Annotated in this window: 57 protein-coding genes and 1 pseudogene (1 of these 58 cut by a window edge); 24 read left to right on the top strand and 34 right to left on the bottom strand. The window is 55.8% G+C overall.

Annotated features, from left to right (window positions below; all coding sequences use genetic code 11):
• Positions 1-1,236, top strand: the 3' portion of a protein-coding gene (locus L579_RS18465; RefSeq protein WP_051337989.1) for a sensor histidine kinase. It extends 405 nt beyond the left edge of the window; 1,236 of the gene's 1,641 nt are visible here — the last part of the coding sequence; the start codon falls outside the window, past its left edge; its stop codon occupies positions 1,234-1,236.
• Positions 1,233-1,952, top strand: a complete 720-nt coding sequence (dcuR, locus tag L579_RS18460) for a two-component system response regulator DcuR (protein WP_021185700.1) — start codon at positions 1,233-1,235, stop codon at positions 1,950-1,952. Before L579_RS18465 ends, dcuR begins: the two co-directional genes overlap by 4 nt.
• Here the strand turns inward: dcuR and L579_RS18455 are convergent.
• Together L579_RS18455 and L579_RS18450 are read right to left on the bottom strand one after the other, a co-directional pair.
• Positions 1,946-2,911 (bottom strand): FAD:protein FMN transferase, encoded by a 966-nt coding sequence (locus L579_RS18455; protein WP_021185699.1) that lies wholly within the window; start codon positions 2,909-2,911, stop codon positions 1,946-1,948. The genes dcuR and L579_RS18455 overlap by 7 nt on opposite strands.
• A gap of 86 nt (positions 2,912-2,997) precedes the next feature.
• Entirely contained in the window at positions 2,998-5,775 is a 2,778-nt protein-coding gene (locus L579_RS18450; protein WP_021185698.1) for a flavocytochrome c, read from the bottom strand.
• A gap of 586 nt (positions 5,776-6,361) precedes the next feature.
• On the opposite strand from L579_RS18450, the gene L579_RS18445 reads away from it, so the two are divergent.
• From L579_RS18445 to L579_RS18430, 4 genes are all read left to right on the top strand, one after another.
• The gene (locus L579_RS18445; protein ID WP_021185697.1) at positions 6,362-7,873 is read left to right on the top strand and encodes an anion permease; all 1,512 of its coding nucleotides are present in this window, start codon (positions 6,362-6,364) and stop codon (positions 7,871-7,873) included.
• 172 nt (positions 7,874-8,045) lie between these two features.
• A complete protein-coding gene (gene fumA, locus L579_RS18440; protein ID WP_021185696.1) occupies positions 8,046-9,689 on the top strand; it encodes a class I fumarate hydratase FumA in 1,644 nt (547 codons plus the stop codon).
• Between the two features lie 353 nt (positions 9,690-10,042).
• Entirely contained in the window at positions 10,043-10,519 is a 477-nt protein-coding gene (locus L579_RS18435; protein WP_021185695.1) for a cucumopine synthase-related protein, read from the top strand.
• A 17-nt stretch (positions 10,520-10,536) separates the two neighbouring features.
• A complete protein-coding gene (locus L579_RS18430; RefSeq protein ID WP_013508755.1) occupies positions 10,537-10,962 on the top strand; it encodes a DUF3830 family protein in 426 nt (141 codons plus the stop codon).
• Here L579_RS18430 and L579_RS18425 read toward each other — a convergent pair.
• On the bottom strand, positions 10,959-11,960 hold the full coding sequence (locus L579_RS18425; protein ID WP_021185694.1) for an alpha/beta fold hydrolase: 1,002 nt from the start codon (positions 11,958-11,960) through the stop codon (positions 10,959-10,961). The two genes, L579_RS18430 and L579_RS18425, sit on opposite strands and share 4 nt — an antisense overlap.
• A gap of 62 nt (positions 11,961-12,022) precedes the next feature.
• Here L579_RS18425 and L579_RS18420 point away from each other — a divergent pair, with 62 nt between their 5' ends.
• Complete coding sequence (locus tag L579_RS18420; protein ID WP_021185693.1) at positions 12,023-12,643, top strand: TetR/AcrR family transcriptional regulator; 621 nt, start codon at positions 12,023-12,025, stop codon at positions 12,641-12,643.
• Positions 12,644-12,746: 103 nt separating this feature from the next.
• Here the strand turns inward: L579_RS18420 and glnT are convergent, their stop codons facing one another.
• The 10 genes from glnT to L579_RS18370 all read right to left on the bottom strand — a co-directional run bounded on the left by glnT (position 12,747) and on the right by L579_RS18370 (position 24,228).
• Positions 12,747-14,114: a type III glutamate--ammonia ligase gene (gene glnT, locus L579_RS18415; RefSeq protein ID WP_021185692.1), complete on the bottom strand. Its 1,368-nt coding sequence runs from the start codon at positions 14,112-14,114 to the stop codon at positions 12,747-12,749.
• 12 nt (positions 14,115-14,126) lie between these two features.
• Positions 14,127-15,113, bottom strand: coding sequence for an aldo/keto reductase (locus L579_RS18410; protein WP_021185691.1), 987 nt, complete (start codon positions 15,111-15,113; stop codon positions 14,127-14,129).
• A gap of 10 nt (positions 15,114-15,123) precedes the next feature.
• Positions 15,124-16,287, bottom strand: a complete 1,164-nt coding sequence (locus L579_RS18405) for an aromatic ring-hydroxylating oxygenase subunit alpha (RefSeq protein WP_021185690.1) — start codon at positions 16,285-16,287, stop codon at positions 15,124-15,126.
• Between the two features lies 1 nt (position 16,288).
• On the bottom strand, positions 16,289-17,359 hold the full coding sequence (locus tag L579_RS18400; RefSeq protein ID WP_021185689.1) for an LLM class flavin-dependent oxidoreductase: 1,071 nt from the start codon (positions 17,357-17,359) through the stop codon (positions 16,289-16,291).
• Entirely contained in the window at positions 17,359-18,249 is an 891-nt protein-coding gene (locus L579_RS18395) for an amino acid ABC transporter permease (RefSeq protein WP_021185688.1), read from the bottom strand. Before L579_RS18395 ends, L579_RS18400 begins: the two co-directional genes overlap by 1 nt.
• Before the next feature lie 67 nt (positions 18,250-18,316).
• Complete coding sequence (locus L579_RS18390) at positions 18,317-19,099, bottom strand: amino acid ABC transporter ATP-binding protein (RefSeq protein WP_021185687.1); 783 nt, start codon at positions 19,097-19,099, stop codon at positions 18,317-18,319.
• Positions 19,096-19,857, bottom strand: a complete 762-nt coding sequence (locus tag L579_RS18385; RefSeq protein ID WP_021185686.1) for an SDR family NAD(P)-dependent oxidoreductase — start codon at positions 19,855-19,857, stop codon at positions 19,096-19,098. Before L579_RS18385 ends, L579_RS18390 begins: the two co-directional genes overlap by 4 nt.
• On the bottom strand, positions 19,845-21,479 hold the full coding sequence (locus tag L579_RS18380) for an FAD-dependent oxidoreductase (protein ID WP_021185685.1): 1,635 nt from the start codon (positions 21,477-21,479) through the stop codon (positions 19,845-19,847). The genes L579_RS18385 and L579_RS18380 overlap by 13 nt, the downstream gene beginning before the upstream one ends.
• Positions 21,476-22,363, bottom strand: a complete 888-nt coding sequence (locus tag L579_RS18375; protein WP_021185684.1) for an ABC transporter substrate-binding protein — start codon at positions 22,361-22,363, stop codon at positions 21,476-21,478. The genes L579_RS18380 and L579_RS18375 overlap by 4 nt, the downstream gene beginning before the upstream one ends.
• A gap of 344 nt (positions 22,364-22,707) precedes the next feature.
• Positions 22,708-24,228: an acetaldehyde dehydrogenase ExaC gene (locus tag L579_RS18370; protein ID WP_021185683.1), complete on the bottom strand. Its 1,521-nt coding sequence runs from the start codon at positions 24,226-24,228 to the stop codon at positions 22,708-22,710.
• A gap of 235 nt (positions 24,229-24,463) precedes the next feature.
• Here L579_RS18370 and L579_RS18365 point away from each other — a divergent pair, with 235 nt between their 5' ends.
• A complete protein-coding gene (locus L579_RS18365; RefSeq protein WP_021185681.1) occupies positions 24,464-25,027 on the top strand; it encodes a class I SAM-dependent methyltransferase in 564 nt (187 codons plus the stop codon).
• Here L579_RS18365 and L579_RS18360 read toward each other — a convergent pair.
• The gene (locus L579_RS18360; protein WP_021185680.1) at positions 25,015-25,740 is read right to left on the bottom strand and encodes a glutamine amidotransferase; all 726 of its coding nucleotides are present in this window, start codon (positions 25,738-25,740) and stop codon (positions 25,015-25,017) included. The genes L579_RS18365 and L579_RS18360 overlap by 13 nt on opposite strands.
• Positions 25,741-25,922: 182 nt before the next feature.
• Here L579_RS18360 and L579_RS18355 point away from each other — a divergent pair, with 182 nt between their 5' ends.
• Positions 25,923-26,807 (top strand): DMT family transporter, encoded by an 885-nt coding sequence (locus L579_RS18355; protein ID WP_021185679.1) that lies wholly within the window; start codon positions 25,923-25,925, stop codon positions 26,805-26,807.
• 31 nt (positions 26,808-26,838) lie between these two features.
• Entirely contained in the window at positions 26,839-28,203 is a 1,365-nt protein-coding gene (locus tag L579_RS18350) for a CoA transferase (RefSeq protein WP_021185678.1), read from the top strand.
• Position 28,204: 1 nt separating this feature from the next.
• On the opposite strand, the gene L579_RS18345 is transcribed toward L579_RS18350, so the two are convergent.
• Together L579_RS18345 and L579_RS23850 are read right to left on the bottom strand one after the other, a co-directional pair.
• Positions 28,205-28,765, bottom strand: coding sequence for a TorD/DmsD family molecular chaperone (locus tag L579_RS18345; RefSeq protein WP_021185677.1), 561 nt, complete (start codon positions 28,763-28,765; stop codon positions 28,205-28,207).
• A gap of 27 nt (positions 28,766-28,792) precedes the next feature.
• A pseudogene (locus tag L579_RS23850) lies at positions 28,793-28,900 on the bottom strand (phosphatase); the annotation flags it as partial.
• Between the two features lie 165 nt (positions 28,901-29,065).
• Here L579_RS23850 and L579_RS18340 point away from each other — a divergent pair.
• Both L579_RS18340 and L579_RS18335 read left to right on the top strand, forming a co-directional pair.
• A complete protein-coding gene (locus L579_RS18340; RefSeq protein WP_021185675.1) occupies positions 29,066-29,326 on the top strand; it encodes a type II toxin-antitoxin system RelE family toxin in 261 nt (86 codons plus the stop codon).
• 69 nt (positions 29,327-29,395) lie between these two features.
• A complete protein-coding gene (locus L579_RS18335) occupies positions 29,396-29,761 on the top strand; it encodes a helix-turn-helix domain-containing protein (protein WP_021185674.1) in 366 nt (121 codons plus the stop codon).
• 67 nt (positions 29,762-29,828) lie between these two features.
• Here L579_RS18335 and L579_RS18330 read toward each other — a convergent pair whose 3' ends face one another.
• Positions 29,829-30,566, bottom strand: a complete 738-nt coding sequence (locus L579_RS18330) for a phosphatase (protein WP_021185673.1) — start codon at positions 30,564-30,566, stop codon at positions 29,829-29,831.
• A 47-nt stretch (positions 30,567-30,613) separates the two neighbouring features.
• Complete coding sequence (gene ghrA, locus L579_RS18325) at positions 30,614-31,552, bottom strand: glyoxylate/hydroxypyruvate reductase GhrA (protein ID WP_021185672.1); 939 nt, start codon at positions 31,550-31,552, stop codon at positions 30,614-30,616.
• Between the two features lie 207 nt (positions 31,553-31,759).
• Between ghrA and treA the strand changes: the two genes are divergently transcribed.
• Both treA and L579_RS18315 read left to right on the top strand, forming a co-directional pair.
• Complete coding sequence (gene treA / locus L579_RS18320) at positions 31,760-33,442, top strand: alpha,alpha-trehalase TreA (protein WP_021185671.1); 1,683 nt, start codon at positions 31,760-31,762, stop codon at positions 33,440-33,442.
• A gap of 232 nt (positions 33,443-33,674) precedes the next feature.
• Positions 33,675-35,774, top strand: a complete 2,100-nt coding sequence (locus L579_RS18315; RefSeq protein WP_021185670.1) for a TonB-dependent siderophore receptor — start codon at positions 33,675-33,677, stop codon at positions 35,772-35,774.
• Between the two features lie 58 nt (positions 35,775-35,832).
• Here the strand turns inward: L579_RS18315 and L579_RS18310 are convergent, their stop codons facing one another.
• Positions 35,833-36,081: a GlsB/YeaQ/YmgE family stress response membrane protein gene (locus L579_RS18310; protein WP_021185669.1), complete on the bottom strand. Its 249-nt coding sequence runs from the start codon at positions 36,079-36,081 to the stop codon at positions 35,833-35,835.
• A 183-nt stretch (positions 36,082-36,264) separates the two neighbouring features.
• Here L579_RS18310 and L579_RS18305 point away from each other — a divergent pair, with 183 nt between their 5' ends.
• Positions 36,265-36,999 carry a flagellar brake protein gene (locus L579_RS18305; protein WP_021185668.1) on the top strand — a complete coding sequence of 245 codons (735 nt, stop codon included), beginning with the start codon at positions 36,265-36,267 and terminating at the stop codon, positions 36,997-36,999.
• 210 nt (positions 37,000-37,209) lie between these two features.
• Here the strand turns inward: L579_RS18305 and L579_RS18300 are convergent, their stop codons facing one another.
• The 7 genes from L579_RS18300 to L579_RS18270 form a co-directional block, all read right to left on the bottom strand.
• Positions 37,210-38,694 (bottom strand): FGGY family carbohydrate kinase, encoded by a 1,485-nt coding sequence (locus L579_RS18300; protein WP_021185667.1) that lies wholly within the window; start codon positions 38,692-38,694, stop codon positions 37,210-37,212.
• A 2-nt stretch (positions 38,695-38,696) separates the two neighbouring features.
• Positions 38,697-39,641, bottom strand: a complete 945-nt coding sequence (locus tag L579_RS18295) for a transketolase family protein (RefSeq protein WP_021185666.1) — start codon at positions 39,639-39,641, stop codon at positions 38,697-38,699.
• Positions 39,634-40,464: a transketolase gene (locus tag L579_RS18290; protein WP_021185665.1), complete on the bottom strand. Its 831-nt coding sequence runs from the start codon at positions 40,462-40,464 to the stop codon at positions 39,634-39,636. Before L579_RS18290 ends, L579_RS18295 begins: the two co-directional genes overlap by 8 nt.
• A 91-nt stretch (positions 40,465-40,555) precedes the next feature.
• Positions 40,556-41,665: an ABC transporter permease gene (locus L579_RS18285; protein ID WP_021185664.1), complete on the bottom strand. Its 1,110-nt coding sequence runs from the start codon at positions 41,663-41,665 to the stop codon at positions 40,556-40,558.
• Complete coding sequence (locus L579_RS18280) at positions 41,665-43,182, bottom strand: sugar ABC transporter ATP-binding protein (protein ID WP_036627445.1); 1,518 nt, start codon at positions 43,180-43,182, stop codon at positions 41,665-41,667. The genes L579_RS18285 and L579_RS18280 overlap by 1 nt, the downstream gene beginning before the upstream one ends.
• Complete coding sequence (locus L579_RS18275) at positions 43,182-43,793, bottom strand: DUF2291 family protein (protein ID WP_036627401.1); 612 nt, start codon at positions 43,791-43,793, stop codon at positions 43,182-43,184. The genes L579_RS18280 and L579_RS18275 overlap by 1 nt, the downstream gene beginning before the upstream one ends.
• Positions 43,794-43,806: 13 nt before the next feature.
• Positions 43,807-44,748, bottom strand: a complete 942-nt coding sequence (locus L579_RS18270) for a D-ribose ABC transporter substrate-binding protein (RefSeq protein WP_021185661.1) — start codon at positions 44,746-44,748, stop codon at positions 43,807-43,809.
• 183 nt (positions 44,749-44,931) lie between these two features.
• On the opposite strand from L579_RS18270, the gene L579_RS18265 reads away from it, so the two are divergent.
• Positions 44,932-45,882, top strand: coding sequence for a sugar-binding transcriptional regulator (locus tag L579_RS18265; RefSeq protein ID WP_021185660.1), 951 nt, complete (start codon positions 44,932-44,934; stop codon positions 45,880-45,882).
• A 39-nt stretch (positions 45,883-45,921) separates the two neighbouring features.
• Here L579_RS18265 and emtA read toward each other — a convergent pair whose 3' ends face one another.
• On the bottom strand, positions 45,922-46,563 hold the full coding sequence (emtA, locus tag L579_RS18260) for a membrane-bound lytic murein transglycosylase EmtA (RefSeq protein ID WP_152521912.1): 642 nt from the start codon (positions 46,561-46,563) through the stop codon (positions 45,922-45,924).
• Positions 46,564-46,713: 150 nt separating this feature from the next.
• Here emtA and ldcA point away from each other — a divergent pair, with 150 nt between their 5' ends.
• A complete protein-coding gene (gene ldcA / locus L579_RS18255; RefSeq protein WP_021185658.1) occupies positions 46,714-47,637 on the top strand; it encodes a muramoyltetrapeptide carboxypeptidase in 924 nt (307 codons plus the stop codon).
• Positions 47,638-47,661: 24 nt separating this feature from the next.
• Positions 47,662-48,324, top strand: coding sequence for an MBL fold metallo-hydrolase (locus L579_RS18250; RefSeq protein ID WP_021185657.1), 663 nt, complete (start codon positions 47,662-47,664; stop codon positions 48,322-48,324).
• On the opposite strand, the gene L579_RS18245 is transcribed toward L579_RS18250, so the two are convergent.
• The 3 genes from L579_RS18245 to L579_RS18235 all read right to left on the bottom strand — a co-directional run bounded on the left by L579_RS18245 (position 48,325) and on the right by L579_RS18235 (position 49,494).
• Positions 48,325-48,738, bottom strand: coding sequence for a GNAT family N-acetyltransferase (locus L579_RS18245; RefSeq protein WP_021185656.1), 414 nt, complete (start codon positions 48,736-48,738; stop codon positions 48,325-48,327).
• Positions 48,739-48,762: 24 nt separating this feature from the next.
• Entirely contained in the window at positions 48,763-49,146 is a 384-nt protein-coding gene (locus L579_RS18240; RefSeq protein ID WP_021185655.1) for a hypothetical protein, read from the bottom strand.
• Positions 49,147-49,269: 123 nt separating this feature from the next.
• Complete coding sequence (locus L579_RS18235; protein WP_013508714.1) at positions 49,270-49,494, bottom strand: YgdI/YgdR family lipoprotein; 225 nt, start codon at positions 49,492-49,494, stop codon at positions 49,270-49,272.
• Between the two features lie 99 nt (positions 49,495-49,593).
• Here L579_RS18235 and L579_RS18230 point away from each other — a divergent pair, with 99 nt between their 5' ends.
• Positions 49,594-49,950, top strand: a complete 357-nt coding sequence (locus L579_RS18230; RefSeq protein ID WP_021185654.1) for a DUF4186 domain-containing protein — start codon at positions 49,594-49,596, stop codon at positions 49,948-49,950.
• 3 nt (positions 49,951-49,953) lie between these two features.
• Here the strand turns inward: L579_RS18230 and L579_RS18225 are convergent, their stop codons facing one another.
• A complete protein-coding gene (locus L579_RS18225) occupies positions 49,954-50,136 on the bottom strand; it encodes a hypothetical protein (RefSeq protein WP_036627398.1) in 183 nt (60 codons plus the stop codon).
• 213 nt (positions 50,137-50,349) lie between these two features.
• On the opposite strand from L579_RS18225, the gene L579_RS18220 reads away from it, so the two are divergent.
• The 3 genes from L579_RS18220 to L579_RS18210 are packed head-to-tail and all read left to right on the top strand — an operon-like array spanning position 50,350 to position 52,319.
• Entirely contained in the window at positions 50,350-50,679 is a 330-nt protein-coding gene (locus L579_RS18220) for a hypothetical protein (protein WP_021185652.1), read from the top strand.
• 43 nt (positions 50,680-50,722) lie between these two features.
• A complete protein-coding gene (locus L579_RS18215) occupies positions 50,723-51,274 on the top strand; it encodes a hypothetical protein (protein ID WP_021185651.1) in 552 nt (183 codons plus the stop codon).
• Between the two features lie 37 nt (positions 51,275-51,311).
• Positions 51,312-52,319: a Ppx/GppA phosphatase family protein gene (locus L579_RS18210; RefSeq protein WP_021185650.1), complete on the top strand. Its 1,008-nt coding sequence runs from the start codon at positions 51,312-51,314 to the stop codon at positions 52,317-52,319.
• 34 nt (positions 52,320-52,353) lie between these two features.
• Here L579_RS18210 and L579_RS18205 read toward each other — a convergent pair whose 3' ends face one another.
• Positions 52,354-52,563, bottom strand: a complete 210-nt coding sequence (locus L579_RS18205) for a DUF2767 family protein (RefSeq protein ID WP_021185649.1) — start codon at positions 52,561-52,563, stop codon at positions 52,354-52,356.
• A 129-nt stretch (positions 52,564-52,692) separates the two neighbouring features.
• On the opposite strand from L579_RS18205, the gene L579_RS18200 reads away from it, so the two are divergent.
• Together L579_RS18200 and L579_RS18195 are read left to right on the top strand one after the other, a co-directional pair.
• A complete protein-coding gene (locus tag L579_RS18200; protein WP_021185648.1) occupies positions 52,693-52,941 on the top strand; it encodes a DUF883 family protein in 249 nt (82 codons plus the stop codon).
• Positions 52,942-53,129: 188 nt separating this feature from the next.
• The gene (locus L579_RS18195) at positions 53,130-56,144 is read left to right on the top strand and encodes a glycoside hydrolase family 18 protein (RefSeq protein ID WP_021185647.1); all 3,015 of its coding nucleotides are present in this window, start codon (positions 53,130-53,132) and stop codon (positions 56,142-56,144) included.
• A 58-nt stretch (positions 56,145-56,202) separates the two neighbouring features.
• On the opposite strand, the gene L579_RS18190 is transcribed toward L579_RS18195, so the two are convergent.
• Together L579_RS18190 and L579_RS18185 are read right to left on the bottom strand one after the other, a co-directional pair.
• The gene (locus L579_RS18190) at positions 56,203-56,478 is read right to left on the bottom strand and encodes a hypothetical protein (RefSeq protein ID WP_235056625.1); all 276 of its coding nucleotides are present in this window, start codon (positions 56,476-56,478) and stop codon (positions 56,203-56,205) included.
• 38 nt (positions 56,479-56,516) lie between these two features.
• The gene (locus L579_RS18185) at positions 56,517-56,714 is read right to left on the bottom strand and encodes a DUF6404 family protein (protein WP_021185645.1); all 198 of its coding nucleotides are present in this window, start codon (positions 56,712-56,714) and stop codon (positions 56,517-56,519) included.
• Between the last annotated feature and the right edge of the window lie 268 nt (positions 56,715-56,982).

Raw genomic sequence — 56,982 nt, 5'->3', positions numbered from 1 at the left:
GAGAACGTCTCGGTCAATAAAGGCGCGTTAGTCAAAGCCCTGCGCGTATTTACCCCAATCTATAACGCTCAACATCAACAGATTGGCGTGGTGGTGATTGGTATCTCGCTCAGCGCGGTGACCGATCAAATCAACCAGAGCCGCTGGAGCGTGTTATGGACGATCTTGATTGGCGCGCTGGTCGGTGCGCTGGGCACCTTGATTCTGGTACGCGTGCTAAAACGTATTTTGTTCGGCCTCGAACCGCATGAAATCTCGACGCTGTTTGAACAACGTCAGGCGATCCTCAACTCGGTAAAAGAAGGCGTGGTGGCGGTGGACGATCAGGGCGCGGTGACGCTGGTCAATCAGGCGGCACAGAAGCTGTTGAATGCCGAGATCGCGACCAGCGCTATCAGTGCCGAACGTATTTACGATGCCTCGGTGATCAACGCCCATTTGCAGGATGTGTTGCAGAGCGGCCGACCACGGCGCGACGAAGAATTGAACGTTAACGGCCATGTGCTGCTCAGCAATACGGTGCCGGTACGCAGCCAGGGACGTATTATTGGCGCGGTGTGTACCTTCAGGGATAAGACCGAGATTAGCCAGCTAATGCAGCGCCTGAGCGGCATGGTAAACTATGTCGATGCGCTCCGTGAGCGTTCACACGAATTTATGAATAAGCTGCACGTTATCCTCGGCCTGCTGCATATGAAAAACTATGCGCAGGTCGAAGCCTATGTGCTGAAAACCGCCAATAACTATCAAACGGAAATTGGCTCGCTGGTGCAGAAAATTAAGTCACCGGTGATTGCCGGATTCCTGCTCAGTAAGATTAATCGGGCATCCGATCGTGGCCATCACCTGACCATCAGCGATGCCAGTTTCTTACCCGACAGCGGCAACGAGCAGCAGATGGCGGTACTGATTACCGTGATTGGCAACCTGGTGGAGAATGCGCTGGATGCACTTGGCTCCCAGACTGAAGGTGAGATCCATGTGATGCTGCACTACCAGAATGGCTGGCTGGCGTGTGAAGTGAGCGACGATGGCCCCGGTATTGATCCCGAGGTGTTGCCCACTATTTTTGACAAAGGCTTCTCCACCAAAGGTGACGATCGCGGCGTCGGTTTGTTCCTGCTGAAACAGCAAACCGAAAGCCTTGGCGGCGACGTCAGCGTGGAATCAGAACCCGGCGTTTATACCCAATTTTTAGTCCAGCTACCCTGGGATGGAGGAAATCAAACCGCATGATCAACGTGTTAGTAGTCGACGATGATGCAATGGTGGCAGAGCTTAATCGCTGCTATATCGGCCAGGTGCCCGGCTTTAGCTGCTGTGGCACCGCCTCAACCTTACAGCAGGCGAAAGAGAAGATCCTCAACAGCGAACCACCGGTTGATCTGGTGCTGCTGGATATCTATATGCAACAGGAAAACGGCCTCGACCTGCTGCCGGAGCTGCGCAAAGCCAACAGCCCGGTGGAGGTGATTATCATCTCCTCCGCCGCCGATGCCGCAACCATCAAAACCTCGTTGCACTACGGCGTAGTGGATTACCTGATCAAGCCCTTCCAGTTCCCGCGTTTTGAAGAAGCGCTGACCCAATGGCGGCAGAAAAAATCGCTGATGGATAACCAGCATTATTATCAGCAATCGGATGTCGACCTACTGATTCACGGCAGCCCGGCGACCCAGCACGACAGCAAACGCCTGCCAAAAGGGCTGACGCCGCAGACGCTACGCACCCTGTGTCAGTGGATCGATGCCCATCCGGGCACCGAGTTCTCCACCGATGAACTGGCGGCCGAGGTGAATATCTCCCGGGTTTCCTGCCGTAAGTATCTGATCTGGCTGGCGCAGATTAATATCCTGTTCACCAGCATCCATTACGGTGCCACAGGCCGTCCGGTGTACCGCTATCGCCTGCAACCGGAATACCATTCGCTGCTGCAACAATATTGTCAGTAACGCAGTTGCCACGCCGCATCCAGCGGCTCAAAGCTGAAATGGCGCGCGGAGGAGCAGATTATCTGCCGGTCGCGCGTCACAAAGACCGCGTCCAGTTCGGGCTGGTCAGCAAGATACGCCAGCCCCTGTTCCACCCCCATGCCATACAGCAGCGTGGTATAGATATCGCCATCAATGGAACGATCGGAAATCACCGTGATGCTGAGTAATTCGTTGTCGAGCGGATAGCCGGTGCGCGGATCGAAGATATGGTGCCAGCAGCGGCCATCCCGTTCGAAGTAGCGTTCGTAGATGCCGGAGGTCACCACCGACTTACCCTGCACGCGCAACACGCCGAGCAGTTCATCCTCGCGGCCAAAGGGTTTTTTCAGGCCAATCCCCCACCCCGCTGCATCATGGGGGGGACACCCCAACGTCTGCACGTTGCCACCGAGGTTAATCAACGCCTGCTGCACACCCTGTTGGCGTAAAAAGCCCTGCACGCGATCGGCAATATAGCCTTTAGCGATGGCACCGAGATCAATCTCCATCCCCGGCTGTTGCAGGAACACCGAGCGTTCAGCATCATTCAATATCACCTGATGCGGATCGGTCAGCCGCAGCCGCGCCGCGATATCCGCAGCCGGTGGCACCTCATGGCCCTGAAAGCCAATTTTCCAGCGTTTCACTACCGGCCCGATGGTGAAGTTAAAGGCGCTGTTCGGCAACAAACTCACCGCATGCGCCACGCTGATCAAGGCAAACACCGGTTCACTGACCACCACCGGATGGTGGCCCGCGGCTTGGTTGATCGCCATCACTTCAGAGTCAGCACGATTGACGGTAAACAGATTTTCCTGCTGTTTGATCAGCCGGAATACCTGCGCCGCGAGAGGTTGATTGTCTTCGAAGAGTTTAAGCAGAATGGGCGAACCCATCAGAACGGCGGAATAGGCATAGACGCCTGCGTCTGGAGTCATTATCGCCTCTTACAGTTGTAGCGGCACGATTTATCGCGCGGTTCTTAAAAGAGCGCGATAAATCGCGCCGCTACGGATGGTGTGATTTAGCCTAACGCCAGTGCCGCGGCGTTACGTCCGGCTTTGATACCAAAGATGATGATATCAGCAACCGCGTTGCCGCCGATACGGTTGGCACCGTGAATACCGCCAACCACTTCACCCGCCGCCCAGGCACCCGGGATCACCTGTTTCTGTGCATCCAGTACCGCTGTGTCAGTATTGATGGTCACGCCGCCCATAGTGTGATGCACCCCAGGGGCGATACGGATGGCGTAGTAAGGACCGTGGTTGAGCGGATGACGCAGCGCAGTTTTACGGCCAAAATCTTCGTCGTTCTGCTGCTCAACAAACTGGTTGTAACGGTTCAGGGTGGTCTGCAACGTCTCCTGATCCATATTCAGTTTCACCGCCAGTTCGTGTGGCGTTGGCGCGCTGATGACGAACCCTTTGGCGATGTACTCATCCGCCGCTTTGTTGTTCAGACGAACCTGCTCATCGAACATGATCCACGCGCTTTTCTCCGGCAGTGCGATAATTTCCGCCGAGACTTTGTCGCGCGTCTCCATCTCATTGAAGAAGCGTTTGCCCGCCTGGCTCACCAGGATGGCACCGCCGCCACGAATCGCTTCAGAAATCAGATAAGAGGTGGTTTGCTCCACTGTCGGGTGAATCTGGATCTCGCCCATATCCACGGTATCCGCACCAATTTTCTGCAACATGGCGATCCCGCTACCGGTCGCCCCTTTGTGGTTGGTGGTAACGAAGCCATCCAGCTCAGGACGATATTTCACCACCATCTCACGGTTAGCACTGAAACCGCCAGTGGCGACAATCACGCTTTTCGCGTTGAGAATGCGGCTGTCGTTGTACTCATCCACCACTTTCACGCCGCTGACCGCGCCGTTTTCGAACAGGATTTCCGCCACCGAGGTTTCCAGCAGCACTTCGATATTGCGCTGGTTAACGTTTTTCACCAGGCCGCTGATCAGGAAGCCCCCCACCGCCGAACGGTCTTCCGGGCGGTGCGTACGGTCAATGCTCATCCCACCGGTGATGGTGATGTCGCACAGCTCGATACCTTTATCTGTCAGCCAGTCAATCGCACCCGGTGCCTGTTCAACAAACTCACGCAACAGCACTGGATTGTTTTTGAATTTGCCGCCTTTCAGCGTCTCTTCATAGAACAACTCTTTGCTGTCCTCGATGCCTTTCAGACGCTGGTAGCGGGTTTCCGCTGCGTTCATCCCGACCGAGGCTTTGATGGTGTTACCACCGATGGTCGGCATCTTCTCGATGATCACCACGCGCGCGCCATCATCATGCGCCTGAATGGCCGCTGCCAGACCGGCACCGCCACTGCCAACCACCACCACATCGTAGCTGACCGGCGCATTCGGGTTGCCGCCCTCTTCAATGACATGCTCTTTGCTGGAGGTAGCCAGTGCACGGGATACGGCTTTTTTCAGCGCCTCACTCTGGGTGGTGGCACCGGTCACGGCATCAACGTGGGGGCTGTTTGCCACCAGAATGCGCGAACGCAGGCTCTCAAAAGTGCTGGTAAAGTCGACGTCCAGCGTGGCGTCCGGCACCAGCGAGATGTCGGTGATACGGTCGGTGTCCAGTGTGACGTTGATTTTCAGCTTCAGCGCTTCGGCTTCCACTTTCTCCTGGAACACGCCCGCTTTATATTTACGGCCAGTATCGCTCGTGTCGCGGATCATCGCGTCCACCAGCGAGAAGCGCCACAGCGGCTCAGGGATCACCAGCTCCTCGCGTTTGGTGCTGTCGATAAACAGCTCCATATGCTCGTTGCGGATAATCCGGTCGGCCCAGTCCGGGTAGGCGATACAGGCTTTACCAATCGCCACCAGATCGAAACCGTGCTCCAGCGCATTTTCCGCATCTTCTTTATTTACCACGCCGCCAACACCAATCACCGGGACTTTAGCCAGCGTCGGTGAGCGCAGCGCCAGGTATTTGGTGATCAACGGTGTCGGGTCTTGGGTATCAACAATCGACGGACGCAGCAGTTGGCCGACGGAGAAGTGCACATAATCCAGACCACGCGCCGCCAGTTTCTCCAGCAGATACAGGGTGTCGTCAAAACGGATACCCGGCACTTCCAGCTCTTCCGGCGAGAAGCGATAGCCGATGATAAAGTCGGCTGCCGCAAAGCGGTCCGCCATTTTATGGGTGATTTCCAGCACTTCCATCGGGAAGCGGGCACGGTTGTCGCGGCTGCCGCCCCACTTGTCATCGCGCTGGTTGGAGTTTGGTGAGTAGAACTGCTGAATCAGGTAAGTGTTAGCGCCGTGGATCTCAACGCCATCGAAACCCGCTTTGATGGCACGGTTCACCGCATCACCAAATTTGGTGATCATGACATCGACTTCTTCCGCCGTCAGCGCCTGGGGAGTCGGCGCACCTTCACGCGGTGCGGCAAGCGCGCTGGGCGCGACTGGCGTTTTACCGCCGATCAACGCGGGATCCACCATACGGCCACCGTGGTAGATCTGCAAAATGGCTTTGGAACCCTGAGATTTGATCGCATCAGCAATCCTGGCCAGGCCGGGGATTTTGATGTCGCTATCGATAGCGATGGCGCCGGGGAAGGCCGGGCCACGGTTATCGATAAAACAGCATTCGACAATCACCGTGCCAATGCTGCCCGCACGTACACGATAGTAGTCCACCAGGTCGCTGGTCACGCCGCCGTCAAAATAACCGGTACAGGTGGTCATTGGGGCCATGACCAGGCGATTTTTCAATACCGCGCCTTTCGGCAGTGTCAGTGGATTAAGAATCGGGGTGAGCGTATTCATGATAACAACTCCAAAATTTAAAAGTTTCGAATTCTGTCGCAGACGCAGTTATTTCAAATTTATTTAAGAGGTCCGATTTCATGTAAACAATATACCAATTTCTTTAGTTACATAATTAATAATTTTAGTTTTTTAACTTTTAAATTATTCTGGAAATAAACACTAAGAATGAATATTCGCCACTTAAAATGTTAGCGAAACGTTGTCAAAAATCAATTTTTTCATTTACATAGAAATTAATTTATGATAAATCATGACGTTATCAGACACATCCCAGACAACAACGCCTTCCGCCTTGAGCTTTATGGCGTCTTGTCACCAGCAGAAAAGAATTAAGTAAGGGTAAGAATATATGTCAAATACAAAAAGGATTTAATACTGAATCGATTTTTTGATCCAGATCAAAATGGAGTTTTTAATAAATCGCATCATATTTACATTACGCAATCTTCTCTCTTCAACATTGCAATTAAAGAAGCATTAAAGACGTAACGGCAGATTAAAAAAGTATCATCTGAGTAGAGCAAAGTAACACCTGTTTTCCCGGAACGTTAATCGCATTCTCCATAACTTGCAGACCAAAACTATGAAAACACAAACTATCCAGAATGAACCCCTAAAAGCGCCGCCTGCCGCGCCGGGGAATAAAAACCGGCTGCTGATGCTGTGCCTGCCGGTGGTTGTTGCTGTGCTGTTGTTACTGGTGCCCACACCGGAAGGACTCGAACCTTATGCGTGGCACTTCTTCGCAATCTTTGTTGGCGTGATTGTCGGCCTGATCTTCGAACCTCTGCCTGGCGCGGTGATCGGCCTGACCGGCGTGGTGGTGATCGCGCTGTTCAGTCAGTACCTGCTGTTTAGCCCGGCCGAGTTGGCGGATCCGAAGTTTAAAATGGCAGGCCAGTCCTTCAAATGGGCGGTCAGCGGCTTCGGTAACTCCACCGTGTGGCTGATCTTCGGTGCCTTTATGTTTGCCGCCGGTTACGATAAAACCCAGTTCGGTCGCCGCCTGGCGCTGATTCTGGTGAAATATCTCGGCCGTCGCAGCCTGACGCTGGGTTACGCCATCACCTTCGCAGACCTGTTGCTGGCACCGTTCACTCCGTCCAACACCGCACGCAGTGGCGGCACCATCTATCCGATTATCGCCAACCTGCCGCCGCTGTACGGTTCAAAACCTAACGACCCGAGTGCGCGCAAAATTGGTTCTTATCTGATGTGGGTTGCCATCACCGCCACCTGTATCACCAGTTCAATGTTCCTGTCTGCACTGGCTCCCAACTTGCTGGCGCTGGCGCTGATAAAAAGCGTGGTAGGTTTTGATATCTCCTGGGGCATGTGGTTCCTTGCCTTCCTGCCGCTGGGTGTGCTGTTGATTCTCACCATGCCGCTGCTGGCCTACTGGCTCTATCCGCCGGAAGTGAAACTGAACGATGAAGTGCCGCGCTGGGCAACAGCCGAGCTGGCAAAACTGGGCAAACTGTCGCGCAATGAAATCCTGCTGCTGGTGTTCGTGATTTCTGCGCTGCTGATGTGGATCTTTGCCACAGCCTGGATTGAACCGGCAATGGCCGCGCTGCTGGTGATTGTGCTGATGCTGTGGACCGGCGTACTGAACTGGAACGATATCACCAGCAACAAAGCTGCGTGGAACACTTTCGCCTGGTTCGCCACCCTGGTCGCCCTCGCCGATGGTCTGGCGAAAGTCGGCTTCATTGCCTGGTTAGGTAAAGAAGGCGGGCAACTGCTGCAAGGGTATGATCCACAAGTCTCTGCCGTGGTCTTACTGGTGGCTTTCTATGTACTGCACTACCTGTTTGCCAGCACCACCGCACACACCACTGCCCTGCTGCCAGCCATGCTGACCATTGCGGCAGCTATCCCAGGCATCAATATGCCGGTGTTCTGTCTGATGCTGGCGACCTCACTGGGTGTGATGGGTATCATCACCCCGTACGGTACTGGCCCCAGCCCGATTTATTACGGTAGCGGCTATCTGCCAACCAAAGACTACTGGCGTCTGGGCACCATCTTCGGTGCGCTGTTCCTGGTGCTGCTGATGCTGATTGCCTATCCGTGGATGGTGCTGATGTTCTGATGATGTTGCTTCGATGTTAAAAATCGCAGCCGCGAAAGAATGTTAAAATGCTATGATACTCGCCAGTCAGCCCTGAGCTGGGCTGGCGAGAGAAAAAACCTATAACGAATCGCTAATGATGTCGCCTGTCTTCTCTGTACCAGACGAGCGACACATAACTGAGTGAGCCAACATGTCGAACAAACCCTTCTACTATCAAGATCCCTTTCCTCTCGCCAAAGATGATACTGAGTACTACCTGCTCAGCAGCGATTATGTCTCCGTGGAGAAATTCGCAGGCGAAGAAGTGTTAAAAGTTGATCCGCAAGCGCTGACCCTGCTGGCGCAGCAGGCGTTCCACGATGCCTCATTTATGCTGCGCGCTGCCCATCAGCAACAGGTGGCCGCGATTCTGGCCGATGATGAAGCCAGCCAGAACGACAAATATGTCGCCTTGCAGTTCCTGCGTAACTCCGAAATCGCAGCCAAAGGCGTGCTGCCGACCTGTCAGGACACCGGCACCGCCATCATCATGGGTAAGAAAGGCCAGCGTGTGTGGACCGGTGGCGGCGACGAAGCGGCGTTGTCCCAGGGGGTGTACAACACCTTTATCGAAGATAACCTGCGCTACTCACAGAACGCCGCGCTGGATATGTACAAAGAGGTGAATACCGGTACTAACCTGCCGGCACAGATCGACCTCTACAGCGTCGACGGCGACGAGTACAAATTCCTGTGTATCGCCAAAGGGGGCGGCTCCGCCAACAAAACCTATCTCTATCAGGAAACCAAAGCGCTGATCACCCCGGCGAAACTGAAGAACTACCTGATCGATAAAATGATGTCGCTCGGCACCGCCGCCTGCCCGCCTTACCATATTGCGTTTGTTATCGGTGGCACCTCGGCGGAAAGCACGCTGAAAACCGTGAAACTGGCCTCCACCCACTACTACGATTCGCTGCCGACTGAAGGTAATGAGCACGGTCAGGCGTTCCGTGATGTGCAGCTGGAGCAGGAATTGCTGGAAGCGTCGCAAAAACTGGGCCTCGGTGCGCAGTTTGGCGGTAAATACTTCGCGCACGATATCCGTGTGGTGCGTCTGCCACGTCATGGCGCATCCTGCCCGGTGGGTATGGGGGTTTCCTGCTCGGCTGACCGCAATATCAAGGCGAAGATTAACCGTGAAGGCATCTGGATTGAGCAACTGGAGCATAATCCAGGCCGCTTTATCCCGGAAGAACTGCGTCAGCAGGGTGAAGGCGAAGTGGTCAACGTGGACCTCAACCGTCCGATGACCGAGATTCTGGCGCAACTTTCTTCCTACCCGGTATCGACCCGCCTGTCGCTGAACGGCACCATTATCGTGGCGCGTGACATTGCCCACGCCAAGTTGAAAGAACGTATTGATAACGGTGAAGGTCTGCCGCAGTACATCAAAGACCATCCGGTGTATTACGCAGGACCGGCCAAGACGCCAGAAGGTTATGCGTCAGGTTCACTCGGCCCAACCACCGCAGGCCGTATGGATTCCTACGTTGACCTGTTGCAGGCCAACGGCGGCAGCATGGTGATGCTGGCGAAAGGCAACCGCAGCCAGCAGGTGACAGATGCCTGCCATAAACACGGCGGCTTCTATCTCGGCAGCATCGGTGGCCCGGCGGCGGTACTGGCGCAGCAGAGTATCAAGAGCCTCGAATGCGTGGAGTACGCAGAACTGGGTATGGAAGCGATCTGGAAGATTGAAGTGGAAAACTTCCCGGCGTTTATCCTGGTGGATGACAAGGGTAACGACTTCTTCCAGCAGATCCACAACCAGTGTGCGGCCTGCGTGAAGTAACCTTATGGGGTGCGCAGTGATGCGCGCCCTTTCCCCCTGAATAAACCCCGCCGAATGGCGCGATAAATCGCACCGCTACGACTTATGCAAACTCGTCATATCGCGCGTCCTGGTAACCTACCCACCAATATTGCGCGATAAATCGCGCCGCTACGAAATGGTGCAATCTGCACTGCGATACAACAGCCTCACGTCGCCTGAACCCTCTCCCTGTGCGGTTTTTTACCTAACCTACTATTAATTAACTGATTAATTTTTATTCTCCGCATGGCACAAAAATTGCTCACTTTTAATTATCTGATTAATTAAATTCGTGGCAACCGCCACATTCACGCCAACACCAGGAGAACGTTATGACGGTCGATGAAGCGATAGCGCTGTTTGACGCGCAGCGCGAAAAGATCTGGTTTGAACAACCGGCAGAAATTGCCGCACTCGGTAAGGGTGAAGTACCACGCGGTACCGGTTCCCGTGGTCAGTACCTCAGCACCATCATCTTCGCCGAAGGGGAAACCCGCACGCTGGCCGATGAGATGCTGTGGGGGCTGATTCGCGTCGGCGAGGACAACCCGGAGGCCGATCTGAAAACCCTGCAACTGCTGATCAAAGAGATCATGGGTTACAAAGCTAACTTCTTTGATTTCGTCAGCCTGCCGGATGCGGCCCGAATGCTGCACACTTATGTTGAGGTGGCGAGTGAATGTGAAACCCTGAGCGACCTGGTTCGTCTGTCGCACAGCGCCCTCTCCTGGGCCAACCGCCTGCATATGTGGGTCGATTTCATTCTTCCCTGGGGTCTCGGGGACGGTTTTCGTCGCGTCAACGCCTGATTGGGAGAGAGAAGATCATGAAACTGGCTATGCATGTTGCCGATAAGAAGATTTGTGTGATTGAGGTGTGGGAAGACAAAGTCCCCAACCTGGCGAAAGTGTTGCGTGAAAAGCTGCCGCTGAAAAGCGTGCTGCAACACGGCAAGTTGATTGGCGACATGGTGTTTTTCACCCTGCCAATCGTCGCCCCGTGGGAAAACAAATATCTGACGCAGGATGTTGGCAAACTGCGCCGTGAACAGTACGGCGAAGTGACCGGCGCGGTATGTTACTACAGCCCGCGCCAGCAGATGTGTGTGGTGTACGGCGACGATACCGCTGACGAGCCGCTGCCGATTTCCTATATCGGTCAGGTGATTGAAGGCAAACTCGAACTGCGCGTCACCGGCCTGGAAACCTGGTTTGATCAGGGACGTACTGTCGAGCTGAGCATCATTGATTAAGGGTTGAGAAGCGCCTGCATGGCGCTGTCAATCTGTGCCGACGCGGCCGCAAAGCGCGCGGGCGCGCCGGCACAATGTCCGTAAGGTGAAACGAGAGTGCGTAACTCACCCTGACCTAATTCCGCTACCTCCAGTGCCGCCTCTTCCACCGTAAAATAACGATCGCTGTCGCACGGCATCACGATGCAACGCGCGCGGATACGCGCCAGCGCCGCACGCCAGTCTCCGTTTGCCAGCACACCAACATCGGCGTGATACCAACTGTGCAGGGCGCACAACAGATCATTGGCATCCAGCGCCTGATGATCCCGCTCCCAGTCCACCAGCAGCGCCTCCAGCGAGTCGAAGCCGAGATCGCGCCAACGCGCTTCACGAAAAAACGCAGCAGAATAGGCCCAGCCGGCATAGACGCGACCAAATGCCGCCAGCCCGCGTAACGGAGGCTCGACATAGTGGCCATCGGCAAACTGCGCATCGCAACGCAGCGCGGCCCGAACCCCCTCAAGAAACACCTGATTATTCGGCCAACAGCGCGCCGAACCGCACACCGCCAGCAGCGCCCGCACCTGTTGTGGTCGCGCCACCGCCAGATGCCAGGCCTGCATCGCCCCCATCGACCAGCCATACGCCAGCGCGATGCGGTTAATGGCGAGATGGTCAAACAGCAGCCACTCCTGTGCCCGCAGGTTATCGACCAGCGTCACCGATGGAAAAGCCGCTCCCGGCTGCAAACGTGAGTTAGAAGGCGAGCTGGATACGCCATTACCGAGTTTATTCACCAACACAATAAACCAGTGCGTCGGGTCGAGCGTTTTTCCTGCGCCAATCAGCGGTAAATAACGTTCATGGGTGCCGCTGTAATAGCTAAAGATCACCACTGCATTGTCGCGTGCAGCGTTAAGCTGACCAAAAGTCTGATAACCGATGGCCGTCTCACGCAACGTTTCTCCGCTTGCCAGCGGCAGATCGCCGGGCGTATAAAAAGCGCATAAACCCATGCCGGTCTCCTGACTCAATATGGTAAAGTTAATTAATTAGTTAATTTCATAAGGATGTCGCCATGAAGGAAGCTCCAGCCGCTGAACCTGGCAAGAAACCGCGTAAAACCCAGCGCGACGTCGCCGAGTTGTTGCAATCCTCAGCCTTTGATTTATTCGCCACCCAGAACTATTCGTCGGTACGAATTAAAGATATCGCCACCGCTACCGGGCTGAACTCGGCGCTGATTTATTACTACTTCGGCTCGAAAGAAGACCTGTTTATCAAGGTGATCGAGTCCGCGGTGGAGCGTGCCTTTGTGCAGTTTGACGACATCAAAGCTAGCGCCAACGGGCCGCGCGACCTGATTTTTCTGTGGATTGAGATCCACATCCTCCAGTTCCATCTGTTGCAAAAACTAGCCAAAATCAGTCTGGATTACTCCAGCACCAATGGCCGCATCGCCAGCATTGATAAAGCGATTAAAAAGTTCTACGAAAAGGAATCGGTGATTCTGAAGAACACCATCAAAGAGGGGATCGCCAGCGGGTTGTTCCGTGAGGTGAACCCGGGTGATATGGCAATGCTGATCTCCACCTACCTTGATGGCGTGCTGTTCCGAAATGTGATGTTCCCCAATTTCAAATACAAACAGGCCATCAACGTGATGCGCAATTTTGTGTTTGAAAAGCTCGATGCCTGAATTGCCGGTTAAATCCGCGCGATAAATCGCGCCGCTACGGGATGTTCATGATGTGTAGCGCCGCGATTCATCGCGCAATGTCGTGCGGGTTACCGATTAACCATTAAAAAATGGTGCTGTAGCGATCGATTTCCCACTGGCTGACATGCAGGTGATAGCTGTTCCACTCCTGCAACTTGTAGTGAATAAACTCTTTTTTCAGCGCTTCACCCAGCGTCGCAGCGACAAACGGGTCGGCGTCAAAGGCTTCCACCGCTTCCAGCAAGTTTTGCGGCAGAAAATCGATGCCACGCGCGCGGCGCTCCGCTTCGCTGATGGCATACAGATTGTCTTCATTCGGCTGACGCGGATCGATCTTCTCGCGAATACCTTCCAGCCCGGCAGCTAACGCCAGCGTGGCCGCCAGATAGGGATTGACCGCGCCATCGGCATTACGCGATTCACAACGGCCACCACCAGCCGGGACGCGTACCGCGTTGGTGCGGTTATTGGACCCCCAGGAGTTAAACACCGGTGCCCACGAGAAGTAGCTCATTGCCCCCTGGCGTACCAGACGTTTGTAGCTGTTGACCGTCGGGGCAAAGGCAGCGCACAGCGCACGGCCATGCTTCAACAGCCCGCCGATAAAGTGATAACCGGTATCACTCAGGCCCAGGCCCCAGGGATCATCCGCGCTGCTGGCGTCGCGTTTAAACACGTTGGCACCGGTATTGATGTCATACAGCGACATATTGAAGTGCGCGCCAGTGCCGGTTTTATCGGCGAACGGCTTCGGCATGGTGGTGGCGATCAGCCCGCGCTGTTTGGCGTAATGCTTCGCCATAAAGCGGAAGAAGATAAAACGATCGCAGGTGGTCAGCGCATCGGCATAGTTGAAGTCGAACTCGTATTGCGAGTTGCCATCTTCGTGGTCAAGCGAATAGAGATCCCAGCCCAGCGCGTTGATGGTGGAGGAAACCTCATCCAGCCAGCCAAACTGGTCCACGAAGCCCTGCAAGTCGTAGCAGGGCTTGTTGAGCTTGTTATCCGGTTCCGGCACCACCAGCCGACCATCCTGTTCCCGCTTCAACAAATAAATTTCGCACTCGATGCCGAGGTTAAACCCAAAACCCAGGGCGTTTGCCTGTTTAATCACGTTCTGCAACGCCACCCGCGTGCTGAGCGCATAGGGTTCGCCCTGAAAGTGGTTATCGGCGGGCATCCACGCAATCTTCGGTTCCCAGGGTAACTGGATGATGTGGTCGAGATCCGGCACCGAGGTCAGTTCATCTTCGTGCGGCGACTGACCCAGACCGTCCAGCGCATAGCCGGTGTAACGTTCGGAACCCTGTGCCATCTGATCCAGATGACCAATCGGCACCACTTTACCCTTGGGGACACCGTGAATGTCCACGTACGCGCCCATGCAGTACTCCACCCCTTTAGCCATCAGGGCCTGTTTGATCTCGGCGATCTGTGCTGCGCTTTTCATTGGTGCCCTGCCTTAGTCATGTTCAACAATAGAATGGGGAATATATGGAGCGTCGAGCGCGGCGATTTCGTCAGCGCTTAACGTCAGATCCAGCGCCGCCAGTGCGTCGCTCAAATGCAGGGGACGGGTGGCTCCAATCACGGCCGCCACCACCGCCGGACGGCTGTAGATCCAGGCCAGCGCCACCTGTGCCATTGGCACGCCACGCGCCTGCGCTACCTGCTCCACCGCGCGGATCACCGCGCTGTCGGCGTGCTCAGTCGCGGCATAGAGAAAATCGGTATAGCTGTCGTCGGCACCACGCGTACTCGACTTCGCCGCCTCCACCGGGCGGGCCAGCCGCCCGCGCGCCAGTGGGCTCCAGGGCGTCACCGCCACCCCTTCCGCCTGACACAGCGCCAGCATTTCGCGTTCTTCTTCGCGATAGATCAGGTTGAGGTGGTTCTGCATGGCGATAAAACGGCTCCAGCGTTCGTACTTCTGGATTTGCAGCGCCTTGCTGAACTGCCACGCGAACATCGACGACGCCCCGAGGTAACGCACCTTGCCAGCCTTCACCAGGTCGTGGAGCGCCTCCAGCGTCTCTTCAATCGGCGTGTCATTATCCCAGCGGTGGATTTCATACAAGTCGATGTAATCGGTGCCGAGTCGGCGCAGGCTGTGATCGCACTCCTGCATAATCGCCTTACGCGACAACCCTTTGCTGTTTGGTCCACTGCGCATTGGGTTATACAGTTTGCTGGTGATCACCACTTCATCGCGGGAGGCGAAATCACGCAGCGCACGACCAAGGATCTCTTCACTCGCCCCTTTGGCATAGATATTGGCGCTGTCGAAAAAGTTGATGCCCTGCTCCAGCGCGGCACGGATCAGTTCGCGGCTGGCGGCTTCATCCAGCGTCCAACTCCGGCCACTGCGCGCCGGTGGCGCATAGGTCACCGTCCCCAGACAGAGCGCAGAGACTTCCAGGCCGGAGTGTCCCAGCTTCAGATAACGCATTGCCTGCTCCTCACTCCGCCATGCGGATTTTCAGGTAATTGGCCAGATGCCAGACGGTGGTTTCGAGGTGGCTCAGGCGTCCCGGACGTGCGAGACGGGAACGGCTACCGCGCTGCTGCTCGGCGTTGATCCACTGGTCTTCATCGATAATCGCCAGGCTGCCCTGCTTCATCGCCGCCGCGGTCTGAGGAAAATCCTCCCGCGCCGCTGACGCCTGCGACACCAGCACCACACGGTGCCAGCGGGTAGCATGTGGCGACACCGGCAGAATGGCACTGATGGAGAGACGATCCGGATTCAGTGAGATCAGGCAGTTGGGAAACAGCAGCAGCAATTCACTGAAGCGCATCTGCTCGTCGCTCAGGCCACTGAACGGTTCCAGACCGGCGGTCAGGATCTCGCTCAGTTCACCGTTTTTCCGCAGCGGCTGATGACAGATGGTCCAGCCCGGGCCTTCATCAATGATCGAACTGAGTCGACCGGGAAAGCTATCCTCCAGCGTGGTGCGATGCACCGCCGCATGGTGGTAGCACTCCATAAACGTTTCGATCGCCATTTTCCAGTTGTACGGACAGTCGTAATCCAGCGTGTAAGCGGTCACCAGATCGGCGACGTGGTAGCGTTGAAAACGTTCGGTGAGCGGTGCCAGCCGGGGTGCCAGCGGCTGGGCATCGGCGTTGAAGGTGACAAAGATCATGCCGAACACCACCTCATGGCGGATCTTCGGCAGGCTGCACTGCTGGCGGTCAAAGTCCTGCGCCTGGTTCATAGATGGCGCGCCACTCAGCTTGCCGTGGGTGTTGTAGGTCCAGTTGTGGAATGGACAGATAAATGAGCGGCTGTTGCCGCTGCCGTGCGCAATCGGCGCCCAGCGATGCAGACAAACGTTGGAGAACACCGCAATGCCAGCGTCGTTACGCAAAATCAGTAACGGCTCGCCCACCACATCCAGCGTGAAGAAATCATTCAGGTTAGCAATTTGCGACTCATGGCCGACAAACAACCAGTCCTGGCGGAACACTTTGTCTTCTTCGAGACGGAAAAAACTGTCGCTGTTATAGGCTTCTGGCGGCAGGGTTTCTGCACGGCTGGCATCATGGCGTTGCTGCTCCAGCATCCGTTGCAGAATGCTGTCACCGTCATCAAACACCACATCAATCTTCTCGCGATACATTTCACTCTCCTCTGGCGGTACGAAAGGTCAATGGACCAAGCTCTTTTTCCAGCAGCGGCACGACCCGCTCGCCAAACAGCGTCAGCGAACGACGCGCATCAGCAATCGGCATATCGCCAAACTGGAAGAAACAGTTGTAGTGGCTGGGACGGAGGGTGCGGATCTCCGCCAGCATGCGCTCAGCGACGGTTTCCGCATCGCCAATCATCAGGTTATTGCTCACCGTCTCCAGCGAAGGTTCATCCGCTAACGCTGGCGCGTGGATAAATGCCTGCTCGCTGACGCTGGTGTTCTCGCGCAACGCCGCGATCATGCGCGCGACAAACAACGCGCGTTCCGCTGCGGCATGGGCCTGCTGGCGGTTGTCACAAACGTGGATATATTGCTGCACCGCCACCGGCATCGCCGCGTCGAGGCCCGCCTGCTGCCAGCCGAGACGCGCATCGGCCACCATCTGCTGCAATTTGTGGGTGCCGCGATAACCCGCAGTAAAAAACGGCGTCGCCTGCCAGCGCTGAAACTGCGCAATCAGTTGCGGATTGGATGAGGTGAGGTACAGCGGCGGTAAGGGTTTCTGCAACGTGTCGAGCAGAAAATCGGTACGCAGCGGCTGACCAAAACGGTCTGGCGAGTGGGTATAGCCCTGGGTCAGGGCATCGCTGATAAACTGCCAGTGCGCCAGCAGTTGCTGACCACGGGTTTCTACATCCAGTCCGTAGCGGTCAAATTCCCACGCCTGATAACCGCTGCCTATACCCAGCACCAGCCGCCCTTCCGTCAGGCGATCGACCAGCGCAATCTCCTGCGCAATACGCATCGGCTGGTACAACGGCAATACCACCACCGCCGTACCCAAGCGGATACGCCGTGCATAACCGGCCATATGCGCCACCAGCATCAGCGGCGATACGCTGAGCGAGTAGTTGGTGAAGTGATGCTCGGCAAACCACGCGGTATCGAAGCCGATCTCCTCCGCCAGCAGCACCATGCTGCGCATATCCTCAATCACCCCCTGCACACCGCGCGGGTTGTCTTTATACGACATCAGGTTGAACAGACCGAGTTGCATCATTAACCCCTTGTCCAGCGATAGTGATGTTCCACACGCGCCTGCACCAGACTGAGCACAGTGGTGGCGGCGAGATACCAGATACAGGCAACAATCAGCAGCGGGATGTTTTCGTATGTGCGTGAGTAGATCGCCTGCGCCGAGTAGAGCAAATCCGAGAGCGAAATCACGCTCACCAACGAGGTGGTTTTCAACATGCCAATCACCTGGTTGCCAGTGGGTGGAATGATGAACGGGATGGCCTGCGGCAGGATCACCCGCTTCAGATACTGGCCGCGTGTCATACCCAGCGCCCGGGCGGCCTCCTGCTGGCCATCATCCACCGAGGAGATCCCGGCACGGATGATCTCCGCCATATAGGCCGACTCATTCAGTCCAAGGCCGAGAATCGCTGCGGCCAGCGGGGTGATCAAATCGTTGGTGCTACCGCTCCACAGGGTAAACAGGCCGGGGATCCCCAGGCTGACCTGCGGATAGAGCGCCGCGAGGTTGTACCAGAAAATCAGCTGCACCAGCACCGGCGTGCCGCGAAAGAACCAAATCCAGCCACGGCTGAAACCCACCAGCAGCGGGTTACTGGAGAGGCGCATCACCGCCAGCAGCACGCTGAGTACAATCGCCAGCACCATGATCACCAGCGTCAGCCAGAAGGTGGTCCACAGACCGAGCAGGATGGTGGGTGAGAACAGGTATTTACCCACCGTCGACCAGGCGAAATTGGGGTTGGTGATCATCGAATGCGCCACCAGCGCCAGTAACACCGCCAGCACCAGTGCGGAGATCCAGCGACCGGGATAGCGCTGTGCCACCACATGGCGGCCATGATCCGCTGGTGTGCGCGTGGCATTCAGCGGGGAAGTCAGGGTTTTATCCGTCATCAGCGTTCTCTTCATCGTTTTAACCGGACAAATTTAATTAACTGATTAATTAAGATCTACAGTCTGCCTGCGCATCTGTCAATCATTCGCTGCTCACTGCCTGCACTCGGGCGAGAAAATCTCGGGTACGGGGATGGCGTGGTGCGGAAAAAAAGTGTTTAGATTCCGCCACTTCAATGATTGCGCCGTTGTCCATAAACGCGACACGATTGGCGACATCACGCGCAAAACCCATCTCATGGGTGACAATCACCATCGTCATACCGTCACGCGCCAGATCGCGCATCACCGCCAGCACTTCCCCCACCAGCTCAGGATCGAGCGCGCTGGTGGGTTCATCAAACAGCATCAGCGACGGTTTCATCGCCATCGCCCGTGCAATCGCCACCCGCTGCTGCTGACCACCCGATAGCGCCGCCGGACGCGAATGGTAACGATGGCTGAGCCCGACGCGATCCAGCAGCGCTTTGGCCTCCGCCATCGCCTGGGCGCGCGGCACTTTTTTTACCGTCATCGGCGCCTCCATCACGTTTTCCAGCGCCGTCATATGGCCGAACAGGTTGAAGCGCTGAAACACCATGCCAATATTGACGCGGTTACGCGCCACCTCAGCCTCCTTCAGTTCGTACAACTTTTCCCCCTGCAATCGGTAGCCGACCATACCGCCATTGACCCACAGCTCACCGCCGTCAATCTTTTCCAGGTGATTGATACAGCGCAGGAAGGTGGATTTTCCCGAGCCGGAGGGACCAATCAGACACACCACCTCGCCTTGTTCAACGCTGAGATCCACCCCTTTGAGGATCTCCACGCCGTGAAACGATTTGGTGACCTGCTGCGCATCCACCATCAGCGTTTTGCTCATCTCGCCTCCTGTTCGGTCATGTACCAGGTATTCAGGCCACCGCTGTCGAGGATCAACATCTGGCCGGTGAAAGAGGCCGTGGTGGCCAGAAATGCCACGCTGCGCGCCACCTCATCACTGCTGACCGGACGTTGCAGCGGCAAGCGCGCCACCTCCTGCGCCAGCAGTGGCTCCTGGGTGGCCCAGTGACTATCCGGGTCACGAATCGGTCCCGGACTGATGCCGCACACGCGGATACCGCGAGGTGCCCATTCAATCGACATTTGCGCCGTCAGATTCACCACGCCCGCCTTCGACGGACCAAAGGCGCCCGCATTGGGGTAGCAACGATGGGCAGACGCACCGGCGATATTGATAATCACTCCACCGGGTGCCATGCGCCGCACCGTTTCGACACTCATCACAAAGGTGCCAGTTAGCTGGGTATTCAGCACCTGCTGCCACTGTTCATCGCGCAGTTCCAGCAACGGAGCCGCCGCAGTTGATCCGGCGTTATTGACCAACAGACTCGGTGCGCCAAGCACGTTGACCACCTCGTCGAGGACCTGCTGCACCGCCGGGCGATCGGTGATATCGACCCGCCAGAATGCCGCACGCGCCCCCTGCGCCGTCAGTTTGTCCACCGCGTGTTGCGCCGCCTCGACATCGCTGCGCACCAGCAGCGCGATGGCATAGCCCTGCCGCGCCAGTTCGCGGGCAATACACAGGCCGACACCGCGTGAACCGCCGGTAATCAGCGCGGTTTTTACGCTGTGCATAATCTTGCCTCCTCGGTTAATGCCTGATGGCGCGCCAGCAGCGACGAACCGCAGATATAGCCCCAGGTCAGGTTGGGCCCGAGCGTGGTGCCTGCGCTGACCGCTTTGCTGCCGATCGGATTAGCCATCGCCGCCCCGGCACAATACAAGCCCGCCAGTGGCCGACCATCGCGATGCAGCACGTTACCGCTGGCATCGGTACGCGGCCCGCCTTTGGTGGCAAGGAAGGTGCGGTTGAACGGTATGGCGATAAACGGGGCATGGCAGATCGCCGCTAATCCCCCCTGCAAGCGCCGATCAGCCTTGCCATGCGCAGCACTCAGATGACGGGAAAAATCTTCATCAATGCCCCGGGCGCAACTGTGGTTAAACCGCGCCACGTTGGCCTCCAGCGCACCCGCAGGCAACGCCAGTTGTTGCGCCAGTTGCGTCAGCGTCGCGGCCTGCCGCAGCCAACCCGGTGTACGCCAGCGGTAGTAACGCAGCAGCGGTGCCCGGCGTAGCAGACGAGCGTCGCTGATCAGCCAGACCGGCAGATGGCGCGGCAACCCCTGCGCATCACGCGCATCCAGCGCCGCACCGAGGTTAAAAACAAATTCATTGGTGAAACGCTGACCGTGGCGATCGACCAGAATGGCGTTGGGTTCGTAATGGAAGAAAACAGACAACCCGCTCCACGGCTGGCCTGGAGCGGCGGGTATACCGCCCCCGATATTGGCCTGATCCATATGCGCCAACTGCGCACCTGCACTTTCCGCCATACGCTGCCCATCGCCGCTGTTATCGCGGGGGCTGGCGATAAAATCATACGGACCAGGGAAATGCTGCTGCCGTTGCTGCGCATCCCACTCGAAACCGCCGCTGGCGATCACCACGCCACAACGCGCCTCAATCTCCCGTTCCTCGCCCTGATGCCGGTAACGCACGCCCGTGATCTGATGGCTACCGCGCATCAGTAAGCCCTGCACCGCTGCCTCAGTGATAAACTCGCAGCCCGCCGCCTGACAGCCATCAAGCAACCCGGCCACCAGCGCCGCGCCTTTGGTCAGTTCGCCACGCCACTGTCGCCGGAGCAGACGCGGCAACGCGCGCAGATACGTCCGTATCGGCTGATGCCAGAGGTCACTCGTCAGCAGTTCGTGGTAGGAAAACAGGCGCGGTAACGGCGTGGGACGTAAGCGCCACGGACGTTGCGGTTGCAACGGCATGGGTGCCAGCATCCGCCCCTGCTGTTTAGCTCCCGGCAGCGGCCACAGTGGATCGCCCTCTGGCGTCAGGGCGAAACGTAATGCGCTGTGCTGCTCGACAAACGCCAGCATAGACGGAGCCTGCTGCGCCAGCGCCTGCCAGAGCGTATCTTCGCTCGCCTGCCAGCCTTCAGGCGCACTGGCACGCAGATAATCGAGCGCCTCTTGTGATGAATCAGCCAGGCCGGCGGCCAGGGCGTGATGGTTGGCTGGCACCCAGGTGGCCCCGCCAGACATCGCTGTGGTGCCGCCCAACCAGGCGCTTTTTTCCAGCACCAGCACCGACAAACCGCCCACCGCCGCCCGCAGTGCGGCGCTGAGCGCCGCACCACCGGAACCGATCACCAGCACATCACACTGGCGACCCCCACTCATAATGGCTGTGTGCTGGTGAGGTTGATGCCGGGTTTATCCAGCTTCATCGCCTCCAGATCCCACTTCTCCATGATCTTGTCGTAGGTGCCGGTTTCATGCAGCACGTTAAGCGCCTTCAGCAGCACCTCCGCCAGTTGGGTGTTCTCTTTCGCCACCACAATGCCGAGGTAGTATTTCGGCATCAGTGGCATCTGCACGGTGCGAATGGGATGCGGGGCTTTTTGCTTGATGTCATCCACCGAGGCTGCATCGTTCAGCACAAAATCCACCCGGCCCGAATAGAGACCGAGCAGGACCGCATCAGCCGACGGCAGCGTCACCTGTTCGATCGCCGGTTTGCCGTTTTTGGTGCAGTTCGGGGTGTAGATCTCGCTGATGGCTTTTTCGAAATCGGTACCGGTTTGCACGCCCACTTTCAGGCCGCACAGGGTCAGCGGATCGTTGCTGATGGATTTTTCGGTCGCCAGCGTATACACCTCGCTGGTGGCGTAGGCGTAGTTAACAAACGACACCTGCTTTTCACGTTCGGCGCTGTCGGAGATACACTCCATTGCCACGTCATAACGACCGCTTTTTACGCCCGGTATCAGCCCGGCGAAATCGATCGAAACCGGTTTGACTTTGATACCCAGCACCTGGCCGATCGCATCCCACAGGTCCGGCTCAAAGCCGACCATGGTTTTATTATCTTCCGCGAAGGATTCGCACGGCGGGTAGTGAGCATCGGTGACCAGATTGAGGGTTTTGCTGCTACGGATTTTTTCGGGTAACTGCGCATGCAAATCGGCATGCATTTTGAGTGGCGCATCGGCGGCCTGCGTGGAAAATTGCGTCAGTGCAGAAACCAACAGCGATGCAGCAACAACCAGACTTTTCATTCTCATGCTTTTAACTCCAGTAGAAAGGCGCGATGCCTGAAGACCCTGATGATTTAAAAAAGCAAAAAAGGAAGACGGTGCGCAGAAAGAATTGCAAGCGTTATGCCAGTTTTTAAATAACTGATTAATTAATCATGAGAGCAGAGAGCACAAGGGATGAGGCGTGAGACGGCAGCGGGTGCGGCCTGGCACGTTGAACAGAGAATCACCAACGGAGTGCATAAAGTGAGCTGATGGTGCAAAAAAACACCGCAGCGCGATCAGCGCCGCCAGGGGGATAAATTGTAGCGGCACGATTTATCGTGCTGTTTAGTGGGGAAAGGCAGCGGGTAACCCCGCTGCCCGCTTCATCAGAAGAAACCGAGTGGTTGGGTGCTGTAACTCACCAGCAGGTTTTTGGTTTGCTGATAATGATCGAGCATCATTTTGTGGGTTTCACGGCCAATTCCCGATTTTTTGTAGCCGCCAAACGCCGCATGTGCCGGGTAGAGATGATAACAGTTGGTCCAGACGCGGCCGGCTTTAATCGCGCGTCCCATCCGGTAAGCCCGGTTGATATCGCGTGTCCAGACGCCTGCACCCAGGCCATACATGGAATCATTGGCTAAGGCGATAGCTTCCGCTTCATCTTTAAAGGTCAGGATGCCGACCACCGGGCCAAAGATTTCTTCCTGAAACACCCGCATGCTGTTGCTGCCTTTCAGCAGCGTCGGCTGAATGTAGTAACCGCTGGCGAACTCCTCACCGACACTCTCGATGCCACCGCCGTGCAGCACCTCAGCCCCCTCACGTTGGGCAATTTCCAGATAGGAGAGGATTTTGTCGAACTGCTGCTGTGACGCCTGTGCACCGATCATGGTTTCGGTGTCGAGCGGGTTGCCACGTTTAATGGTTTTGATGCGTTTCATCACCGCCGCCATAAAGGGTTCGAAAATCGATTCCTGTACCAGCGCGCGTGACGGGCAGGTACAGACTTCGCCCTGATTAAGGAAGCCCAACACCACCCCTTCCGCCGCTTTCTCAATAAAGCTCTCCTCGGCCTGCATAATATCTTCGAAGAAGATATTGGGTGATTTACCGCCCAGTTCGACGGTGGACGGGATCAGGCTTTTCGCCGCCAGTTCAAGAATATGGCCACCGGTGGCGGTTGAACCGGTAAAGGCGATTTTGGCGATACCCGGGTGCGATGCCAGCGCTTCACCGGCTTCTTTACCGTAGCCATGTACCACATTGATCACTCCCGGCGGGACCAGGTCTTTGATCAAATCAAGGAACAGGGTGATGGATAGCGGCGTCTGTTCTGCCGGTTTCAGCACTACGCAGTTACCCGCCCCAAGTGCCGGAGCCAGTTTCCACGCAGCCATCAGCAACGGGAAATTCCACGGGATAATCTGCCCTACCACGCCCAGCGGCTCGTGGAAGTGGTAAGACGCCGTGAACTCATCAATCTCCGAAGCGGTGCCTTCCTGTGCGCGCACACAACCGGCGAAATAGCGGAAATGGTCCACCGCCAGCGGCATATCGGCAGCGAGAGTTTCACGCACCGGTTTACCGTTATCCCAGGTTTCATTCACCGCCAGATATTCGAGGTTTTCCTCCAGCCGATCGGCGATCTTCAACAGTACCAGGGAACGTGCCTGCGGGGAGGTTTTGCCCCAGGCCTCTGCGGCGGCATGGGCGGCAGCGACAGCATTATCAATATCCTCACGGTCGGAGCGCGGAAACTCGCCAATCGACGAGGCATTAATCGGCGAGGTGTTGACGAAGTAGTTACCGTTCACCGGTGCCACAAACTCACCGTTGATAAAGTTGCCATAGCGTTTTTGGAGTCTAATCAGAGAACCTTGTTCTCCAGGTGCAGCGTAACGCATGATGTTTCTCCTTGCGGGACAGAGGTTGCATGTAACAACTGCGAAACTTATTATTAACATTGATCGATCAATAGCACGCTGTCAGATCTGCCGGTGGGAAACTGTGACATCGCGCGATAAATCGCGCCGGTTTGCTGCCTGGAAAATTCCGACTTTTGCCGGTTATGCAGTAAAAAGCGGAACATGTCCGATAAATAGGGTCAATATGAAGCAGGACACTAACCAGGAGAAAGAGATGTTGGCTTCAGCCCTGACGTTAATGCGCGCCAAAGCAAATTTTGTTCATCAGTTCATTCGCAACCCCCGCAAAATGGGCAGCATCACGCCCTCCTCCGCGGCATTATGTCGAACCATGACCGATGCGGTTAACTGGGATCGTAGCCTGCGTATTGCTGAATTGGGTGCGGGCGATGGGGTGCTGACGCGACAGATTCTGCAACGCATGTCGCCGCAGGCCCAACTGGATGTGTTTGAAATCAGCCCGGAGCTGGTGAAGACGTTACGTGCTTTACCGGATGATCGTATGCAGGTACGCGCCTGTTCGGCGGAATATTTGTCCGGTGAATATGATGCGATTTTTTCCGGCCTGCCGCTGCTGTCACTGCCGGTAGCGACCCGGGACGCCATCCTGCAAGCCGTGCATGATGCGCTGGGACCGCGCGGCGTCTTCGTACAATTTCAGTACACTTCGCTCACGCAACCCAGCTTGTCCCGTTATTTCACCTGGCAGCGCCAGCGGGTGCTAAAAAACGTGCCACCCGCCTGGGTTTATCGCTGCACCCGGCATTACGCGCCCTGAGCCTGCACGCGCGGCTGTGGCCGCGTTTGCTGCCAGAAGCGATGCAGCAGTTCCCGCGCCCAGTCTTCACCCGTCAGCTCACTCCCCTCATCCGCCACACCTGCCGGTAAACAGGCGGTCATGATGCCGCGGGTAAATTCAGGGTGAAACTGTACCGATAATGCCTGGGCGGAATAACGCAGAATCTGGCAGCCATCCAGTTCGGAGGAAGCCAGTACCCGCGCCTGGGCCGGTGGTGTGATCACCGACTGACGATGTGACAGCCAGGCATGAAAATCGTCCGGCAGGGTTGCCAGCCAGGGATCTTGTGCCGCCTGCGCATGGCGGGTCAGGGGTTTCAGGCCACGTTCCCAGCCATTGGGGTTATCCGCAACTTTACCACCCAGCGCATAGGCCATCAGTTGATGTCCATAGCAAACCCCCAGCAGTGGCAGCTCCGCCTCCAGCGCCGCCCGAATCCAGGCTGCGGTGCGTTCACTCCACTCCGCATGATCGGTCACCATCGCCCAGGAGCCACTGAGGATCGCGCCGCTGACGCGATCAAAAGCGGGCAACTCATCACCGAGGTGCGGTCGCACGATCACATAGTCGCCGGGCTGAAGCGCCAGCGCATCAATAAACCAGACGGGTTGTTCACCGATTTGCGCCACAACGGCCGGTGGCGGTACTTCAAGTTGAATCAGGGCAAGGGGTAAAGCGCGGGTCTGTGTCATTCCGAAGACTGTCCTCTGCAAGGTCACGTTTCGGAAAACCAGTCTGACAGTAATTGCCTGCAATGTGTAGATTTTTTGCGGGAAAGCATCGAGAGAAAATATTTTTGCCTGCGCTGCACCAACCACACCGCTTCATGCCATCATTAGCCGGTGACAACAGAATTTCCGTGAAGGATGACATTGTGGCTGTGCGGCATTTTTTTCTGGTCCTGCTGGTGGTATCCATCTGGGCCTTCAACAACGTGGCGATAAAGTGGGGATTGCTGGAACTTCCGCCACTGTTTCTGACCTGGATGCGTTTTGTGGTGGTGGCGATCATGTTGATCCCCTTCTGCCGCATCACCCGTGAGCAGTTGCCGTGGCTGTTGCTGCTGGCCTTCACCTTTGGTTTTCTGCACTTCTCGCTGCTGTTTGTCGGCATGCGCTACACCGACGCCGGCACCGGTGCCATTGTGGTCCAACTCGGCACGCCGATAGCCATGCTGCTGGCGATGGTGGTACTGAAAGAGAAGCTACGCCTGGTGCAATTACTTGGCATCGCGATTTCATTAAGCGGCGTGGTGGTGCTCTCCGGTAGCCCCACCATTCCCGCCTGGTGGGTATTGTGTATCCTGCTGTGCAGCGCCACCGGCTGGGCGGTGAGCAATATGATTGTGAAGAAATCGCCGCCGATTAAACCCTTGACCCTGACCGGCTGGATTTCGTTTCTGGCCGTGCCGATCGTGGGTGTCGCCTCCTGGCTTACCGAGTCGCAACAATTTTACGCCCTCGGGCACGCGGGATGGCGTGGCTGGTTTGCGATTCTTTACAGCGCCCTCGCCTCATCTATCATTGCCTATACCCTGTGGTACACGTTGCTGAAGAAGTACAACGTCAACCTGATAATGCCCTACTCGCTACTCACCCCGGTGCTGGCGGTGCTGATGGGCGTGGTGGTTCTGGGCGATAGCCTGAACAGTTTTAAGATCCTCGGCGCATCGCTGGTGGTGTTGGGCACGGCAATTGCGGTGATTAACCTGCGCAATCTGCGGATGCACGCGCGCTTTCCGCGCCTGCGCCGTCGCTAAGATCCCGCTCTGATTGACCCGGAGGCTTCGCATGGATTACCAACTCGCTGCCGCACTCTGGCAGCACATGTGGCAAGGATTACGAGACACAGCTGATACCCCGCCGCGCCTCACCTTTTCTCAGGCCGACACCTTCCCTTCGGCCTATGCCGTCAGCGAACTGGCGGCCAGCAGCATTGGACTGGCGACCCAGGCGGTGAGCGATCTGCTGGGACGTTCGGCTCCGGTGAGTGTCAATGTGCGTCTGGCCTCGCGCTGGTTCCAGCACAGTTTTATACCGCTTAACCGCCCACCGGCGGCATTGTGGGATCCGTTCGCCGGGGATTACGCCGCGCGTGATGGTTGGATCCGCCTGCATACCAACGCCAGTCATCACCGCCAGGCGATGGAGAAGGTGCTTGGTGTGCATCGCGATCGCACGGCACTGGCAACTGAAGTGCTGAACTGGTCGGCAGCAGCCCTGGAACAGGCGGTGGTGGATGCCGGCGGTTGCGCCGCACAGATGCGCAGCGTCGAGCAGTGGCAGCAGCATGCGCAGGGTATTGCCGTAGGTCAGGAGCCGCTGTTCGCGCAACAAGCCACCGCGAGCGGAGAGATTCCCGACTGGCCGATCAGCGCAGCACGTCCGTTACGGGGCATCCGCGTGCTGGATCTGACGCGCATCATCGCTGGCCCGGTCGCCACACGTTTTCTCGCCAGCCTGGGTGCCGAGGTGCTGCGCATCGATCCTCCCGACTGGCAGGAACCCTCGCTGGAAGAGGAGATCACCAGCGGCAAACGCTGTGCGCGGCTTGATTTGAAAAGTGTGGTCGGACTGGATCAGTTGCGCACGCTGCTCAGTCAGGCTGATGTACTGGTGCACGGCTATCGCGCCGATGCGCTGGAAAATCTCGGACTGGATGCCGCCGCTCGCCAGCAACTCGCGCCGGGGCTGGTGGATGTCAGCCTGAATGCCTGGGGCTGGCGCGGCCCGTGGCGTAACCGACGCGGTTTCGACAGTCTGGTGCAGATGGCTTGCGGCATTGCACATCAGGGGATGCAGTGGAGCGGCAGCACCAAACCCACACCTTTGCCGGTGCAGGCGCTGGATCACGCCACCGGTTATATGCTGGCAGCCGCCGTGCTGGAGGGATTACGTCAGCGCCGCCTGAATGGCACGGGCTGGCAGGCACGTCTGTCGCTGGCGCGCACCGCTCTGCTGTTGCAGCAACACGGCTTTGCCCCCAGCGGAACGCAGAACGGCATCACGCCGCAGCCTGATGATGTGCTGCCAACGCTGGAAATCACCCATTGGGGGATCGGTGAGCGGCTGCGTGCGGCGTCATACCTGCCCGGCACGCCGCAGCTGTGCGCTACGCCGGGCGTCCCGCTCGGCAGCAGCGCCGCTCGCTGGTAACTTATTCCGCGTCGCCGGCTTCTTCCGCCAGCTCGTCACGCATCGCCTGAATCGCTTCGCGGCTCAGCATCGCCAGGGTGCGATAAAACGCGGTGCTGGCGTGCGCCTCCACCTTGCCAAGGAAGGTGCCGCACCACGGCAGCAGGTAGTCATCAAACAACGCCGTTTGCGCGGCAGATTCATCTTCCGCCGACTGATCTTCCAGCCAGGATGCCGCCAGCAGCAGTACGCCGAAATGATCGGCAGGCGCGTCGCTCAGTGGCATGCCGCGTGAGCTGAGAAACGCGCGCACCTCCGCTTCGGTCGCACCATTCGGCCACTGTGAGGCATAGGGCGGCACGCTACAGTCGCTGCCGACAAATAACGCGTTATAGTCGGCGGCCAGCGCCTGTGGGTCGCTATTCTGCTGCAACCGGGTCAGCAGCTCATCCTGCTCCAGCGGCCACTGCGCCTGTAATTTCCCCTCACGCAGTAAGGTGAACAGGGGCACCAGCAGCGGGTCCTGCGGCTGACGATTGAACAACGAGCCGATGACACGGCAGAGAATGGAAAACTCATTCATGCAACAGAATTCCTTGAGGCAAAAAAGTTAAAAATCCGCCAGTTCGGCAATATGCTTGCCGGTACGCTGCTCGAGAAAATCGAGCAGGCGGCGCGGCGTGACATTTAACACGCGATCTTCCGGAAAATCCACTTCACACCTGTCATGTTCCGGAACAACCAAGTTTAGCCAACAAACGGTCCCGCAGTCAGTCATTTCCTGGTGATTAGATATCAATATAAAAAATTGTCAAAGATAAGATAAAAAGCTTATTATCTAATCATCCCTGTCGGGATATGTTCTTAGGGAATTGGGGGCATAATGGTTGAAGTGATTTGGTCGAAGTATGCATTGAAGCAGCTCACCAAAATCGATAGCCGTTACCAGAAAGCCATCAGAGAAAAGACCAATCAGTTAGTATCCTTCCCTGCGGTGCCACTTGATATCAAGCGGTTGCAGGATCGCAACAGCCAGTACAGATTGCGGGTTGGGGATTACAGGATAATCTTTGAATTGATTAATGGTGAACCGGTAGTGATAACGATTCAGGAAGTGAAACGCAGAACCACCAGAACCTACTGATACAAGGCGGGGCAACCCGCCGCTATGCTCCATGACATTTACTACGACGTGTGGCAACCCGGATAAACTATGTCAAAACAGTACATCTATGATGAAGCAGGAAAACCACAATTCGTTGTACTGCCTGTTTCAGAATACGAAAAACTTCTCGCGGACGCTGAAAGCGAATGGGAGTCTATACCCATCGTCGCTGGCGAAGAGGATGATGAAACCATCCCTAACGATGTTGTGAACATCATGATGGATCAGGACATCAGTTTGCAGGCTGCATGGCGTGTTCATAGCGGCCTTTCACAATATGATGTGGCTGAAAAATTAGGCACGACGCAAAGTGCGATTTCTCAGTTGGAACGTAAAGAGAGTAGACCCCAGAAGAAAACCCGAGAGCGGCTGGCAAAACTGTACGGCTGCCGCCCGGAACAGTTAGTGCTTTAGCCAAAAAGGCCACCTTTGCCGGGTGGCCTGTTCTTGCTTGCCATCACATCCGCTAAGGCAAAAGAGTTTAAAAATCCGCCAGTTCGGCAATATGCTTGCCGGTACGCTGCTCGAGAAAATCGAGCAGGCGGCGCGGCGTGACATTTAACACGCGATCTTCCGGAAAATCCACTTCACGCGCGATACGCAGGCAATGTTCGAAATTTCCGAGGGTAAAGGCGGTATGGGAGTCGGAACCAAATGCCAGACGCCCACCGGCATCGCGTACCGCTTCGGCGATAGCACGGCAGTTAGGTTCACTGCCCGGACGAGAATGGGTGAAGGATGAGTTGTTCAGCTCCAGCGCCACATCATAATGCGCCGCCGCTTCCGCAATCGCGCGGATATCCACCGGGAATTTCGGGTTGCCCGGATGGCTGATGATATGCACCAGGCCGCTCGCCATCGTGGCGATCATCGCTTCGGTATGATGGGCTTTGTCGCGCGGGGCATACACCGGTTCATGGAACCCGGCGACGATCAGATCCAGCGCATCCAGCATCGGGCCACTGCAATCAATCTCGCCCTGCTGGTTTTTGATATTGGCTTCAATACCGCGCAGCACGCCCACACCGTCAATCACGCGCGGCCAGATACGCATATTTACGAAGTGCCAGTAATGCGGTGCATCGGCCATATCCGGGCCGTGGTCGGTAATCGCGAATAACTTCAGGCCGCTTTGTTTCGCCTGCACGACATAGTCATGCAGGGTGCTGTAGGCATGGGTGCTGGCCACGGTGTGCATATGTAAATCAACGGGATACATCGGATTCTCCTGACAGACCGCCTGCCACGCGCAGGCAGCAAAGTAAATTAATAACCGCGCTGACGATCCACTCGTCCGGTGGGCTGCTGTCCCTGCTCCAGCTCAAGTATGGCACCGGCAATATAATCCATCGCCTCATGCGGTAAGGTAATGGCCGCATTATGGGGCGTGATTGTGACATGCGGATGTGACCAGAGCGGATGGTGTGCCGGTAGCGGCTCGGTCTGGAACACGTCCAGAGCTGCCGCCGCCAGTTGGCCGCTGTTGAGTGCCGCCAGCAAATCGTCTTCCACCACATGCGCACCTCGTGCGATGTTGAGGAAATACGCCCCTTGTGGCAAACCACTAAGCAACTGGCGATCAATCAGGTTGGTGGTTTCAGGCGTGGTTGGCAGCAGGTCAATCAACACCTGAGTGCCATCGAGAAACGCGGGCAACTGATCACGGCCATGGAACGTGGTCACCCCGTCGAGAGTTTTCGCTGAACGGCTCCAGCAACGTACCGGGAAGCCCCACTGACGCAGGCTCTGCGCCACGCTACTGCCCAGCACGCCAGCGCCGAGAATACCAATGGTGAAGTTTTCACGCGTGTACGGTTTGAGCTGCTGCCAGTGTGCCTGTTGTTGCTGGCGCTGATAATCGGCAAAGCGGCGGAACCAGCCGAGTACGCACCAGGTCGCGTATTCCTGCATCTGTCGTGCCATGCCGGTATCTTCCAGCCGGAACAGCGGCACCTCTGCCGCCAGCATTTCCGGGTGCTGACGCAGTTGCTGCAAAATTTCGTCCACGCCTGCGCCCATCGCAAACACGCCTTTTAACGCACGTCCACGCAGCATTTCCACCGGTGGTGAACGGACCACCGCATAATCCGCCGGTGCATTATCGTCTGGCTGCCAGCGACGGACCTTAGCCTGCGGTAAGCGCTGACGTAACCCACTGAGCCAGCTCTCGGGGTCCATCGACGGGTGATACCAGATAATCTCCATACTGCTCTCCTTTTTTTCTTTCAGCCTCAGGGAAATAGCGTCGCAGGGCAAGCAAAAAACTTAGCGCGAATGCAATTTCTTCCGTGATTAATTCCAGGTGCTTCACATTTCCTGTGCCATAAGCGGCTAAGCCCGGTGATAGCGACTAAAGTTGTTTGGGTGGTCAATGCGTTAGCGCACCACCTTTTCGGACAAGGAGAAAAACCGATGATAAAAAATGTCGTATTTACATCAGGGCATCTGCGCCTGTTGCTCAGTACCGCTCTGCTGATGGGAAGTGCCGTGGCTCATGCCGAAGATAATGGCCGTATGCTTAACAACCAGCCACAGCCACCCGATATCCGTCTCGGCCCTCTTTTTAATGCCGTGCAACAGGCAAAATTTTATCCGGACCAGAAAACCTTTGCCGATGCGGTGCCGAAATATAACCCCTCATCGATTCTCGCCGACTGGCAGATGCAGAAAAGCCAGCGCAACTTCGACCTGAAACATTTCGTTGATGCCAATTTCACGCTGCCCAAAGAGCAGGATACATACGTGCCTCCCGCCGGTCAGAGCCTGCGTGCCCACATAGATGGCCTGTGGCCGGTACTGACACGATCCACACCGCAGACCAGCCAGTACGATTCTCTGCTGCCGTTGCCCAAACCCTATGTGGTGCCCGGTGGTCGTTTCCGTGAGGTGTATTACTGGGATAGCTACTTCACCATGCTCGGCCTGGCGGAAAGCGGCCACTGGGATCGGGTGCAGGATATGGTGGATAACTTTGCCTCGGAACTGGATCGTTACGGCCATATCCCCAATGGCAACCGCAGCTACTATCTGAGCCGCTCGCAACCACCGTTTTTTAGCCTGATGATCGACCTGCTGGCGTCCCACGACGGTGACAGCGTCTACACCCACTATTTGCCGCAGTTACAGAAAGAGTATGACTACTGGATGGCGGGCAGTGACACGCTGGCTGCCGGTCAGGCCAGTAAGCGGGTGATTAAACTGAGCGACGGTACTCTACTCAACCGTTACTGGGACGATCGCGATGTGCCGCGTACCGAATCCTGGCTGGATGACGTGAATACCGCGAAGAAAGCAACGCAGCGTGATAAGGCGCAGGTGTATCGCGATTTGCGCGCCGGCGCAGCATCCGGTTGGGACTTCAGCTCACGCTGGTTTACCGATGCGCACAATCTGGCGACCATTCGTACCAGCCAACTGGCCCCGGTCGATCTCAACAGCCTGCTGTTCCATCTGGAACAGACGTTATCTAAAGCCGAGAAGCTGGCGCATCACAATGATCGGGCGCAGCAGTTTGCCAGCAAAGCGGAAACCCGCCAGGCGGCGATCAATCGTTATCTGTGGGATGAGCAGCACGGCTGGTACGCCGACTACAACTGGCAAAGTAAACAGGTACATCCACAACTCACGGCGGCGGCGTTGTTCCCGTTATATATGCAACTCGCCAGCGATAAACAGGCAGACCGCACCGCGACTGCCGTGGAAAAACAGTTGCTGAAACCCGGCGGGCTGGTGACCACCACCATCAATAACGGCCAGCAGTGGGATGCCCCTAACGGCTGGGCTCCGTTGCAGTGGGTCGCGGTGACCGGACTGGAACATTATAAGCAGCCGCAACTGGCCCAACAGATTGGTCAGCGCTTTTTGCAGAACGTGCAGATGACCTATGACAAGGAGCATAAGCTGGTTGAGAAATACGTGGTGGAAGGGGCGAAACTCGGCGGTGGCGGCGGGGGTGAGTATCCGTTACAGGATGGCTTTGGCTGGACCAACGGCGTAACCCTGATGCTGCTCGACAAATATTGTCCAAAAGAGAAAACCTGCGACAGCGCGCACGACATTCCGAATATGCCCACGCTGACCGCGACACAACCGTAATCCTTCTCTCCTGGCCGGATCATTCGATCCGGCTATTTATCCATCGTAGCGGCGCGATTTATCGCGTATTTCCGCGTTCGATGTCGGTAAAAACCGCGCGATAAATCGCGCTGCTACGCAATGCCCGGTTAATCAAACTCTCGGTTACATCTTGAAATGCCTTTATCGAAAAGATAATAATTCTCACTCTTATAACGATTTCTATTATCTCATTTCTTTCGAAGGAACTAAGATGACCTGCCTGTTTACCCTCAATCGTTGCCGCGTGCTGTGCGCACTGGCCCTGGCGTTACCCGGCATCAGTTTTGCTGAAGATACGCTGGTGGTCACCGCACAACCGCAGGAGAGCGCCACCTCCCCCACGCAAGGCTATCTGGCGACACGCAGTAGCGGCGCAAGTAAAACCGACCAGCCGCTGATCACCACGCCGCAGTCCATTTCGGTGGTGACGCGCCAGCAGATGGAAGATCAGGGCGCGACCGATCTTAACCAGGCGCTGAATTACACCCCTGGCGTGTTTACCAACTTTGGCGGCGCAGCAACCCGTTACGACACCATCTCGCTGCGTGGCTTCCACGGTGGTGATGTCGATAACACCTTCCTTGATGGCCTGCGCGTCATGAGCGATGGCGGCAGCTTTAATATCCTGCAAGTGGATCCCTGGTTCCTGGATCGCATTGATATTATTAAAGGCCCCTCGTCGGCGTTATATGGCCAGACGGTGCCCGGCGGCCTGGTGAATATGGTGAGTAAACGACCGCAATTCGCTGAAGAGGGACATTTCCGCCTGTCGACCGGTACCAACGCGACCAACAGCGCGGCCTTTGATTACACCAACGCGATTAACGATCAGTGGGCATTTCGCCTGACCGGCATTACCCGCAACAGCGACACGCAATACGACCATACTCGCGAAGAGAAATACGCCATTTCGCCGCAGCTGATGTGGCAACCCAATGACGATACCAGCCTGATCCTGCGCGCTTATCTGCAAAAAGATCCGTCAGGCGGCTATCATGGGTCGGTGCCTGCCGAAGGCACGCTCTACAGCCACAATGGCCGCAAACTGAGCGACAGTTTTTATGAAGGCGATAGCGCGCTCGATCAGTTCAAACGTCATCAGCAGATTTACAGCTACGACTTTTCCCATCGTTTCAATGAAGTGTGGTCAGTGCACTCCACCGGCAGCTACAGCCACTCGAATGTCGATCTGGATCAGGTCTACCAGATTGGCTGGGATGCAACTAACCCGGACCTGCTGACGCGCTATTATTCTGGCGAGCGTTCGTCGCTGTCAGCCTGGGCAACCGATAATCAGTTGCAGGCGGATTTCACCACCGGTGCGGTACAACACCGCGTCACTCTCGGGGCGGAATATCATCGTTATAAGAACGATATTCTCAGTGCCAGCGGCTACGCCAGCTCACTCAATCCGTGGACCGGCGTCGCAGTGGGCAGCATGCCGGACTACGACTGGACAGCTGAGACGCGTCGTTACTATCAAACCGGTTTGTATTTGCAGGATGAACTGCAACTGGACCGCTGGCACCTTGATCTGTCTGGCCGCTATGACCGCATCGTTTCAGAAAATGGCACCAGCCGCCGCCAGGATGATCACGTTAGTGGCCGTGCCGCCCTGCTGTACGCCTTCGATAATGGACTCTCCCCGTATGTCAGCTGGAGCCAGGCCATCACCCCTGCTTCTCTGACCGACCCCTACGGCAACCAGCTAAAACCGACAACCTCTGAACAATACGAGGCCGGCCTGAAGTATCAGCCGGTTGGCACACGCGATATGTATTCGATTGCGGTGTACGACCTGACGCAGAATGATGTTGCCAACCGTGATGTGATTTCCGGCACCTATACGCCATCGGGCAAGGTCCATTCACAGGGTATCGAGCTGGAAGCACGTAACCAGATTACGCCACGCTTCAGCACCATCGCCGGGTATACGCTGAATCATCTGCGCTTTAAAGATTCTGTTGATGGCAACGACGGCCATACCCCGTATGTCACCCCCAACAGCATGGCGTCATTCTGGGGTCATTATCAGTTCGACTACGGTCTGAGTGCCGGAGCTGGCGTGCGTTACATTGGTAAGCAGTGGGCGGATAACGAAAACACCACGCGTTTGCCTTCGGTGACCTTGTTTGATGCGTCATTACGTGCCGATTTGGCGGCGTGGAACAGCAGCCTGAAAGGTGCATGGTTGCAGGTCAGTGGTAATAACCTGACCGATCGTAAATATCTCGCCGCCTGCTATGGCACCGGTTATTGCTACCGCGGCGCGGAACGCACCGTGACAGCGACCATCGGTTACGATTTTTAATTGATTAAAAAACCCGCCATCTGCTGCCAGATGACGGGTTTCAGGGAAACCGGATGGGTTAACTGCGCACTTTACGATAAATCCACAGCACCACAATGGCACCAATCACCGCCACTACGAAGCTGCCGAAGTTGAATCCGTCCACCTTACCAAAGCCAAACAGGGTACTGATCCAGCCACCAACCACCGCACCCACTACGCCGAGAACTACGGTCATAATGAATCCGCCACCGTCTTTACCCGGCATAATCCATTTAGCGACAATCCCGGCGATCAGACCAAAAATAATCCATGAAAGAATACCCATTTGTTGCTCCTTACTTTATTAATCAAGGTGTTCACAGCGCTAAGTATAGACGGAATATTTTGAGCTGCTGCACAAACGCAACGGGAAATAATAGTTAGCAGGCTAAAGCTTTTTTATCATGTACCGATAACTGACGGAAAGCCGCGCACGCGTGATAGTAACGATCGGATAGTGGAGCAGGACGTGAGAGAAGCCGATAAAGAACAATATATTAAACGAGGTACATTGGCCGTTCTGAATGTAATGAAGGACCTGTTACGTTTCCAGACCCCGCTAATGGTGAACTTCTCGCGCGGACAGTTTATCAGCCGCATGCTGGCGGCCGATGAAGATCAGGTGATCTTCGATCTGGGTAGCCATAGCCAGGATAATGAGATGGCTTTGCGGAGTGGTGAAGTCAACATCGCCGCTGAGACTCAGGGGGCAAAAGTCGAGTTCAGTCTGAGCAGTTTGCAGAAGGTGGACTACGAGGGGTTGCCTGCCTTTGCCGCTGCCCTGCCGGAGCTGGTGTGGCAAATTCAACGCCGTGAATTCTTCCGTGTTAACGCGCCGATGGAGCCTGTCTTCTGGTGCCACAGTGAATGGCCGGATGGTAACAAAGCACGCTTTCGCTTGCAGGATCTGTCACTGGGTGGCATTGGGGTACTGGTGGATGAAAAACTGCCGGAAGATTTAAACAGCGGCGACACCTTTAAGAAACTGCGCGTCGAACTGGGCGAATATGGTCAGTTTGAGGTGACGGCACAACTGCTGCACATCGGTGAGCGCAGCACCATTACCAGTAAGAATGAAACCCGCGTGACACCCCGGCTAAGCTTCCGTTTTACCGCCATCGAGCCGGTGCAGGAGCGCCAGCTACAGCAGGTGATTTTTGCGCTGGAGCGTCTGGCGCGTGATAAGGCGAGTCGGTTTCAGTAAGGACCGCGCCGCCTTCTTTTACCCTCACCCTAACCCTCTCCCGCCAGCGGGAGAGGGAACTGATCGAGCACAATTCACGCCAGCGGGAGAGGGAACTGATTGAGCACATTTTCCGTTAGCGGGAGAAGGGAATAGTTCGGGCAGATTGCACGTCTCCCTCTCCCGCTGGAGGGAGAGGGCTGGGGTGAGGGCTCAGGCCGCACCTTCCAGTCAAGGCTGGTAACGACAGCGTGCCACGGCTGCCAGCCATCCCTGATAATTTTCCTGCATGCTTTGCGCCTGCTCCTGTCGCGGATAGATCACGCTTCCCCCCTGTAACGCCGCCATGTCACTGCCCTGCTGCCACCAGCCCAGCGTGCGTCCGGCCAGCAACGCGGCTCCCAGCGCCGAGACTTCGGGAGTGGGTACGCGGCGCAACGGGCGTTGCAACACATCGGCCTGCAACTGCATCAGCCAGCTATTTTCCGTGGCGCTACCGTCAACGCACAGGGCCGGAAGCTGCACGCCACTCGCCTGCTGCATGGCAAAAAACACATCGGCAATCTGAAAGGTAATGGATTCGAGTGCCACGCGTGCCAGCACCGCCGGGGTTGCCGCATCGGTCAACCCGCACAGCATGCCGCGCGCCTGCAGATCCCACCAGGGCGCGCCGAGGCCGGAGAGCGCCGGGACAAAATAGATACCCTGGTTGCTCGCGGTGCTTTGCGCCTGTCGGGTCAACTCACGCGGGTCGCTGATGCCAATCATCCGTCCCAGCCAGGCAGCCCCCGAGCCGGTATGGGTGATGTTGCCCTCAAAGGCAAAGCGTAAAGTGCCATCATGCCACGCCACCGTGGTGCTCAGGCCATTTTCGGTCAGTAACGGTGTCGCCATCGACATCATCAACGAGGAGCCGGTGCCGTAGGTGGCTTTCACCACTTCCTCGCTACCGCTACGCTGTGCCTGAAGCGCGGCGTGGGAATCACCGATGCGTGCCAGCAGCGGCGTGCCGGGTGGCAAACCGGGGATATCCTCAATCGCCACTTCCCCCTGCGCACTGGCCGACGGCACGATGACCGGCAGCGCCGCGCGGGGAATGTGAAATAGCGCCAACAATTCATCATCCCAGTCGCCACTGTGCAGGCTATACAACTGGGTGCGCGCGGCGTTGGCATGATCGGTGACGAAACATTTGCCGCCCGTAAGCTGCCAACTGAGCCAACTGTCGACCGTACCAATACACAACTCCCCCGCCTGCGCACGCGCCAGACCATCCGGCAAGGTCGCCAGCATACCGGTCAGCTTGGCCGCGGGAAACATCGGGTCCACCGCCAGCCCGGTCAGGCCGGTGATACGCGGTGCTTTTCCCGCCTGGCGTAAGTCACGACAGAACGATTCGGAACGGCGATCCTGCCAGCTCACCAACGGGGTTAAGGGTTGCCCATCGCGCCGTTGCCAGATCAACACCGATTCACGCTGGTTGCTGATCGCCACCGCCTCCACAGGCTCGCCGTGGCACTGCGCAAGGCAGTCGCTTACCGCCTGTTTCACCGCCTGCCAGATGGCTAAAGGGTCCTGCTCCGCCAGGCCAGGCTGAGGATGGTTGAGTGCCAGCGGCTGACTGCCGCGCGCCACCACCGCGCCACTGCGATCCACGGCGATCGCCTTGGCGTTGGTGGTGCCCTCATCGATCGCCAGAATTAACGGACCTGCCATGTTTACTCTCCTGTGCAGATACGCAGCGCATTTTTCACCACGCTGGCCGCATCGATGCTATGTCGCGCACGGGTTGAGGCACGGTCGCCCGCAATCGCGTATTGCCCATCGGGAATGCCGAGCCGCAATAACGGAATGCCACATCCCCCTTCCGCCAGCACCTCAGCCACCAGACTACCGACGCCACCATTGACGTTGTGCTCCTCGACGGTAATCACCGCAGGGTAGTGATTTAACAGTTCACGCAGTTGTTGGGTATCACAAGGGCGAATCGATGGAATGGCGATCACACCTGCGTCGATTCCCTGGCCTTGCAGGAGCTCAGCCGCATCGACAATCTCATGCACCGTCGACCCCATCGCCACCAGCGCAATATCTTTTCCGCTGCGCAAGACATCGATATTGCCGGGACGGAACTGGTAGCTGTCATCGTGCAGCTGGCGCAAGTCCTTGCCGTCGAGACGGATGTACACCGGTCCAACATGATCCAGCGCGTAGTCGATTATCTGACGACACTCCAGCGGGCAGGATGGCGCATAAATTTCGATGTTGCCGAAACCACGCATAATCGCGATGTCATCAATGCTGTGGTGGGTACTGGCGAGCGGGCCGTAGCTGGTACCGGCATTCAGACCAAACAATTTGACGTTGGTGTTGTTGTAACAAACATCGACTTTCACCTGTTCATTGGCGCGTGAAATCAGGAAGGGTGCGGCGTTGCAGGTCACCGCTACTTTGCCACCAATCGCCAGCCCGGCCGCGGTGCCAACCAGCGTCTGTTCGGCGATGCCGACGTTGACCAGCCGATCCGGAAACGCCTTGATAAAGGGAGCGATTTTGGCGGTGGAGGTCGAATCCGCCACCACCGGCACCAGATCAATACCGCGATTGACCGCATCGATAAAAGCATTGACCATGACATTGGCCAGGTGTTGTGCGTTACTCATCTTTCAACTCCTCCAGCGCCTGAGCGATCTCTTCTCCCTTCGGTACCCGGTGATGCCACTCAGCTTTGCTTTGAATAAACGAGATACCAAAGCCCTTCTCGGTATCGGCCACCACCACCTGCGGTTTGCCGTTACGCGGCAGGTTTTCCAACGTTGTCACCACTGCCGCCATATCGTTGCCATTACATTCCGTGACCTCTAAACCAAACGCGCGCCATTTCTCAGGGAGCGGATCGGTATTCATAATGTCGCGGGTATGCCCTGCCAGCTGTAACTTGTTCTTATCGTTGATGATCACCAGGTTATCGAGGCCATAATGGGCCGCAACCAGCGCCGCTTCCCAGTTACTGCCCTCTGCCAGCTCACCATCGCCGGTCACCACATACACCATTCTGTTGCTGCCATCTTTTTTCGCGGCCAGCGCGATGCCCACCGCCACCGGCAATCCGTGGCCGAGTGCGCCGGTATTCAGCTCCACGCCCGGCGTTTTTTGTCGCACCGGATGACCCGGCAGATGGGAGTCGGAATGTTGATAGCTGGGGAGCCAGTCCGTCGGGAAATAACCGGCTTCAGCCAGCACGCAGTAATAGCCCCCCACCGCATGGCCTTTTGACTGGATATACATATCGCGTTGCGGATCGTTGATGCGGTCCGGCGCGCAGTTGAGAATGCGAAAATAGAGCGCCGTCAGGATTTCGACCTGCGACAAATCGGCCCCGGTGTGTCCACCCGCCGGGCTACCAGCGTTGAGCTGGATGATGCGACGACGCACCGCGCGCGCTTTGGCGGTCAGCTCGTCCACAGAGTATTTGAAAGGATTCATGGTTACCTCTGAATTTTAAATCGTTACTGAATATATATTCCTGCATAGCAAAAAAAGGGGGACAGACAAATGCCGTCTGCGCCCCAACCGATTAAAGCTTCGTTCCGCTGCCTCCCTCTTCAATCAGCGCTTTCTGGGCCACCACGGCGGCCTTTTGCTGCATCCGGCTCTGCATCTGGTCGATGATTACCGCGACGATAATGACGATACCTTTGATCACCATCTGCCAGAACTCGCTGACCCCCATCATGATTAAGCCGTCGGCGAGAAAGCCGATGACAAAGGCCCCCACCAGCGTGCCGAGGATGGTACCGCGTCCTCCTGCCAGTGAGGTGCCGCCGAGCACCACCGCCGCGATGGCGTTCATTTCAAAGGAGGTACCGTTGGCCGGATGGCTGGCAACCAACTGCGAGGACACCACAATCCCGGCAATCGCTGCACAGAACCCGGACAAGGTATACACCCAGATTTTTACCTGCCTGACCTTCACCCCGGAGAGTTCTGCGGCACGTTCGTTATCGCCAATGGCATACACCTGGCGACCAAAGGGCAGCCGTCGCGCAATGTAAGCAATCACCAACGCCAGCACGATCATCATCCAGATAGCCCAGGGCAAACCGAGAAAATAACCGGCACCGATTTTGTCAAAGCCGGTGTTGCCGAGCAGTGGATTCCCTTGAAGCCCAGGGAAGGTTTCACCTCCGGACGTCAGCATCGCCGCGCCTCGCAGGATGTACATGGTGCCGAGGGTGCAGATAAAAGGCGCAACGTTGTAACGCGTGATAATCCAGCCATTTGCCGCGCCGATTAACGCGCCGACCAGCAGCACCAGCGGCACAATCACCCACACGCTGGGGAAAATGGCGATGCCGAACATTGGCAACACAATCCCTTTGGTGATCAACCAGCCCGCGATCATGCCGCACAGGCCCAGCGTGGCACCGATGGAGAGGTCAATACCGGCGGTAATGATGACAAAGGTGATACCCAGCGCCAGGAAGGCGTTGATCGCGATATGCTTCACCATAATCACCATGCTGCCGAGCGAGAGAAAATCCGGCACCGTGGCCGAAAAGAACCCGACAATCAAAAACAATGCGATAAAGGTGCGCAGTTTTAACAACAGCAGGATCAGGCCTTCACGAGAGGTAACGGCTTTTGCGGGTTGCGCGGCGAATGCCACGGCACTGTTGCTTTTCATCACGAGAACCCCTGTGCACTTGCTTTAACCAGCGCCGCTTCTTCCGCTTCTGCACGCGGAAGGTCGGCCGTAAGTTTGCCGCCGGACATCACCAGAATACGGTCAGCCACCGCCATGATCTCTTTCAGGTCGGAGGTGGAGAACAGCACCGCAATGCCCTGCTCCGACAGCCGGACCATCATGCGGAATACCTCCGCTTTGGCCCCGACATCAATGCCGCGACTCGGCTCGTCCAGCAGCAGCAGGCGCGGATTGGTCAGCAACGAACGGCCAATCACCACTTTTTGCTGATTGCCCCCGCTCAGCGCGCTGATGGCAACATCCGGTGACGACACCTTGATCGCCAGGTTGCCGACGGTACTGGTTACCGCTTCCCGCTCGGCCTGCTGCGCAATCACCATGCGATGTGACAGACGACGCCACAGACTGGCGATGGTCAGGTTGCTCGCCACCGACGAGATGGGAAAGATGCCCGCGCGTTTGCGATCTTCCGGCACCAGACTCATCCCCATGCGGATGCGTTCAGCAGTAGGCAATCGCGTGGGCAGCGGTTTGCTGTCGAGCCACAATTTGCCGAGATAGTTGCGCTGGCTGCCGAGCAGGCATTCAAACAATTCGGTGCGACCGGCGCCCATCAGGCCATAAATGCCGACAATTTCCCCGGCACGCACCTGGAAGCTGACATCATCCACCAGCGTATTGCCGTTCGGGCTGACGCAGGTGATGTGCTCCACTTCCAGCACTGCCGCACCGAATTGCCGATGTGCGGGGAGGAAATTGCTGACCGGTTCACTGCCCAGCATTTCACGCACAATCCACGGCACATCGATATCGCTGACCTGCGCTTCGGCCTGAAAGCGTCCATCACGCAGAATGGTGATCACATCACCAATCGCCATTAACTCCTCCAGTCGATGCGAGATATAGATAATGGAGACGCCCTGACGCGTCAGTTCGCGAATCACCCGGAACAGGATTTCCACCTCGGTTTTACTCAGCGCCGAGGTCGGTTCGTCGAGGATCAAAATATCGGCATCTTCCGCCAGCGCTTTGGCGATCTCCACCAACTGCTGCTGACCCACCTTGAGATTGCCCACTTTCTCCTGTGGCGCGATGGGTTGATCGAGGCGCTGCATCAACGCGGCGGTGCGTCGCGCCTGTTCAGCCTCATTGATCGGACGGATACCCCGCTGAATCTCGCGGCCGAGAAAAATGTTCTCAGCCACGCTGAGGTTTTCAAACAGGTTCAGCTCCTGATGCACCATGCCGATACCGTGACGGGCCGCATCGCGGGTACTGTGGAACACCACCTTCTGGCCATTAAGAAACATTTCGCCGCTGGTTGGTTGCTGCACCCCCGCGAGAATTTTCATCAGCGTCGATTTACCGGCGCCGTTCTCGCCGATGATGACGTTGACCTTACCGCGCCAGACGCGATAATCCACGCGGTCCAGCGCCAGGGTGCCAGGAAACAGCATCGACATATGATTCGCTTGCAGGATAATTTCGTCGCTCATCATCCATTCCCCTGTTGCAGCTGGATCGCCACCACTTCATCGACCGTGCCCGGCCCCATCGTCACCGCCAGCAACATCTGCACCGGTTTGCCTTGCCAGCTACTGTCCACCGTGGGCAGCTGTTTCACCGCATGACGGTTCAACGCTTTAGTCAGCTGTGCGTACTGCACCTGATTGGTGAACTCCTCAAAGCGGAAACCGGCGGCATCACGGATGGCGTTGCTACGCAACACCGGGCCAATCAGCACCTTGACCGGTTTGCCGTTGACGGTGACGGTCAGCACCCGCTCACGATCGTTACTGCTATCCAGTGCCGTCACGGTGCCGCCCGCGCGCACAAACACGCTTTCGCTGGTGCCCGCTTTCAGCGTATGGCTTTTGGTTTCCATATCGCCCCAGCTGAGCGCCTGTTTTTCTGCGGGCTGCGCCACCCGACTTTGCCAGCTCTCCTCGGCGATCTGCTGTGGCGTCTGATTGGTATAGCCGGGTTTGGCGTGGGGATCTTGCGGCATGATGGGATTGCCGTTTGCGTCGAGATCCACCACCGTGCACGCCGTCAGCATCAACGCCAGTGCCGCCATGATGATTACGCCTGTCGCTCTGCCCTTCATGCCGTGCTCCCGCTTACTGCGCCAGACGGAAGTTTTTCAGCTTCGCGGCGTTGCTGTCGTCGATCAGCACGCAATCCATCAGCTGTTTCTCTTCCTTCTGCGCTTTGCCGTGCGTCAGGTAATAATCCGCCTGCTCCACCGCCATTTGTGCCTGATCCCAGCCCGGCTGGAGCACCGTGGCTTTGATATTGCCTTTATTCAGGATCGAGTCGCGGGTGTAATCGCTACCGTCAAAACCCACCACAATGACGTTGGTTTTACCTGCGGCTTTCAGCGCCGCTTCAGCGCCAAGCGCCATCGTGTCGTTACCGGAGATCACGCCGACGATATTCGGGTTCTTCTGCAAAATGGTTTCCATGCGACTGAAGGCTTCCGTCTGGCTCCAGTTGGCACTCTGCTGCGCCACCATCTTCATGTCGCCGTAGTCATCCAGCACATCGTGGTAGCCCTGTGAACGCACACCCGCGTTGGTGTCAGATTCTTTGCCCAGCAGCTCAACGTAATCCCCTTTTCCACCCAGCAGCTTGGCGAACTTCTGCGCGCCGAGTTGAGCACCCTGATAGTTGTTGGAGACGATTTGCGCCACCGCCACGCCGGTCTTATTAATTTCGCGGTCAATCAGGAACGTGGGGATACCAGCATCTTTAGCCTTCTGTACCGGCCCTACCGTGGCATCCGCCCCGGCGTTGTCGAGGATGATCGCTTTGGCTTTGCGCGCGATGGCGGTTTCAATCAACTGGTTTTGTTTGTTGACGTCATCATCGTGCGAGGCCACCAACGTGGTGTAGCCCAGCGCTTTTGCCTTCGCCTGCGCACCATCGGCCTCGGCTTTAAAAAAGGGGTTATCGTGTGACGGGGTAATAATGGCCAGCAGGCCCTTATCTGCCGCCTGTGAGGCCGCAGATAACGTCAGGAGTGAAGCCAGCAGGGTAACTTTGACGAGGGATGCTTTCATTGGTTTTTCTCCGCTTGAATATATATTCAAATGCGATTTTATATGCATAATGACTATGCACCCCAACGAGGATGCCGTCCAATGCCGGATCCTGAAAAAGCGAAAACGATCACAAATTGTTCAGCGTTGTTATTTATGACCGGCTGATTAACAATACCAGGCAGATTTGGAGAGGGATAAATCATGGCAAAACAGGATGAACAGCGGCTGATGGTGAAGATTGCTACCCTTTATTATGTTGAAGGGTTGAAGCAATCGGATATCGCACAGCTACTGAAATTGTCGCAATCCTTTGTTTCACGCATTCTCAATCGCAGCGTAAAGGAAGGCGTAGTAAAGATTAGCGTGGTCCCGCCCGCGAATGTGTTTCCCGAGCTGGAGAAAGCCATCGAGCAGACTTACCAGCTTCCGCAGGCGATCGTCGTCGATGTGCCGGAGCAGGCTTCCGCCTTACAGATTAAACAGGCGATTGGCTCGGCTGCTGCGCACTATCTGGAAACGCGTTTACGTGCCGATGAGTTGATCGGCATCTCCTCTTGGAGCGGGACGATCCGGGCAATGGTGGATGCACTGCATCCGCTTAACGCGCCCTGTCGCGGGGTGATTCAGTTACTCGGCGGTGTCGGCACCAACGGCAATGTTCAGGCTACCATCCTGACACAGAACCTCGCGGCGCTGTTAAATTGCCCGGCATGGCTGCTGCCATCACAATCGATTGAACATTCGGTGCAGGACCGTCAGCGCTTGTCGGTGAATCCCGATGTTGCCGTGGTGCTGGAGAAATTCGAGCAGGTGGATCTGGCGATTGTCGGCATTGGCGATCTGGAGCCTTCCGCGCTGTTGCGTAATTCCGGCAACTACTACGATGAAGAGATGTTACGCACCCTCGCCCAACGTGGCGCGGTGGGTGATATCTGTCTGCATTACTTTGACGCTGATGGGCAGCCCGTCCTGAACACCGCTGAAGATCCGGTGATTGGTATGGAGCTGGCACAGGTGAAAAATTGCCCGCAGGTGGTAGCACTGGCGGGTGGCAAGGAGAAAGCTCAGGCGATTCGTGGTGCGTTGCGCGGGGGCTATGTGAAGGTGCTGATTGTGGATTATCCCACCGCAAGGCTGTTGGTGGAGGGGTAAGCCAACCGTAGCGGCGCGATAAATCACGCCGTTACGGGATTAACTGATGGTGCGATACGCGGTGGTGACTTTCCACAAATAGCGCGGCGCCTGGGCTGCCGGATGTTTGTTCTGTACGTGCTGATAGAACTCGTCCGGCGTCATCGCATTGATCATTGCAATGGCACGATCGCGGTCGCGTGAGAAGGTTCGCAGCAGCGCGCCGGCACCGTTAGCATAGGAAACAATAGTGGCGTAACGCAGAGTCAGCGGATCACGAATACCTGCCAATTCCGATTCCTGCAAAATACGGATATAGGCCGCGCCAATATCGATGTTTTTTGCCGGGTCGCGTAATTCGGATGAAGTGGGCTGACCACGACGTCCCTGGGCGCGATACACCGCACGGCCCGCCGTTGAGGCTTTGATCTGCATCAGTCCGACCGCATTTGATCGGCTGATCACGCTGGGGTTACCCCCTGATTCGACACTAATAATGGCGCTGATAAGCTTTTCATCAACGCCATAATGACTGGCGGCATCTTCAGTAAACATTGACCAGGCGTCATTGAGTTTTGACGGTGGAGCCTGGGTTAAAGGTGTATTCTTCTCTGGCGTTACCACGGTCTGCGGTTCGCTGGCACAGCCCGCCAGCAATAACGCAGAGAGCATAAGTAGTCGGATTTTCACTGAATGTTGGATTCCGCAATAGATTCGGCGCAACCTATCATACCTGGCTTGCCGCAGGGTAAAATTACCGTTTGTCCTAAATTCGTAAAAAAACTTGCCAGGTCGTGACTTCCGTAACGCATTTCGTCATCATCGGCAAGTCAACCCACACAGGATGAGAATATGGTTGCCCCCCGTTCGATACGTCTGATCGCCCCTTCCGGTTATTGCCACAATCAGGATGCTGCCCAACGCGCCGTGACACGTTTACAGGCAGAAGGCCACCATATCGACAATCAAATCGCCATCGCCCGTCGCTTTCAGCGTTTTGCCGGAAGCGATCAGCAGCGGCTGGATGACGTCAATCAACTGGCCTCACTCAGCACCTTGCCGGACATCGTGCTGGCGGTACGTGGCGGCTATGGCGCATCGCGTTTGCTGGATAATGTCGATTATGTGGGTCTACAGCGCCAGTTGCTGAATCAGCCGGTCGCCTTGTGCGGCCACAGTGACTTTACCGCGCTGCAACTGGCACTGCTGACGCAAACCGGGTTGATCACCTTCAGTGGGCCGATGCTGGCTGGTAATTTCGGCGCAGAGACATTATCTGATTTTACCGTTTCGCACTTTTGGCAAGCGCTAACTTCACCTGGAGTCGAGTTACACTGGCGCAGTAGCAGCCCGGATGAAGGCCGCTGGCAGGGCACCTTGTGGGGCGGTAATCTGGCAATGATCTGTTCGCTGATTGGCACCCCCTGGCTGCCACAGATTGAAGACGGCATTCTGGTGATCGAGGATGTGAACGAACATCCGTTCCGCATTGAACGCATGCTGATTCAGCTGCATCAAAGTGGCATTCTGGCACGGCAAAAAGCCATCGTGACCGGCAGCTTCACCAGTACCACGCTGTCGGATTACGACAATGGTTTCAATTTCGAGAGCGTCTGGCAACGCGTGCGGGATGAGTATCAACTGCCGGTGATCAGCGATTTGGCCTTTGGTCACAGCGCTGACACCGTTACGCTTCCCCTCGGCGCCAGCGCCAGTTTGCAGATTCAGCACGGAGAAGCCCAGTTCGCCTTTACCGGCCACCCGACATTGCGCTAACGGCATTGCCGCAGGAGACCGACATTGAAGCCGCTTTACGAGGACTTGTGGATCTCCACACCCGAATTTCCCGCAGACAATGCGGAAAGTGACCTGATGATGCATGGGTTTATGTTGCGCCATCCGCGCGGCAACCTGTTGATTGGTCGGGTCGAAAACCAGCTCGATCATGAGGTGCTGGCCGATGTGGGTGGCGTGATTCGTCATTATCTTACCCACTGGCATGAGGCTGCTCCCGGCGCGCTGATGATTCAGCAGCGCTTTAACAGCGCGTTATATTGCCACAACCGGGCGCTCGGTCCGGTCAGCCTGATCATTGAGCCGGATGATACCTTCAGCCAGCAGGAGGTCCACTTTGGCGATTTCCATCTGCTTCCTACCCCAGGACATACCCCAGGCAGCAGCAGCTACCTTTATCACTCGCCGCTGGGTCGCACCTATCTGTTCGTCGGCGACACGCTGACGCGCGAACATAATCGCTGGATTAGCGTTCTGGTACCGGAAAGCAATCCGGCTGAATTATTACAATCACTCGATCTCTACCGTTCATTACGCCCGGATGTGGTGCTGATGAGCACCACCCGCGGCCATCTGTCATGGCAGAAAATGACGCTGAAAAGTTGGTTAGCGGCGATCGACGAAGCAGAACAGGCACCGCTGGATTTACGCCAGCGGCCGCCTGGTTAATCAGAGAGTTTTGCTGAGATAGTGGCGCTGATGATGCCGTGGATAGTTATCCAGGCTAAAGCGTAAGGTGTAACCGAGCTTTTCGTAGAAGGGTCGTGCCTGGAAGCTGGCCGTATCCACCTGGGCATAACAGCAGCCGCGCGCGCGTGCCTCTTCTTCCGCAGCGCCTATCAGTTTGCTGCCCACTCCCTGCCCGCGCAGCGCGTCACTAACCCATAGCATATCAATACGCAACCAGTTGCCACTGGTGGATCCGGTCAGTCCCGCCAGTTTTTTCCCGTCGGTATCGGTAACAAACACGCCAATCGATTTGATTTCATCGACATTGATAAAGCGGCTGTTAAACGCATTCAGCCCGAGGCGAACCTCATCGAGATCCTGATGAGTGACGCTTTCCGTGACCTTAAGTTGCATAGTCGACTCCTTGTGGCAGCAATGTTATGAAGGCGGATGCTGGTTATCGTCGTAACGCTCCAGCGAGAGGATATCAATATCGCGCTTTTCCGTGCGATTGCAGGGCACCAGCTTATCGCTGTCAGCATAAACGAAAAAGGTATCACCATTGTTTTTATTCACCATTAACTGGTCACCATTACGGAAACGGGTAATCGCCACCGGATCACCGTCCTGCAAATGGGTACGTTGCTGACCCGCAGCAATCTGGAAATGGTGTGTCGGCCACATCAGCATGCTGAGGCCATACTCGGCGCGCGAGACGGTCATGGTTGGGCGGCCCGGGCAGGCGATCTGGAATTCGCTTTCACTCCAGGCGGGCGCAATCTGGCACGCCAGCAAACCTGCGACAATAGCTATCGCCTTCATTGGATTCTCCGCTGAGGTTAGGTAATGATTTCATTAGGGTTTTTCAGAGGGTATCACAAAATAAAAGCGTGCGGCGCAGGATGGCCCGCTAAAGGCGGGCCGCAAGGTTCTGGCGAGGAAAAATCAATTATCTACTGAAGACATGTCTTTGATCTGGCTTTGATTTATCTGCTGTTCCTTACCGTAGATATCTTTGTAAGTAATCATGCCAGTATCTTTATCAACCACCGGTTTGCCCTCGGTGACAATGGTTTGACCATCATTGGTGTGCATCACATGGTCAGATGCGCAACCGGCCAGCAGCAGGCCCAGACTAAAAGTACCAATCAGAAACAGTGTTTTTTTCATCTCATCCTCCTTTTGGACTCAGGGTCAGGTTTAGCACAGGTAACAGGAAACTGAACCAGGATAAGGACTAATGCGCTATGATCGCGCCAGGAGGATGTTATGAGAGATGAAAACGCGCTCTTCGCGGGCCTGGCACAATCGACCTTTCGCAGTCGCTTTCACCTGGGGCCAAAGGAGCGGCAGTATTGCCTGGATAAAGGGCCGGAGATTATCGGCCAGCATGCGGCGGATTTTATTGCGCGTCGCCTGGCGAATGCTGAGCCACAAAACGACGGGAAACAGACGCCAATGCGAGGTCATCCGGTGTTTATCGCCCAACACGCGACCGCAACCTGCTGTCGAGGGTGTCTGGCAAAATGGCATGGTATTGCGGCACATCAGCCGCTATCGACAGACCAGCAGCAATACATCGTACGCATTATCCACCGCTGGTTGTCAGGAGAAATGAATCGCTAAGGACTACTCTTCGGCGGCCACTTCAGCCGCCACTAACATCAACGCCAGGCCGGCATCATCAGGATTAAATTGTTGCATGGTTGCGCGAATTGCCGCGACACAGTTCATCACCTGCTGCTTTTGTTCGGCTTCAAGCTTATCAATCGCATGCTGAAGAATCATTAGACTGGCTTGTTCTTCTCTCATTCATTCCCCCCGGTTAGGCTGGTCCATCGCGCAAGAGTGGCAAGAATAACGTTTATCTGCTAGCAAAGTCACCCCCTTAACATTCTCATCGCTTAACGATTACGCAAATAGCAAATGGGAAGCGGCGCCAGACCTGCTATGATCAGCATATCGTGGTCATTCAAGAGAGTTTTCGTGCCACGGCAAACCAGGGATCGAACCAGGAACAGGACCATGTTGCGAACTACCGTTGTACTCACCTTATTGTTACTGGCAGGCTGTAGTTCTGCCCCAAAAGGGGTAGATTGTCCCGGACAAGTCGCTACCATTTATGGTCAGGCGATGGGCAACACCGAAGCACGTATTTTCGACCTGGTTAGCGCCTTCTCCGTCAGCAAAGATGGCGTCATGGTAAAAAGTGGCCCCCTCCACTCAAACGATCGCTTTCAGTACGTCCCTTCAGCGGTGACCCGCGAGGGCTATTACGCCCAGCGTTTGTCGGATAAACAGTTCCGCCTGATTAATCCGTATCAAAACACCATGATCACCTGGACATGCCCGTAAGCCGTGTTTATTGTCAGAAATCGTCAAGCTGAGAGACTGGGTCATGGAAAAGAGTCTGGATAATAACGGCTATATCGAATTTCCCTTCCCCGCGACCGCCAATGCGGATGGTTCAGTCAACCCCTGCGGCATTGATCTCACCCTGGAGACTGACCGCATTGAAGAGATTGCGGTGTGTCAGCACTCCGCCAATCTCCGGCGTTTGCTGGAAGAAGTGAATTTACAGGACGGCCTGTTTATGACGCTGGCCTGTGACTGGCAGCAGCGTGACGATGGGGTGTGCGGTTTTATTGATGTGGCTTTCCGCCCCCTCTACTCGGCCAGCAGCAAGGACGAGGCACTCGCTCTCGACCAGGCCTTTGAAATCTATCTCTCCCGCCAGGAGAAGCAACACAATATGGCCGGTGGCGCATTGGTTAATTATGCGCGCGCAGTGCTTGACTGGAGCTGGTCACCCCTGCATCAACGCCATCTGCACTATGAAAAAGTCACCCTACGCTACTACTGCCAGCAGGCGGAAGATGCCGAATGGTGTTTTGATCATCTGCGTCATTTCCTCGTGAGCTGGTATCCGGCTTATCGCGGTACACGTTAATTTTCCCTTTCATTATTTTCCTCTGACAGGAGCCGCTATGCGACTTGTGGTACGCGTTGTAGTGCTGTTTTTTGCCGTATTTCTGCCTTCACTGGCCTTTGCTGATAACTGCTGGCAAACCCGCGCCGGAATCGATATGGGATCCGGTACCACCAAAATTGCCGTGACTGAAGTGAATATCTGCCAACATCAATTGGGCAAAGTGCTGTTTGAAGATCAGCGCCCGGTGGGTTACAACGATGCGCTGGCACGTTCCGGCAACAACCAACTGGATGAGGCGATCCAACAACAGGGATTGACTGCCTTGCAGCAGTTAGTCACTCAGGCTCGGCGCTATCACCCGCAGCGTATCAGCGGTGTCGCCACTGCGGTGTTCCGTTCTGCCAGTAACGGCCAGGCGGTGATTGACCGTTTTAATCAGCAAGCGGGTGTACAACTCAAAATCATCAGCCAGCAGCAGGAAGCCGAACTGGGGTTCCGTTCCGCTAAAGCAGCACTGCATGACCCGACATTACGCGATAACGACCTGCTGGTTTGGGACATCGGCGGCGGCTCGATGCAGATGACCGCCTGGCGTGACCAGTCAGGTAAGACGGTTTCGGACGTCTATCAAGGTAAACTCGCCTCGGTCACGCTGAAGAACTTTATCGTCGATGTATTAAAGAACCAGCCATCAGCCACCTCTCCTAATCCAATTGGCTCCTGGCGTCCTTCCGTGCTGCGCTTTGTCGAGTTTTACGCCCACAACGATGTCCCGCCGCAGATTAAACAAGATCTCGCTACGCGCCGGGTGATCGGTATCGGCGGCGTACACGGTTTCTCGATTAAGAATCAACTGAAAATCAAAGATAATCGCTATGACCTGGCGACTCTCGAACAGGTAGCAAAACAGCAGGTATGGAAAGGTGACAGCGAACTCACGGGCGATTACCGCGCTACCGATGTCAGCAATTTGCTGTTGGTGGAAGGCTATATGCGCGCCCTTGGCATTAAGGATGTCACTGTCGTTAAAGCCAGCCTGATTCAGGGCGTCGTACTGGAATAAAAGACAGCCGGGCGTCGGTCTGACGCCCGGGCTCTCAGGACGGTTTTACCAGCCGGATAGCATGTTCCAGCATACGTTGTTCATCGCGTTCATCATGGGCGCGATGCTGACGAGTACGCTTTAGCAGGCTGGTGATCTCTTCCCTTTTGGTTTCGTGCCCGCACTCCGCCAGCACAATCACCGCATCACCAATTACCCGGCAAACTTCGTCGTAATCGTCTTCACTTAATACGTCACGTTTCATCGCCCCTCCTGACGTCAAATACCTAAACCAAGCCTGGTCAGGATTTCGTTATCCTGCAAACCCCGGTTGCTGCTCACGTATTCCCTGACTACGCTGAAATGGCAATTCACTATTATCAGGGAGTCATTTATGACTGGAAAAGCGGAAGCAAAATTGAATGAAGCCGCGGGTGCGGTGGAAGAAAAAGTGGGTGAAGTCACTGGATCACGCCGACATCGGTTCAAAGGTGCAGCACGGCGCTACCCGGCGCAGGCCAGCTATGTCGCCCAGGATGCTGCCGATTGTGTGATTAAAAGCGTACGCGAAAATCCGGTGACCGGAATAGCCATCGCCGCCAGTGTCGGTGTGGTGATCGGTTTCTTACTGGGGCGCAAGTAAGCGTTTGATTTGCGCATGGAGGCGCAAACTTAATTCAGTGAATGTAAGTTTATGTTTTAAAATATTCGGCTTTGCCTGAGTTCTCTTTAATTCCCTCCTCATTTCTATTGTTCACAGAGAATCCTCTCAACTTATTCCCTGAGCATTTTATTTATTATTTTCATCGAATTATACAATGGAGATGTTCAGTGAAGAAGTTATCAATTATTGCGATAGCGACGCTATCTGCAATTTATGGCAGCAATGTATTTGCAGTTGAAGTAACACCAGAAGAAAGCGGAAAAATCAGTGCCGATCTTCATGGCTCCGCAGGTGAAGTCAGCCGCCATCGTGGTGAGCGACTCAAAACCAAAATCCAGTGGAAAGCCTGGAGTAATGATATGGAAGGGCTGCATCCGCATAGCCCGAAGAACTATCAAGTCTATAAAGTTGAATACGCGAAGCCAGGTGACATTTATCCGTCATCGGGTAACAGCAATGAAATGATTCTCAAAGAGAACGAGAATGGTTTTGCCGCCAATCTGGAAAAGAACGTCCCTTTCCAACTGAACAGCAACAAGATTGTTGGGATGTATTATGACGAGTGGGCCTACTGGGAACGCTCGTTCTCGGCTGATTTAGTTCCGGCCAAAAACCTGACACACATTTTCTGGAGCTTCCTTGGCCTGTGTGATTTTGGTGCACAACGACCCGGCAATGTCACCCTGCCCAGCACCGGCAACACCGGCCTGGTAGCAGAAGGTAATGAACGCGGACAGAAAATCCTCAAAGGCATGTGCGGCCAGGGCAACCTGCCGACAGAAAGCGGCGATACCAGCTGGCAAGGCAACGATACCCCGGCTAAACAGCAGGGCGATTTCAATGTCACCCGCTACGATCCGCAAGCGTCTTATTATGGCCTGAAAGCGCTGGAAAGAATGAAGAAAGCGAATCCGCAGCTGAACGTGATGGTCTCCATCGGCGGCTGGTCGATGAGTGCGCCGTTCCATGCGATGGTCGAAACCAAAGAAGGTCGCGATATCTTCGTTAACTCAGTGATGAACTTCCTCAGCGAAAACCCGTTCGTGGATGGTATTGACCTTGACTGGGAATTTGTCGGTTCTACCGGACCGTCAGCGATGGGCAATCTGGCCACCGATGGTTATCAGAAAGAAAAAGAACGCTATACCGCGCTGGTCAAAGAACTGCGTAAAGCGATGGATGCCAAATATAGCGGTGCACAGCGTAAGCAGTTGAGTGCAGCCGTCAGTGCATCACCGGCAAAACTCGCCGCGATCGACTTTAACAGCCTGAAAGATGATTTTGATTTCATCAATATCATGACCTACGACATGTACGGTGCCTTCGCACGCAACCCGGGTCACCAGGCTGCCGTCTATGCCAAACCGATCGCCGGGACATATTACCAGCAGGGTGGTCAGGATAAAGTCAAAGACGAAGCCGGTAACATCATCATTGATGGCCAGGGCAACGATATGACTGGCGAGCAAACGCAGCGCGGATTCAGCACCGAAGGCGCAGTGAAAGCCATTCTGGACAACAACCCGAACTTCCCATCAGAGAAACTGGTGGTGGGTGCAGCGGCTTACAGCCGTGGCTGGCATAGCGTCAGTGTGAAACAGGAACACGATAAACTGTTCTGGCATGGTATCGCCAACGGTGAAGAAGTGAGTCGTAAAGGGCTTGGCAGCAACGGTTCCTATGAGCATGGCGTGACCGATTATCGTGAGCTGTACGATAACATCATCAGCAAGAAACAGGACGTTTACTACGATAAACAGGCTGAAGCCGCGTATATCTGGAAACCCATCGCTAAAGTCAATGGTAACCCAACCGCACAGGTTGAAACCTTCGATTCCCAGCGTTCCGTGATTGCGAAAGGCGACCTGGTGAAGAAATACAAACTGGGTGGCATGTTTGCCTGGGCGGCAAGTAATGACAATGGTTTGATTCTGAACAGTATGAACGCCGCAGTATGTAACAAGCAGGCTAATGGCAGCTACTACAACTTCAGCGAAGATTATAACGGCGTTGTGGATACCAAAGTCATTGACTCACAGAATGGCGTACCGACCAAAGTGGACGAGAGCATGTCCGGTCCCGTCGCGTACAACTTCAACGGTCAGAACTATTGCAACTCAAGCACCCCAGAAGTACCGGAAACTCCGGAAAGCCAGGCACCTACCGTTACACTGGATAAAACCAGCATCAATGTGGTGGGCACCAGTGACTATGGCTTTGGCTACCCGGTAATTGCTGGCAGCAACCAGGATTCTGTGACCTGGAAATGGGAACGTATTGAGGGCAACAGCGATATTTATCTGAAGTCTTACGATAAAGCGTCAGCTGAAATCGTCGTACCGAAAAATCTGTTTGATGTCTCTGCGAAATTCCGTGTAACCGCAACCAATGGCGACAAAAAATCTGGCGAAGCTTTCGTCACCGTGAATGTTGTAAAACCTGCCGTTTCCATTAGTGGTTCGAATAATATGGCCTCAGCAAATCCGGTTAAACTGGAAGCCGAAGCTAACTTTGATCAGGTGACTTATGCATGGACGCTGAAGCAAGGTGCACAAGTCGTTGCCAATGGTATCGATCAGAACGGACAGATCAAAGCGGGTCTGGCTGCGGGAGATTATATTGCTGAAGTGACAGCCAGCAGTGTGAAAGGTGCGCGTTCTGCCACTCAAACACACGCGGTGAAAGTGACTCAGGAAGTGCAGAATAACGATCAGGCATTTATCAATGGCATGAAGTTAGGTCTGCAATTCAAAGACGAAGGCAACAGATACTTCATTACAGGTACCGTGGCATCTTCTCAGACACCAACCAGCAAACCGAATTACTCATGGTCGCCAATGGGTGGTACTCAGGAAAGCACCAACGGACTGTCTTATTTCACCTTCTCAGTGGAAAAAACCAGCAGTCCTCAGCTGATGAATCTGAAGGTGGACGTCACCGCAGGTAAAGAGACGCGTCAGTTGATGGAAAACTTTACGGTTCCGGCGTTATCGGGTTCCGCAGGTTATCCAGCCTGGGCTTATGGCAACAACTACAAAGCCGGTGATGTGGTGACCCACAAAGGTAAAGTGTTTGAGTGCGTGGTAGCAGGCTGGTGTAGCCAGACAGGACAATGGTCTCAGCTGCATTATGAGCCAGAAGTCGGTATCAGCTGGACTCAGGCGTGGAAATACCACAAATAATTAAGCAGCAACTCGCTTAATCATGACCTAAGCTGCGGTAGCGTCTACCGCAGCTTTTTTATTGGTGGTACCCCACCTCATCCCGCCGTTCCTGGATGTGTTCATCCGGCGTTTCCGCCACATCCGCTATGCCACTGTTGCCGGCATCAAGGTGGCGGCCACTGTATGCATGCATATGTGGCGGCCCTGGTAACGGTTGCGCGCATGACCCAAACGACAACAGCAGAAAAAACCAGGCGGCCAGCGGCATCTTCCTCATCATCAACTCACCTGCACAATGATCCAAAAGTGCGACCAGCGTGCCTGAACCGATGCAAATTAATGTCAGCGCCACGCAAAGCTACGTGGGCAGCATTGAGCAGATGCGAACAATTATGCCTGTGATTTACGTGCCTTATAGCGCGCCACCATGGTTATCAAGGCCTGGTAGATCAAGCCTGCATACAGGCTCATGACTACCGCCATGCCAGGTTCTTTGCCTTGACTCTGCCAGGAGACGAACCACATAAAAATGCCCCATAGCAGCGAAAACAGCAGCCAGCCTTTAACAAATTTCATCACGCCCTGCATCGTACCCTCCTTTAGATGAGCGCTGACGATAGCGGTTTGTACGCGAGATGACACGAAATGTTGTCTGTGTATGTTAACTGGCTCAAAATTTTGCGGATGGATCGTGGCGGCGCGATCTGTCGCATCGCCAGAGAAGAGGTAATGCCCCACCCGGCGCTTATCTCCGGCACTCGCAATGGCTTAGCTCTTGAAGGGGCATAAGAATCATCTCAAAAATCCGCGCTAAAAACTTAACTTTTATTGCCATGCTTATTATTAGCTAAATAAT

Source organism: Pantoea sp. AS-PWVM4 (assembly GCF_000468095.1).
GTDB lineage: Bacteria > Pseudomonadota > Gammaproteobacteria > Enterobacterales > Enterobacteriaceae > Pantoea > Pantoea phytobeneficialis.
The sequence above is the reverse complement of the archived record's forward strand: the minus strand, read 5'-3'. Positions and strand labels throughout refer to the sequence as shown.

Excerpts from the sequence above, each read along its gene's own strand:
- dcuR (WP_021185700.1), top strand. The coding sequence starts at position 1,233 with ATGATCAACGTGTTAGTAGTCGACGATGATGCAATGGTGGCAGAGCTT.
- L579_RS18455 (WP_021185699.1), bottom strand. The coding sequence starts at position 2,911 with ATGACTCCAGACGCAGGCGTCTATGCCTATTCCGCCGTTCTGATGGGT.
- L579_RS18450 (WP_021185698.1), bottom strand. The coding sequence starts at position 5,775 with ATGAATACGCTCACCCCGATTCTTAATCCACTGACACTGCCGAAAGGC.
- L579_RS18445 (WP_021185697.1), top strand. The coding sequence starts at position 6,362 with ATGAAAACACAAACTATCCAGAATGAACCCCTAAAAGCGCCGCCTGCC.
- fumA (WP_021185696.1), top strand. The coding sequence starts at position 8,046 with ATGTCGAACAAACCCTTCTACTATCAAGATCCCTTTCCTCTCGCCAAA.
- L579_RS18435 (WP_021185695.1), top strand. The coding sequence starts at position 10,043 with ATGACGGTCGATGAAGCGATAGCGCTGTTTGACGCGCAGCGCGAAAAG.
- L579_RS18430 (WP_013508755.1), top strand. The coding sequence starts at position 10,537 with ATGAAACTGGCTATGCATGTTGCCGATAAGAAGATTTGTGTGATTGAG.
- L579_RS18425 (WP_021185694.1), bottom strand. The coding sequence starts at position 11,960 with ATGGGTTTATGCGCTTTTTATACGCCCGGCGATCTGCCGCTGGCAAGC.
- L579_RS18420 (WP_021185693.1), top strand. The coding sequence starts at position 12,023 with ATGAAGGAAGCTCCAGCCGCTGAACCTGGCAAGAAACCGCGTAAAACC.
- glnT (WP_021185692.1), bottom strand. The coding sequence starts at position 14,114 with ATGAAAAGCGCAGCACAGATCGCCGAGATCAAACAGGCCCTGATGGCT.
- L579_RS18410 (WP_021185691.1), bottom strand. The coding sequence starts at position 15,113 with ATGCGTTATCTGAAGCTGGGACACTCCGGCCTGGAAGTCTCTGCGCTC.
- L579_RS18405 (WP_021185690.1), bottom strand. The coding sequence starts at position 16,287 with ATGTATCGCGAGAAGATTGATGTGGTGTTTGATGACGGTGACAGCATT.
- L579_RS18400 (WP_021185689.1), bottom strand. The coding sequence starts at position 17,359 with ATGATGCAACTCGGTCTGTTCAACCTGATGTCGTATAAAGACAACCCG.
- L579_RS18395 (WP_021185688.1), bottom strand. The coding sequence starts at position 18,249 with ATGAAGAGAACGCTGATGACGGATAAAACCCTGACTTCCCCGCTGAAT.
- L579_RS18390 (WP_021185687.1), bottom strand. The coding sequence starts at position 19,099 with ATGAGCAAAACGCTGATGGTGGATGCGCAGCAGGTCACCAAATCGTTT.
- L579_RS18385 (WP_021185686.1), bottom strand. The coding sequence starts at position 19,857 with ATGCACAGCGTAAAAACCGCGCTGATTACCGGCGGTTCACGCGGTGTC.
- L579_RS18380 (WP_021185685.1), bottom strand. The coding sequence starts at position 21,479 with ATGAGTGGGGGTCGCCAGTGTGATGTGCTGGTGATCGGTTCCGGTGGT.
- L579_RS18375 (WP_021185684.1), bottom strand. The coding sequence starts at position 22,363 with ATGAGAATGAAAAGTCTGGTTGTTGCTGCATCGCTGTTGGTTTCTGCA.
- L579_RS18370 (WP_021185683.1), bottom strand. The coding sequence starts at position 24,228 with ATGCGTTACGCTGCACCTGGAGAACAAGGTTCTCTGATTAGACTCCAA.
- L579_RS18365 (WP_021185681.1), top strand. The coding sequence starts at position 24,464 with ATGTTGGCTTCAGCCCTGACGTTAATGCGCGCCAAAGCAAATTTTGTT.
- L579_RS18360 (WP_021185680.1), bottom strand. The coding sequence starts at position 25,740 with ATGACACAGACCCGCGCTTTACCCCTTGCCCTGATTCAACTTGAAGTA.
- L579_RS18350 (WP_021185678.1), top strand. The coding sequence starts at position 26,839 with ATGGATTACCAACTCGCTGCCGCACTCTGGCAGCACATGTGGCAAGGA.
- L579_RS18345 (WP_021185677.1), bottom strand. The coding sequence starts at position 28,765 with ATGAATGAGTTTTCCATTCTCTGCCGTGTCATCGGCTCGTTGTTCAAT.
- L579_RS18340 (WP_021185675.1), top strand. The coding sequence starts at position 29,066 with ATGGTTGAAGTGATTTGGTCGAAGTATGCATTGAAGCAGCTCACCAAA.
- L579_RS18335 (WP_021185674.1), top strand. The coding sequence starts at position 29,396 with ATGTCAAAACAGTACATCTATGATGAAGCAGGAAAACCACAATTCGTT.
- L579_RS18330 (WP_021185673.1), bottom strand. The coding sequence starts at position 30,566 with ATGTATCCCGTTGATTTACATATGCACACCGTGGCCAGCACCCATGCC.
- ghrA (WP_021185672.1), bottom strand. The coding sequence starts at position 31,552 with ATGGAGATTATCTGGTATCACCCGTCGATGGACCCCGAGAGCTGGCTC.
- treA (WP_021185671.1), top strand. The coding sequence starts at position 31,760 with ATGATAAAAAATGTCGTATTTACATCAGGGCATCTGCGCCTGTTGCTC.
- L579_RS18315 (WP_021185670.1), top strand. The coding sequence starts at position 33,675 with ATGACCTGCCTGTTTACCCTCAATCGTTGCCGCGTGCTGTGCGCACTG.
- L579_RS18310 (WP_021185669.1), bottom strand. The coding sequence starts at position 36,081 with ATGGGTATTCTTTCATGGATTATTTTTGGTCTGATCGCCGGGATTGTC.
- L579_RS18300 (WP_021185667.1), bottom strand. The coding sequence starts at position 38,694 with ATGGCAGGTCCGTTAATTCTGGCGATCGATGAGGGCACCACCAACGCC.
- L579_RS18295 (WP_021185666.1), bottom strand. The coding sequence starts at position 39,641 with ATGAGTAACGCACAACACCTGGCCAATGTCATGGTCAATGCTTTTATC.
- L579_RS18290 (WP_021185665.1), bottom strand. The coding sequence starts at position 40,464 with ATGAATCCTTTCAAATACTCTGTGGACGAGCTGACCGCCAAAGCGCGC.
- L579_RS18285 (WP_021185664.1), bottom strand. The coding sequence starts at position 41,665 with ATGAAAAGCAACAGTGCCGTGGCATTCGCCGCGCAACCCGCAAAAGCC.
- L579_RS18280 (WP_036627445.1), bottom strand. The coding sequence starts at position 43,182 with ATGAGCGACGAAATTATCCTGCAAGCGAATCATATGTCGATGCTGTTT.
- L579_RS18275 (WP_036627401.1), bottom strand. The coding sequence starts at position 43,793 with ATGAAGGGCAGAGCGACAGGCGTAATCATCATGGCGGCACTGGCGTTG.
- L579_RS18270 (WP_021185661.1), bottom strand. The coding sequence starts at position 44,748 with ATGAAAGCATCCCTCGTCAAAGTTACCCTGCTGGCTTCACTCCTGACG.
- L579_RS18265 (WP_021185660.1), top strand. The coding sequence starts at position 44,932 with ATGGCAAAACAGGATGAACAGCGGCTGATGGTGAAGATTGCTACCCTT.
- ldcA (WP_021185658.1), top strand. The coding sequence starts at position 46,714 with ATGGTTGCCCCCCGTTCGATACGTCTGATCGCCCCTTCCGGTTATTGC.
- L579_RS18245 (WP_021185656.1), bottom strand. The coding sequence starts at position 48,738 with ATGCAACTTAAGGTCACGGAAAGCGTCACTCATCAGGATCTCGATGAG.
- L579_RS18240 (WP_021185655.1), bottom strand. The coding sequence starts at position 49,146 with ATGAAGGCGATAGCTATTGTCGCAGGTTTGCTGGCGTGCCAGATTGCG.
- L579_RS18235 (WP_013508714.1), bottom strand. The coding sequence starts at position 49,494 with ATGAAAAAAACACTGTTTCTGATTGGTACTTTTAGTCTGGGCCTGCTG.
- L579_RS18230 (WP_021185654.1), top strand. The coding sequence starts at position 49,594 with ATGAGAGATGAAAACGCGCTCTTCGCGGGCCTGGCACAATCGACCTTT.
- L579_RS18225 (WP_036627398.1), bottom strand. The coding sequence starts at position 50,136 with ATGAGAGAAGAACAAGCCAGTCTAATGATTCTTCAGCATGCGATTGAT.
- L579_RS18220 (WP_021185652.1), top strand. The coding sequence starts at position 50,350 with ATGTTGCGAACTACCGTTGTACTCACCTTATTGTTACTGGCAGGCTGT.
- L579_RS18215 (WP_021185651.1), top strand. The coding sequence starts at position 50,723 with ATGGAAAAGAGTCTGGATAATAACGGCTATATCGAATTTCCCTTCCCC.
- L579_RS18210 (WP_021185650.1), top strand. The coding sequence starts at position 51,312 with ATGCGACTTGTGGTACGCGTTGTAGTGCTGTTTTTTGCCGTATTTCTG.
- L579_RS18205 (WP_021185649.1), bottom strand. The coding sequence starts at position 52,563 with ATGAAACGTGACGTATTAAGTGAAGACGATTACGACGAAGTTTGCCGG.
- L579_RS18200 (WP_021185648.1), top strand. The coding sequence starts at position 52,693 with ATGACTGGAAAAGCGGAAGCAAAATTGAATGAAGCCGCGGGTGCGGTG.
- L579_RS18185 (WP_021185645.1), bottom strand. The coding sequence starts at position 56,714 with ATGCAGGGCGTGATGAAATTTGTTAAAGGCTGGCTGCTGTTTTCGCTG.